The 57,671-nt window shown below is 47.9% G+C and carries 42 protein-coding genes and 4 tRNA genes (2 of these 46 cut by a window edge); 43 read left to right on the forward strand and 3 right to left on the reverse strand.

Going from position 1 to position 57,671, the window contains the following annotated elements:
• The 11 genes from DWZ45_RS04715 to DWZ45_RS04765 form a co-directional block, all read left to right on the forward strand.
• Positions 1–1,053, forward strand: the 3' portion of a protein-coding gene (locus tag DWZ45_RS04715; RefSeq protein ID WP_118467905.1) for a sialidase family protein. The gene continues 39 nt to the left of window position 1, outside the view; 1,053 of the gene's 1,092 nt are visible here — the last part of the coding sequence; the start codon falls outside the window, past its left edge; its stop codon occupies positions 1,051–1,053.
• Complete coding sequence (locus DWZ45_RS04720) at positions 1,050–2,285, forward strand: MFS transporter (protein ID WP_118467907.1); 1,236 nt, start codon at positions 1,050–1,052, stop codon at positions 2,283–2,285. Before DWZ45_RS04715 ends, DWZ45_RS04720 begins: the two co-directional genes overlap by 4 nt.
• A gap of 494 nt (positions 2,286–2,779) precedes the next feature.
• Positions 2,780–3,232 (forward strand): TRAP transporter small permease subunit, encoded by a 453-nt coding sequence (locus DWZ45_RS04725; RefSeq protein ID WP_270224273.1) that lies wholly within the window; start codon positions 2,780–2,782, stop codon positions 3,230–3,232.
• Positions 3,225–4,520 carry a TRAP transporter large permease gene (locus DWZ45_RS04730; RefSeq protein WP_118467911.1) on the forward strand — a complete coding sequence of 432 codons (1,296 nt, stop codon included), beginning with the start codon at positions 3,225–3,227 and terminating at the stop codon, positions 4,518–4,520. The genes DWZ45_RS04725 and DWZ45_RS04730 overlap by 8 nt, the downstream gene beginning before the upstream one ends.
• 50 nt (positions 4,521–4,570) lie before the next feature.
• Positions 4,571–5,659: a TRAP transporter substrate-binding protein DctP gene (dctP, locus tag DWZ45_RS04735; RefSeq protein ID WP_118467912.1), complete on the forward strand. Its 1,089-nt coding sequence runs from the start codon at positions 4,571–4,573 to the stop codon at positions 5,657–5,659.
• Between the two features lie 128 nt (positions 5,660–5,787).
• Positions 5,788–6,690, forward strand: a complete 903-nt coding sequence (locus tag DWZ45_RS04740) for a fructoselysine 6-kinase (protein ID WP_118467914.1) — start codon at positions 5,788–5,790, stop codon at positions 6,688–6,690.
• Between the two features lie 29 nt (positions 6,691–6,719).
• Positions 6,720–7,556 carry a sugar phosphate isomerase/epimerase family protein gene (locus tag DWZ45_RS04745; RefSeq protein WP_118467916.1) on the forward strand — a complete coding sequence of 279 codons (837 nt, stop codon included), beginning with the start codon at positions 6,720–6,722 and terminating at the stop codon, positions 7,554–7,556.
• A 168-nt stretch (positions 7,557–7,724) separates the two neighbouring features.
• A complete protein-coding gene (locus DWZ45_RS04750) occupies positions 7,725–9,788 on the forward strand; it encodes a hydantoinase/oxoprolinase family protein (RefSeq protein ID WP_118467918.1) in 2,064 nt (687 codons plus the stop codon).
• 1 nt (position 9,789) lies between these two features.
• A complete protein-coding gene (locus DWZ45_RS04755) occupies positions 9,790–11,529 on the forward strand; it encodes a hydantoinase B/oxoprolinase family protein (RefSeq protein WP_118467920.1) in 1,740 nt (579 codons plus the stop codon).
• Positions 11,530–11,565: 36 nt separating this feature from the next.
• Positions 11,566–12,564: an SIS domain-containing protein gene (locus DWZ45_RS04760; RefSeq protein ID WP_118467921.1), complete on the forward strand. Its 999-nt coding sequence runs from the start codon at positions 11,566–11,568 to the stop codon at positions 12,562–12,564.
• 296 nt (positions 12,565–12,860) lie between these two features.
• Positions 12,861–13,598, forward strand: a complete 738-nt coding sequence (locus DWZ45_RS04765; protein WP_118467923.1) for a GntR family transcriptional regulator — start codon at positions 12,861–12,863, stop codon at positions 13,596–13,598.
• Positions 13,599–13,844: 246 nt separating this feature from the next.
• Here DWZ45_RS04765 and DWZ45_RS04770 read toward each other — a convergent pair whose 3' ends face one another.
• Positions 13,845–14,873, reverse strand: a complete 1,029-nt coding sequence (locus DWZ45_RS04770; RefSeq protein WP_117796364.1) for a 3-deoxy-7-phosphoheptulonate synthase — start codon at positions 14,871–14,873, stop codon at positions 13,845–13,847.
• 548 nt (positions 14,874–15,421) lie between these two features.
• Between DWZ45_RS04770 and DWZ45_RS04775 the strand changes: the two genes are divergently transcribed.
• The 8 genes from DWZ45_RS04775 to addA all read left to right on the forward strand — a co-directional run bounded on the left by DWZ45_RS04775 (position 15,422) and on the right by addA (position 30,091).
• Positions 15,422–15,910 carry a TRAP transporter small permease gene (locus DWZ45_RS04775; RefSeq protein ID WP_118468093.1) on the forward strand — a complete coding sequence of 163 codons (489 nt, stop codon included), beginning with the start codon at positions 15,422–15,424 and terminating at the stop codon, positions 15,908–15,910.
• Positions 15,911–19,273, forward strand: coding sequence for a TRAP transporter large permease subunit (locus DWZ45_RS04780; RefSeq protein WP_118467924.1), 3,363 nt, complete (start codon positions 15,911–15,913; stop codon positions 19,271–19,273). It begins immediately after the preceding gene.
• A gap of 225 nt (positions 19,274–19,498) precedes the next feature.
• Positions 19,499–20,071 carry a cob(I)yrinic acid a,c-diamide adenosyltransferase gene (locus tag DWZ45_RS04785; RefSeq protein ID WP_118467926.1) on the forward strand — a complete coding sequence of 191 codons (573 nt, stop codon included), beginning with the start codon at positions 19,499–19,501 and terminating at the stop codon, positions 20,069–20,071.
• 14 nt (positions 20,072–20,085) lie between these two features.
• A complete protein-coding gene (locus DWZ45_RS04790) occupies positions 20,086–20,619 on the forward strand; it encodes a hypothetical protein (protein ID WP_118467928.1) in 534 nt (177 codons plus the stop codon).
• A gap of 145 nt (positions 20,620–20,764) precedes the next feature.
• On the forward strand, positions 20,765–21,103 hold the full coding sequence (locus DWZ45_RS04795; protein WP_022358993.1) for a DUF1292 domain-containing protein: 339 nt from the start codon (positions 20,765–20,767) through the stop codon (positions 21,101–21,103).
• A gap of 89 nt (positions 21,104–21,192) precedes the next feature.
• Complete coding sequence (rpoN, locus tag DWZ45_RS04800; protein ID WP_118467930.1) at positions 21,193–22,695, forward strand: RNA polymerase factor sigma-54; 1,503 nt, start codon at positions 21,193–21,195, stop codon at positions 22,693–22,695.
• 34 nt (positions 22,696–22,729) lie between these two features.
• Entirely contained in the window at positions 22,730–26,197 is a 3,468-nt protein-coding gene (gene addB / locus DWZ45_RS04805; RefSeq protein ID WP_118467932.1) for a helicase-exonuclease AddAB subunit AddB, read from the forward strand.
• A 66-nt stretch (positions 26,198–26,263) separates the two neighbouring features.
• Entirely contained in the window at positions 26,264–30,091 is a 3,828-nt protein-coding gene (gene addA / locus DWZ45_RS04810) for a helicase-exonuclease AddAB subunit AddA (RefSeq protein WP_118467934.1), read from the forward strand.
• A 234-nt stretch (positions 30,092–30,325) separates the two neighbouring features.
• Here the strand turns inward: addA and DWZ45_RS04815 are convergent, their stop codons facing one another.
• The gene (locus tag DWZ45_RS04815; protein ID WP_118467936.1) at positions 30,326–31,111 is read right to left on the reverse strand and encodes a MerR family transcriptional regulator; all 786 of its coding nucleotides are present in this window, start codon (positions 31,109–31,111) and stop codon (positions 30,326–30,328) included.
• A gap of 525 nt (positions 31,112–31,636) precedes the next feature.
• Between DWZ45_RS04815 and rsmH the strand changes: the two genes are divergently transcribed.
• The 6 genes from rsmH (at position 31,637) to DWZ45_RS04850 (ending at position 43,147) form a co-directional block, all read left to right on the forward strand.
• Positions 31,637–32,695, forward strand: coding sequence for a 16S rRNA (cytosine(1402)-N(4))-methyltransferase RsmH (gene rsmH, locus DWZ45_RS04820; protein ID WP_107000320.1), 1,059 nt, complete (start codon positions 31,637–31,639; stop codon positions 32,693–32,695).
• Positions 32,696–33,005: 310 nt separating this feature from the next.
• The gene (locus DWZ45_RS04830) at positions 33,006–33,851 is read left to right on the forward strand and encodes a tyrosine-type recombinase/integrase (RefSeq protein ID WP_117796475.1); all 846 of its coding nucleotides are present in this window, start codon (positions 33,006–33,008) and stop codon (positions 33,849–33,851) included.
• A 255-nt stretch (positions 33,852–34,106) separates the two neighbouring features.
• Positions 34,107–34,772, forward strand: a complete 666-nt coding sequence (locus DWZ45_RS04835) for a hypothetical protein (protein WP_117796377.1) — start codon at positions 34,107–34,109, stop codon at positions 34,770–34,772.
• A 52-nt stretch (positions 34,773–34,824) separates the two neighbouring features.
• Positions 34,825–38,970 (forward strand): vWA domain-containing protein, encoded by a 4,146-nt coding sequence (locus tag DWZ45_RS04840; protein ID WP_118467938.1) that lies wholly within the window; start codon positions 34,825–34,827, stop codon positions 38,968–38,970.
• 199 nt (positions 38,971–39,169) lie between these two features.
• Positions 39,170–39,970 carry a class B sortase gene (srtB, locus tag DWZ45_RS04845; protein ID WP_182426633.1) on the forward strand — a complete coding sequence of 267 codons (801 nt, stop codon included), beginning with the start codon at positions 39,170–39,172 and terminating at the stop codon, positions 39,968–39,970.
• 291 nt (positions 39,971–40,261) lie between these two features.
• Positions 40,262–43,147, forward strand: a complete 2,886-nt coding sequence (locus tag DWZ45_RS04850; RefSeq protein WP_118467942.1) for a hypothetical protein — start codon at positions 40,262–40,264, stop codon at positions 43,145–43,147.
• Positions 43,148–43,291: 144 nt separating this feature from the next.
• On the opposite strand, the gene DWZ45_RS04855 is transcribed toward DWZ45_RS04850, so the two are convergent.
• The gene (locus DWZ45_RS04855; protein ID WP_118467944.1) at positions 43,292–44,116 is read right to left on the reverse strand and encodes an EFR1 family ferrodoxin; all 825 of its coding nucleotides are present in this window, start codon (positions 44,114–44,116) and stop codon (positions 43,292–43,294) included.
• A gap of 361 nt (positions 44,117–44,477) precedes the next feature.
• On the opposite strand from DWZ45_RS04855, the gene DWZ45_RS04860 reads away from it, so the two are divergent.
• The 18 genes from DWZ45_RS04860 to DWZ45_RS04945 all read left to right on the forward strand — a co-directional run.
• Positions 44,478–45,692: an L-aspartate oxidase gene (locus DWZ45_RS04860; RefSeq protein WP_118467946.1), complete on the forward strand. Its 1,215-nt coding sequence runs from the start codon at positions 44,478–44,480 to the stop codon at positions 45,690–45,692.
• Positions 45,658–46,509 carry a carboxylating nicotinate-nucleotide diphosphorylase gene (gene nadC, locus DWZ45_RS04865; protein ID WP_118467948.1) on the forward strand — a complete coding sequence of 284 codons (852 nt, stop codon included), beginning with the start codon at positions 45,658–45,660 and terminating at the stop codon, positions 46,507–46,509. The genes DWZ45_RS04860 and nadC overlap by 35 nt, the downstream gene beginning before the upstream one ends.
• 47 nt (positions 46,510–46,556) lie before the next feature.
• Positions 46,557–47,096: a transcription repressor NadR gene (locus DWZ45_RS04870; protein ID WP_347475376.1), complete on the forward strand. Its 540-nt coding sequence runs from the start codon at positions 46,557–46,559 to the stop codon at positions 47,094–47,096.
• A gap of 187 nt (positions 47,097–47,283) precedes the next feature.
• Positions 47,284–47,357, forward strand: a tRNA-Arg gene (locus DWZ45_RS04875).
• 27 nt (positions 47,358–47,384) lie between these two features.
• Positions 47,385–47,458 (forward strand) — tRNA-His (locus tag DWZ45_RS04880).
• A 26-nt stretch (positions 47,459–47,484) separates the two neighbouring features.
• Positions 47,485–47,556: transfer RNA gene (locus DWZ45_RS04885), tRNA-Gln, on the forward strand.
• A gap of 8 nt (positions 47,557–47,564) precedes the next feature.
• Positions 47,565–47,637, forward strand: a tRNA-Lys gene (locus tag DWZ45_RS04890).
• 138 nt (positions 47,638–47,775) lie between these two features.
• Positions 47,776–48,624, forward strand: coding sequence for a YitT family protein (locus DWZ45_RS04895; protein WP_118467952.1), 849 nt, complete (start codon positions 47,776–47,778; stop codon positions 48,622–48,624).
• Between the two features lie 222 nt (positions 48,625–48,846).
• Positions 48,847–49,416 (forward strand): DUF3793 family protein, encoded by a 570-nt coding sequence (locus tag DWZ45_RS04900; RefSeq protein ID WP_107000310.1) that lies wholly within the window; start codon positions 48,847–48,849, stop codon positions 49,414–49,416.
• A 41-nt stretch (positions 49,417–49,457) separates the two neighbouring features.
• Positions 49,458–49,886, forward strand: coding sequence for a flavodoxin (locus tag DWZ45_RS04905; protein ID WP_022359957.1), 429 nt, complete (start codon positions 49,458–49,460; stop codon positions 49,884–49,886).
• A gap of 259 nt (positions 49,887–50,145) precedes the next feature.
• The gene (locus tag DWZ45_RS04910) at positions 50,146–51,846 is read left to right on the forward strand and encodes a glutamine--tRNA ligase/YqeY domain fusion protein (RefSeq protein ID WP_118467955.1); all 1,701 of its coding nucleotides are present in this window, start codon (positions 50,146–50,148) and stop codon (positions 51,844–51,846) included.
• Positions 51,847–52,312: 466 nt separating this feature from the next.
• Positions 52,313–52,609 carry an OadG family protein gene (locus DWZ45_RS04915; protein ID WP_022359955.1) on the forward strand — a complete coding sequence of 99 codons (297 nt, stop codon included), beginning with the start codon at positions 52,313–52,315 and terminating at the stop codon, positions 52,607–52,609.
• Between the two features lie 46 nt (positions 52,610–52,655).
• Positions 52,656–53,075, forward strand: coding sequence for an acetyl-CoA carboxylase biotin carboxyl carrier protein subunit (locus DWZ45_RS04920; RefSeq protein ID WP_118467957.1), 420 nt, complete (start codon positions 52,656–52,658; stop codon positions 53,073–53,075).
• Positions 53,076–53,258: 183 nt separating this feature from the next.
• The gene (locus tag DWZ45_RS04925; protein WP_118467959.1) at positions 53,259–53,699 is read left to right on the forward strand and encodes a biotin/lipoyl-containing protein; all 441 of its coding nucleotides are present in this window, start codon (positions 53,259–53,261) and stop codon (positions 53,697–53,699) included.
• A gap of 11 nt (positions 53,700–53,710) precedes the next feature.
• A complete protein-coding gene (locus DWZ45_RS04930; protein WP_117796388.1) occupies positions 53,711–54,850 on the forward strand; it encodes a sodium ion-translocating decarboxylase subunit beta in 1,140 nt (379 codons plus the stop codon).
• A 141-nt stretch (positions 54,851–54,991) separates the two neighbouring features.
• Complete coding sequence (locus DWZ45_RS04935) at positions 54,992–56,092, forward strand: CoA-transferase (protein WP_022359951.1); 1,101 nt, start codon at positions 54,992–54,994, stop codon at positions 56,090–56,092.
• A gap of 21 nt (positions 56,093–56,113) precedes the next feature.
• A complete protein-coding gene (gctB, locus tag DWZ45_RS04940; protein WP_107000305.1) occupies positions 56,114–56,923 on the forward strand; it encodes a glutaconate CoA-transferase subunit B in 810 nt (269 codons plus the stop codon).
• Positions 56,924–57,068: 145 nt separating this feature from the next.
• Positions 57,069–57,671 carry the beginning of a carboxyl transferase domain-containing protein gene (locus DWZ45_RS04945; protein WP_107000304.1) on the forward strand. 1,164 nt of this gene lie beyond the right edge of the window, so the window shows 603 of its 1,767 coding nt (coding positions 1–603); its start codon is at positions 57,069–57,071; the stop codon falls past the right edge of the window.

Here is a 57,671-nt window from a genome sequence, read left to right on the forward strand (position 1 = left end):
AATAATGAGCATGGTTTTGATTCCTATCGCGTACCGGGAATCGTGACAGCCTCCAATGGGGATTTGCTCCTGACCTATGAAGGAAGAAAAGATGGAGGAAACAGCCGAACTCTGTTTTTAAGAAGATATCGCATGATAGGTGAAACGATAGAGCCAATCGGCGAGCGGGTTACGATGGTTTCTCCCAAAGACGATGAGCTGATTCATAATCCCTTGTTAATAGCAGCAGCGGAGGGAAAGCTCTATTTTTTCTGGTGTCAGGATTATAAGAGATTATTTTTGAAAGAAAGCGATGATAATGGTGTTTCATTTGGAACGGAAAGGGAGTTGTCATCCCTGATTGACGGATTCCGGAAAGAATGGCCGGTTACATTGTGGGCGATTGCACCTGGTCATGGAATAAGCAAAAAAGATGGGACACTGATACTTCCATTGTGGCTGAGCCGTGGGGAAAATGCCCATCTCCCAGCTTGTTTTGCATGTCTATCCAGTCAGGATCAAGGAAAAACATGGAGATGCAGCAGTGTAGTTCCGGCGGGAAACGGGGTTGGCGATCCCACAGAAAGCTCCGTGGCAGAACGGAGTGATGGAACACTGCTTGCAACCATGCGCCATGAAATTCCGGGAGTCAGAAGAAGAGCTTTTTGCGAAAGCAAAAAAGAGATAGATGGGGAAGATACTATACGCTGGGGAGAACCCTGGTTAAATCAAGAACTTCCGGATCCAATCTGTGGAGGCGCTCTTTTGTCACTGTCAGATGGGAAGATGGCTTTTGTTAATTGTGCCTATGGAGATGAACCGGCGCTGGAACGGCAGAAACAGGGAGAATCTGTTCGCTGGAGTCTTGACGCTCGTCAGAAGCTCACGATTCGGCTTAGTAAAGATGATGGTGTTACATGGAACGATGGACTTATGATAGCAGAAGAAGGGGGAGCATCGGATCTTGCAGGAAAGGATGCGATTGCTTGCTTTTACGAGGAAGGCTGGCAGGATGGAAACTGTATTTTTAATCAGAGATTATCGCTGGCGGTTATTCCTTTGGTTTTGTTATGACTGGGGCGGGAAAAGATACATTAGTGAAAGGGAAAAGGAGCTGTACCGTTCTGTTTTTTTCGGCATATTTTATTTATTATGCGGTCTATTGTGTCTTTTCGAGTTTCATCGTTTTGTTTTTAACAGAGCAGGGCTATAGCGCCACAGTCTGCGGAATTATTACCAGTTTGACATTTTTGGCCAATCTTTTGATGGAACCGGTGGGAGGCTATATAACAGATACATTTCTGCCCACCAGAAGATACCTTTTAGTTTGTATCGGTATCGTATCAATGGTGTGTGCTTTTTGCACAAAATTCATGAACCAGTCATGGCTGCTTCTGCCGGGGCTGGTTCTGGCAGCCGGATTGGCCTATCCCTTTAGTCAGCTGATGGATGCCTGGGTTAATTTAAGTAAGGAAAGTTATCCGGGATTGATATACAGCCGGATTCGTGCCGGTGGTTCCATTGGATTTGCAGTGATGTCAGTGATTGGAGGATTTTATTTCAAACACTGGGGATGGAATCGTTATTTTCAGATGCAGATTCTTTTATTTCTTATGATGATTCCATTTCTCATCCTGCTTCCGGATACCAGGCTTGGCAATCATCGAAAGAAAGGGGAGGCAGAGAAAAGTCTTTCGTTTGTTCAGGCGTTTCAGCAATTGGTAAAAAGCCGTCGTTTTTTGTTTTGTTTAACAATAAGCACTCTTTATTGGTTCAGTCATCGGCCAGTTGGCAGCTTCCTGTCATTGATTATTGCGGAGCGTGGAGGAGATGCGGAATTATTTGGAAATGTTTGTGGAATAGGAGCTGCAGTAGAGTTTTTGAGTCTGCTTTTGTTAGCCTATATTGGAAAAAAGAAAACCTATCCGGCCCTCTGGGGGATGGCAGCAGCTTTGGGCACAAACCTGCTTCGTCCGATTTGCTTTCAGCTTTTTTCGGGTGAGTGGTCTCTTTATCTGGGGCAGATTCTTCAGTCCGTCAGTTTTGCCCTTTATATGAGTGCCAGCGTAGAGTGTTTTGCGGAAACATCGGATGAACGTCTGAAAAGCTTTAGTATTTCCATTGGTCTAACCATCAGCAGTGTGATCGGAACCGTATGTGCAAACATGGCAGGGGGGAAGCTGTGCGATCTGTTTTACCCGGAATTCTTGATTCTCTTTAGCTTTTTGTTGGGAAGCATGAACCTCCTATTTTTTATTCTTGTTTTTTTAAAAGAGAGGCTTGACAATAAAAAGATGCAGTGTTAGAATGAGAGACATCAAAAGATTATATAATGTTATAAGATGAAAGTGGAACTGCTCTCCAACGAAGGAGAGAGTTCCACTTTTTGCGTATAATAACGCAAATGAATCAAAAGTTGGCAAAATTTACAAAAAAGAAAGGAGAAAACCTATGATAATATAAAAAGCGACGATGAAAAATAAATTTATACTTGCAAAATGAATCAAAGTATGGTAAAAATAACATAACGATATATGATGTCTTTGAAGGTGTTATAATATAAGGGGATCTGGACGAGTATTTGAATGGATAGGTCGGCCAGAGCAGAGAAAACCAGGAACCCCTTATAGCACATGACATTATATGATAGAAATTAATTTTAAAGGAAGGAGAGTACGTATTCGCAGCAGCGAAGCGCGGCAATTAGAGTATGAAGAAAAGTATCTATTCAATTGGTAAGGCTATGGATAAAGCGAATAGTGTGGTGGAAGTATTTACCGGATACATGATATTCGCTTTTATGGCACTATTGTTCCTTCAGGTATTGATGCGTTTTATATTTAAGCACCCTATATACGGAATTGATGAATGTGTAACAGCGTTGATGATATGGTCCATGTGTCTTGGATGGTGTACCGTTTATTGGGACAATGGTCATGCAGTTCTGGAGTTTATCATGAACCGTATGCCAAAGGCATTTCGCAGAGGAATGTTTACATTTACGAACTTTTTGATTGTTGTGATAAGCTGGGTTTATATTCCGGCATCCTGGCAGCTGTTTCAGATGCAGAAGAAGATGCCTCCCGTTGGAGGACTTCCTATCAGCAAGGGTTATTACTATGCATTGCCGGTTCTGGTGATGGGAGTGATTATGCTGGTAATGTCTGCATATAAGGCAATCGCATTTGTAATTACCGGAGATGAATCCATCTGTGTACCGGTAGAAAAGGAAGGAGGCGGTCTTCTTGACTAATCTGGATCCCTATTTAGCCGTCTATTTTATCACCTTTGTGGTATTAATTCTTCTGGAAGTACCGATTGCATACGCAATGCTGGCTTCAGCGTTTGAATTCATTGTATTTAACCATCAATCATTTGTTATGTTTGCACAGAAAACAGCAAACTCCCTGGCTGATTTCAACATGCTGGCATTACCGGCATTCCTCTTTGTAGGATGCTTTATGAATGAAGTGGGACTAACGGACCGACTATTTGGAATGTTTGAAAAATGGATCGGTCATCTCCCGGGAGGACTTGCACATGCCAATGTATTATCTTCCATGGTATTTGCCGGAATGTCCGGTTCCGCTCTGGCAGATGCCGGAGGACTTGGAACCATTGAGGTAAGTGCGATGTCAAAAGCCGGATACGATCCAGACTTCTCAGTAGCAGTAACGGCAGCATCCGCAGGTATCGGACCGATTATTCCGCCGTCCATCAACTTCGTTGTCTGGGCATTCTTAAGCCAGACCTCCACACTGGCTATGTTCCAGGCTGGTATGGGACCGGGTGTCCTGATGGGCGTGGCCATGATGATCTGGATTCCGATTGCAGTGAAAACCCAGCACATTGCCTGCCCGCGGGCACCGAAGGCATCCTGGGGCGAGCGATTCCACTCTCTGTATACATCACTTCCGGCACTGGGTGGCCCGGCTATCCTGGTACTTGGCATTATGACCGGTATCTTTACTCCTACAGAGTGTTCCGTTGTAGCAGCTATGTATTGCGTCATCCTGGCTATCTGCTTAAAACGTTTCAGCTTTAAGATGCTGACAAAGGCATTAAAGGATACATTAGCCAGCGCGGGTATGTCCATGTGTCTGTGTGCAACCGGTCTTGTATTTAACTGGGTAATTGTAACCAGTGGTCTGATTGGTTTTATGACAACTCTTCTGATGTCCTTAGGAAATAAAATCATCATTCTTTTAGTATTAAATGCAATGTTATTATTCCTGGGCTGCTTTATTGGTTCCATGCAGATTTTGATTATGGTGGCACCGCTTCTTATGAATCTGGCAACGGCTCTTGGTATGAGCTATGTTCAGATGGGTGTTATGGCCGTACTGAATGTAACACTTGGATTAATCACTCCGCCGATGGCACCAGCGTTGTTTGTAACAGCGAAGGCGACCGGTAATAAATTTGAAACTGCACTGAAATATACGGTACAGTTTCTGATCCCGATGTTTATTACACTGATGATTACAACATTCTGGGAGCCGCTGACCATGTTCCTTCCGAGACTGTTAGGATCCATGTAAGAGTAAGAGATTAAGATAGTATAAAGTACACAATTTAAGGAGGAAAGTTTATGAAGAAAAAAATTGCACTTGTCCTGACGGCAGCCATGGCAGTAGGCACATTAGCAGGCTGTGGATCGTCCACTGCACAGACAACCACATCGGAGCAGGCCTCCGCACAGACCACCGATAAGACTGAAGGAGGAGCTGATACAGTAGAAACAAAACCGGCTCCGGCTGGAGCTAAGGTTGTCAAATTCGGTAACTCCGGAGCCATCGGAGAGCCGGCACCGCAGTCCTGTGAAGAGTTCTGTGATCTGGTAAATGATAAGATCGGTGACAGATATTACTTTGAGTTTTATCCCGCAGAGCAGCTTGGCAATGAGACCACGATGCTGGAGAACCTTCAGGTAGGACTGCAGGAGGGCATGATGTGTGCCTTAGATACCCTGGCAACTTATGAATCTGATTTAAACATTCTTTCCATGGCATTTGCATTTAACAATTACGATTCCATGATTAATTACTTAAAGAGTGATGTGGCAGATCCAATCTGGGAGAGCCTGGATAATCAGGGAATTCACGTAGTAAACTTCGAATTCCAGAAGAATCCGCGTATCTTCTTTGCAAACAAAGAGATCAAGAGCCCGAAAGATATGGTTGGCATGAAATATCGTATTCCGAACCTTCCGATCTTTGAGAAAAATGCGAGAGCGATGGGAGCAACACCGGTTGTAGTTGCCTGGTCCGAATATCCATTTGCTTTAATGCAGGGCGTAGTTGACGGTGGTGAGTGTTCGAAAGACTCCTATCGTTCTGCAGGCCTCTATGAGTCTGCAAAATATGTAGCAGATGTGGATTACGCATATCCGGTTGAGCAGATCTGCTTCTCCACTCAGTTCTGGAACAGCTTATCGGAAGAAGATCAGAAAGTAATTTCTGATGCAGCAGCACAGGTAGCTTCTCATCATTCTGAAAGAACTCTCGACAAGTGGGAGGAAGATAAAGAGTGGTTAATTAACGAAGGCGGCGTAACATTCTGTGACATTGATCGCCAGGCATTTATTGATGCAGCAGAACCGTTAGGAAAAGAGCTTCAGGATGAAGGCTTCTTTACAACCAAGGATCTTTATGATCAGACTCGTCAGTTTAATAAATAAGTAAAATTTAAATTAAGAATAATGCTGCCGCTTGGGACAGAACTGCCAGGGAATGGCGGCCTCTTCCAGGCGGCCGCTTTTCGTTTCAAAACAAATTCAATCGATAAAAATACAGGAGGAAACAGAAAATGCTGAAAGTATTAGGTCTTGGAGATAATGTGTGTGATGTATATCTGCATACCGGAACCATGTATCCGGGTGGTCAGGCAGTAAATTTTGCGGTATATGCAAGAATGCTGGGAGCAGAATCGGATTTTATGGGAGTATTTGGAAAGGATGCAGTAGCGGATCACGTGCAGGCATCTTTAGATGCACACGGAGTCGGACACAGTCATTGCCGCATCTATGAAGGAGAAAATGGCTTTGCCAGAGTAACCCTTGTAGATGGAGATCGTGTATTTAAAGGAAGCAATAAAGGTGGTGTTCTGCAGCAGCATCCAATTTATCTGGAAAAAGAGGATTTGGAATATGCGGATGGTTTTAATTTGATTCATACAACCAACAATGGGTTTACCGATGGGCTGCTTCCAGCCCTGCATGGACTTTCTCCCTTGGTAAGCTATGATTTTTCGTATCGCTGGAATGAGGAAGACAGGGTGGAACGTGTATGCCCATATATTGATTTTGCATTTCTATCCTGTAGTGATCTGAATGATGAGGAGACAGAAAAACTGTGCCGGAAGCTGTATGAAAAGGGATGCAGTGTGGTGACAGCTACCCGTGGAAGTAAGGGAGCAACGGTTTTTGATGGGGAGCGGTTTTATTGCCAGCTGCCGGATTATGTCACTCCGGTGGATACCATGGGAGCCGGAGACAGCTTTGCCACTGCTATGCTGATTACCATCTTGAAAAAGCTGGAAACACAACCGGAGGGAAGCTGGAAAAACAGTGAGATAAGGGCAGAGATACTTCCGGAGGCATTGAAAGCGGCAGCTGTATTTTCAGCAGGAACCTGCTTGAAGAATGGTGCCTTTGGAGACGGTGTGCCGGTACCGAAGTCTGAGCATGACCGGATTTACAGAGAATTATAAAAACAAAAATAAAAAAGGAAGTGAGGGTCATGGTGCAGATATCAAAGGAACGATTTGCACTGGGGAGCTATCAGTATCTGCGGTATCCGTTCGAGTACTTTCTGGATACGGCTGTTTTACTGGGAATGCAAAATGTGGAACTCTGGGCAGCAGGTCCGTCCTTCTGTCTGGATACGATGGACGAAGCGCAGCTGAAAGAAAAAGCTGCTCAGATTCGGAGCCGTGAGCTTTCAGTATGCTGTATCACGCCGGAGCAATGCCAGTATCCGGTCAATCTGGCAGCAGAAGATGAAAAAATACGTGAATATAGCATACGCAATTTTGAACGTGCATTTTATGCAGCAGAAATATTGAACTGCCCAAAGGTGTTGGTTTCAGCTGGATGCGGTTATTTCAACAAACCAGTGGAGGATGCGTGGAAGCGGAGCGAAGAGAGCCTGCATCGTTTGTCAGAAAAGGCTCAGAAAATGGGTATTTTACTTGTGCTGGAGACATTGACACCTCTGTCTTCGAACGTGCTGAACACGCCGGAGCAGCAGAAAGAGATGATTTCCCTTATGCCTTCAGGAAGCATGAAGCCTATGCTGGATATAGGACAAATGGTTTATATGGACCAGAAGATAGAACGTTACTTAGCCCATGGAGCAGAATTATCACATATTCATCTCCATGATTCCCACCCGGCGGTTCACATGGCCCTTGGGGATGGGGATCTTCCCATCTGTGAATATCTGGATATTCTTGAATCAGCTGGATATAAGGGAATGTATGCGCTGGAGCAGAATGATCCGAGGTATCGCTCTAATCCAAGGCAGGCAGATATACAGAGCATAAGGTGGCTCAAAAAGCATGGAATTTTTGATTGAAAAAGTATTGACAAATGACGGAAAGAAGAGTATGTTATCAGTAAAGGAGATATGACGTTATATAACAATATAAACTGTATGATGTCAATATCCTGAAAAGTCCGGATGGGTAAACGACCATACCCGGAAGGTGCAGCTTGAAAAATACACTACATAGGAGGAAATACTATGTCATATATGATTGGCGTAGACGTTGGAGGAACGTTTACAGATTTTTCTGTTTTTAATCAGGAAACAGGTGAGTTGTTCAATTACAAGGATAGTTCCACACCGGCGGATCCGTCCAGAGCAATTGTAAAGGGCGTTCAGGATGTATTAGAGATTAAGAAAGCAGCTCCGGAAGAAGTTAGTTATCTGGCACACGGTACAACCGTAGGAACGAACGCATTAATCGAGAAGAAAGGTTGCCGCCTTGGCCTTATTACTACCAAAGGATTTAAGGATCTGATGGAAATCGGAACCCAGAGACGTCCTTCTCTTTACAATCTTCAGGCACAGAAACCGTATCCACTGGTTCCGTCCGGTTTAAACTGTACGGTAACAGAGAGAATCCGTTACGACGGAAGTGTTGAGACTCCGCTGGATGAGAACGAAACAAGAGAGGTCGTTCGATACTTAAAAGCACAGGGTGTGACAGCAATTGCAGTTTGTACTTTGTTCTCATTCATTAATCCGGTTCATGAAGAAAGAATTGAAGAGATCATTCATGAAGAGTTCCCGGAAGCATACGTTACGATTTCCAGTAAACTGGCACCGGAGTTCCGTGAGTTCAGCCGTATGAGTACAACGGTTATGAATAGTTATCTGGGACCGGTTATGGAAAAATATGTAAATAATTTCCGTGATTCCATTGCGAAGCTTGGTATTCAGGTAGAGCCCTATGTAACCCAGTCCAATGGTTCCATCATTTCAATAAAAGAAACCATCGACTGCCCGATTAAGACAGCATTGTCCGGACCGAGTGCCGGTGTTATCGCAGCTGCATATATTGGCAAACAGTGCGAAGCAGACAAGATTATTACCTTTGATATGGGTGGTACCAGCGCAGATATTTCCTTAATTGAAAATTATACACCGCAGGTATCGAATGAGCGTTATGTAGAAGGATATCCGGCCAGAATCCCGATGATTAATATTATTACCATCGGTGCCGGCGGCGGTTCCATTGCAAAGATTGATGAAGGCGGTGCCTTAAAGGTAGGACCTAAGAGTGCGGGTGCAACACCTGGACCGGCCTGCTATATGCGCGGCGGTGAGAATCCTTGCGTAACAGATGCCAATATTGTTCTTGGCAAGCTGAATCAGAAGAAGATTCTTGGCGGCAGAATGTATGTAGATATTGAACTGGCTAAAAACGCTGTCAAGACAAAAATTTGTGATAAATCCAATCTGGATATGAAACGTGCAGCGAACGGTATTATCACAGTCGTAAATTCCAACATGGTTCGTGCAATCCGAAGCGTATCCGTAGAAAAGGGATATGATGTCCGCGAATTTAGCCTGATGGCATTCGGAGGCGCCGGCCCGCTTCATGCATGCGAGGTGGCAAAAGAACTGGGAATGAAGGAAGTATTGATTCCGCCGCATCCAGGTACTCTTTGTAGTCTCGGACTTCTTCTGGCAGATACAAAATTCGACTTATCCAGAACTAAGATCATGAATGGTGAAGCCGGAAACTTAGATGACATCAATGAGCAGTTTGATAACATGGTAGAGCAGGGAACCGGTCTTCTGGATAAAGAAGGTGTTCCGGCAGACAGACGTTACTTTGAATTTGCCGTTGATATGCGTTATCAGCGTCAGAACTTTGAGATCAGCATTCCGGTTCCGGCAGGAAAGATGACGGAAGAGACTTTGAAGAAAGCACTGGCTGATTTCCATGCAGAGCATAAGAGAAGCTACGGCTATTGCAAAGAAGATGCGATTGTACAGTTTGTAAGTTATCGTGTATCCGCTATCGGCGTTATCGATAAACCGGACCTGAAAGCAGCAGAGCTTCATCCGGAGGCACCGATTCCAGAACCGATCGAAGTTCGTCAGGTTCTGTTCCAGAACAGTGATGAGTATGTTGAAACACCGGTCTATTTAAGAGATAAATTTGTTCCGGGTCAGTCGATTCCTGGTCCGTGCATCTGCGAACAGATGGATACTACGTTAGTGGTTCCGAAAGGATGGGTCATCCACGTAGATGGATATCACAACTTAAAGATTCATGATGAGGAGGCGAAGTAAGATGGCAAAACAGATTGATACCGTAACAGTTGAGGTTGTCCGCAATCTTCTGATGTCCATTGCTGAGGAGACTTATGGAATCATTGTCCGCAGTGCATATTCTACTAATATGAAGGAACGTCGCGACGTGTGTACTGCAGTAATCGATCCGGATGGAAATAGTGTTGCCCAGGTGGAAAGTTTAGCTGCACTTTTAGGCTCAATGCTGAGTGTAGTTCCTAATATTTATGAAAAATTTGGAAAGGAAAATGTTCAGCCAGGCGATATGTATATTGCCAATGACCCGTATCATGGCGGCGGCAATCATCTGCCGGATATCGTAATCGCAGCACCGGCCTTTGTGGGAGATAAACTGGTTGGCTGGATTGCCAATATTGCGCATCATTCAGATATCGGTGGTAAGGTACCTGGTTCTACCTCCGGAGATGCAGATAGCTTATTCCAGGAAGGTATTCGAATTCCGGTAATCCGTATCCGCCAGAATGGAAAACTGATTCCGAGTGTTATGGACCTTCTTCTTGATAATACCAGAGTTCCACAGGAAAGAGAGGGCGACCTGACCGCACAGATGTCAGCAAACCTGATCGGTGTACAGAGAATTCAGGAAGCTTATGCCCGTTATCAGGACGATTTGATTGAGTGCATGAAAGAGCTGGTAGGCTATTCGGAGCGCCGTGTCCGTGCAGTCGTTGCAGAACTTCCGGATGGAGAATACAGCTATACCGATTATGTGGATGGCTGCGGCGACAAATATCCGGATCCGCTTCCGATTAAAGTGAAAATTACCATTAAGGGTGATGACCTGACAATTGATTTTACAGGAACCGCTGAGCAGATTAAAGCACCGATCAATGTGCCGTACCCTTGTACGAAAGCAGCCGTATTCTTCTCCATTAAGGCATTAATGGGAGATGATATCCCAGCCAATGAGGGAATTAACCGTGCGATTAAGATCATTGCACCGAAGGGCTGTATCGTTAATCCAACAGAACCAAGTCCGATTGGTGCACAGATTGACTGCCAGCAGCGAATCCCGGATGCCATTTTCGGAGCATTGGCACCAATCTTCCCGGATACCGTCGTAACGGCTGGTAATGGTGCTTGTACCACCACCATCTTAGCAGGTGAAGGTGCAATCGGAACAGACAGTGTGTTTATTTTCCACGAGGTTATTGCCGGAGGCGGCGGTGCTTCGAAGGGATTAGATGGTTTATCTGGTGTTCAGGTAAACATGACCAATACCTCTAATATGCCGATTGAGGCAACCGAGATGGAGTTCACAAAGATTCTTGCCAGAAAATATGAACTGAAGGAAGATACAGGCGGTGCCGGCCAGTTTAGAGGCGGCCTTGGTATCGAGCGTGAGTTAGAGATGATGCAGGATGATGTGGCATATACCGGATTAGGTGATCGTCATAAATTCCATCCATGGGGATTAGATGGCGGTAAAGAAGGCGCTGCCGGTGCATTCTACCGTGTAACTCCGGATGGAACTATCACAAAAATGGGACACAAGACAACCAGTTTTCCGTTAAAGAAGGGCGATATCATCCGGGTTGAAACTCCTGGTGCAGGCGGATATGGTGATCCGATGAAGCGTGAGCCGGAAAAGGTATTAAAGGATGTCATTGAGAAAAAGGTGTCTGTAGAGGCAGCGAAAAAAGATTATGGTGTGGTTGTTGTATCAGATGGAGTTCATTATCAGGTAGACGAACAGGCAACCAAAGCCCTCAGAGGATAAGATACGGCAAAACGTAAGAAAGAGAGGATTAATTCTATGATTAAAGGTATGCAGGAAGTCATCGATGTGATGACAAAAGCCAAAGCAGATCTGGATAAAAATGGCGGATTAAAACAGGTTATTTTCGTGGCTTGCGGAGGATCCTTTGCATCCTCTTATCCGGCACGGTTTCTGTTAAATCAGGAGAGCTCTCTGCGTGTTCAGGGATATAACAGCAGTGAGTTCGTGAATGCAACTCCGAAGAATGTAGATAAGAATACACTTGTGATTGGAACCTCCACTAAGGCAACGGCAGAAACCGTGGAAGCATTAAAGGTGGCAAAAGAAAAAGGCGCCGTTACGGTTGGTTTATCCGGATATGCAGATTCTCTGACAGCGCAGACGGCTGATTATTATATTACCTACTATCATGCAGATGAGTGGTATAAGGATCCAACCTTAGTTCATTACAACAGCCAGGGCACGGCGTTAAAGATTGCGTTCTGGCTCTTAAAAGAATATGACAATTATGAGGCATATGATCAGGCTCTGGAAGGATTCGAGAAGCTGGAAACAATTTACGGAAAAGCATATACAGATGTGCGTGCGGAGGCAGCTAAATTTGCCATGACCTACAAAGATGATACTGTATGGAATGTAATGTCAAGTGGTGCAGCCTGGGAGGTATCCTATTCAGATGCATTCTGCTTCTTTCAGGAGATGCAGACCGTACACTGTGTTCCGATTCATTCTGGTGAATATTTCCACGGTGCTTTTGAGACCTGTGACAAGGATCTTGCCATCCTTCTGTTCAAGAGCATTGGACGAACAAGACCGGTAGATGAGAGAGCAGAACGCTTCTTAAATCAGTTTGGCGGTCATCATTGGGTTATCGATGCAGAGAAGCTTGGCTTAGGCGAACTGGATGAGAGTGTTGCAGAATACTTCAATTCACTTCTGTTCCATCCGATTTCCAAGCAGTTTATTTCAGCAATGGCAGATGTGAGAATGCATCCGATGACATATCGCCGGTATATGTGGAAATTTGATTATTAAGGATTGAAGTAACCACATGAGCAAAACAGAAGCTGCAAAGCAGCGGTTTTTCGAATGGAGTTCTGAATAGTTACAAAAATATAATATAAAAGCAGGCCTGCAACCTTGTAGTTGTTGTGGGCCTGCTTTTTTCTTTTTTATACCGAGTAAAAAAAATACAATTTCTTTGTTAAAATAACGAAAAAAGCTTGTAATGGAACAATACAAATAGTATGATAGTGTATATAACATTATATATCATTTTGACTATATAGATGTAGGGCTCAATTATTATAAAGAATGAAAAGGAGAAGGGTATGGAGATAAATACAAATCCAAACAGCATAGTTCCATTATATGCACAGATTGTGGAGAGTTTGAAACGAGATATTGAGAATGGGGTTTATAATGCAACGGAACGAATTCCGGCAGAGGCAGAGTTAGCAAAACAGTACAATGTGAGCCGGATCACAGTTCGGCGTGCAGTGGATGATCTGGTGAGCCAGGGCCTTGTGGAAAAGAAGCAGGGAAAAGGAACCTTCATCTGCCGACAGAAATTCGCGAAGGATATAAAAAATCTCCAGAGCTTTTCAGAAATGTGCCGTCATATGAATATGAAGCCTGGAGGACAGATGCTTGAAAACAAGCTGGTTCTGGCAGATGACAAGATTCAAAAACAGTTAAATCTGGAACCTGGATCCTATGTGGTTTATATTTCGCGTCTGCGTACAGCGGATGGGGAACCGGTAGCCATTGAGAAGAATTACTTTCCGGTAAAATATTCCTTCCTTCTGGAAAAGCAGTTTAATGATAATTCTCTGTTTGAGTGCCTGCAGGAAGAGGCCAAGGTAAGAGTTGCTTCCTCAGAGAAGCGGATTGAATTATGCCGAGCCACGGCCGAAGAAGCAAAACTGATGAAAGTTAAGAAGGGAACACCGCTTCTTTATATTAAGAGTGTGACATATACATATGATAGAGAGCCTCTGTATGCAGGAGTACAGCTTTTTAATGGCGAAACCTGTTCTTTTTATGTATGTGAATCAATTGAACAATAAACCTAATATTCATTAATGCAGAAAATCAGATTTTTATTGCATCGAAATGGTGAATCTTAAGAATTTCTTCATAATTTATTTAAAGAGAATACAAACATTTTGGAGATAGGCATGATATACTATAACCATAATAAATGCATGATACAAAAGATTTAATCCTTTAACCTTTTTGAAATCCGAATTCCTAACGAAAAAAAGTCCGGCGGAGCTTTTCCACCGGACTTTTTTTCTGCATATTTCTATATTTTACAATCCTTCAGCCATTTCATACAGCAGACGCTCGGAATCATCCCATCCCAGACACGGGTCGGTGATGGATTTTCCGTAGATGTGTTCGCCAACTTTCTGGCTGCCTGGTTCGATGTAGCTTTCGATCATGACGCCTTTGACGAAGTTACGGATATCGTCGGAGTGACGACGGCTGTGGAGTACTTCCTTGACGATACGGATCTGCTCCATGTATTTTTTGTTGGAGTTGGAGTGGTTTGCATCGATGATGCAGGCCGGATTCTTCAGATCACGCTCGTTGTAGAGGTCTAAGAGCAGCTTCAGGTCTTCGTAGTGGTAGTTCGGCAGGCACTGGTCATGCTTGTTGACAGCACCACGCAGGATGGTGTGGGTCAGCGGGTTGCCCTGTGTCTTTACTTCCCAGCTGCGGTAGATGAACTCATGACCGTGCTGTGCTGCGTGTACGGCGTTCAGCATGACGGAGAGTGCGCCGCTGGTCGGATTCTTCATGCCGACCGGTACGTCGATGCCGCTGGCAACGAGGCGGTGCTGCTGGTTCTCAACGGAACGTGCGCCGACTGCAACATAGGACATAACGTCGGAAAGGTAGGTCAGGTTCTCCGGGTATAGCATCTCGTCTGCGGTCGAGAAGCCGGTTTCTTCGATCACACGCATGTGAAGTTTGCGAATCGCGATCAGACCCTGGTATAAGTTTGGCTTACCTTCCGGATTTGGCTGGTGTAAAAGTCCCTTATAGCCGTCACCGGTTGTTCTAGGTTTGTTGGTGTAGATTCTAGGAACCAGAATCAGTTTGTCCTTCACTTTCTCCTGTACCTTGGCAAGACGGTTTACATAATCAATAACCGCATCTTCCCGGTCAGCAGAGCACGGACCAATGATGACAAGAAACTTGTCGCTGTCGCCTGTAAAGACGTCACGGATAGCAGCGTCCTTTCGAGCTTTTTCTGCGGCCAGCTCCGGTGCCAGTGGAAACTGTGCACGAATCTCGTCCGGGGTCGGCAGCTTGCTGACATATTCAAATCCCATGAGTTTTATCCTCCTGTATTGTCTAAAAGATTTTCACACTTTAAAGCGTATAATGTTTATTATAGTATAGAAAAATCAAATCATCAATAGGTTGAGGGAAAAGAATTTTATTTCTTTTATGCTATTTTTATGTGGCTTTTATAAAACAGACCGTAGTCTATAAAAATGGTTGACGTATGTATTAAAAAAGTGTAGAATATATTCCATATCAGCAATATTTAATTTTAGTTTGATATAGTTCCATATGAAAACGGAACCGTTCATGCCTCGATTGACTGAGAGCAAGGGCGCGGCGGTCACTGTTTTTGTACGAATCCCGCACAAGCGGGAGCAGCGTTTGTTTGTTTGGTGCTGCATATGTTTGCGTGTTTTCCGAGAAAAACAGAACATTTAGCAGAAATCTGGCACTTCATTCGTCCCTATTATCTGGGGGCGTTTTTTTATGCCTTAGGAAATTGCGTCCTATGACACAAAAACGTTCAGATGAATGCGTACAGCCGACAGAAATGTGGAAAAATGAGATACTTATTTTAGGAGGAGAGCGCAGTATGAAAGGATATAAAAAGCTGATGGATATTGTGGCGATGGTTGAGAAAACCGTGCTGGTAGTCACGATGCTCCTGATCCTTGTACTGACGGTGGGAAATGTATTTTCCCGTAAGGTGATTCACCAGTCCTGGTCCTTTACAGAGGAGCTGGTTGTTGCCATTTTCGTATTAATTACGCTGCTTGGCGCGGCGCTGTCTGCGCGTGAGGGCGGATTGGTAGGCTTAAATCTGGTAACAGAGCGTCTGCCTAAATCAGCAAAGAAGCCGGTCGTGATTCTGATTACGATCTTTTCGGTTCTCTTTATGGGAATCTTATTTTACTATGGCATGGACAAGGTACTGGCGCAGCTTGCGAACCAGAAACGTACCTTTGTGCTGAACTGGCCGGAGTGGATCTTCTGGTCCTTTGTACCGATCGGTTCGGCGTGCATGATTCTTCATTTTATCGAGTTCTGTCTCGATGAGTGTACGAAAAAGGAGGACAAATAAATGGTTAGCGCAGTTCTTTTTATTACCTTTTTCGTATTATTGGTGCTGAATGTGCCGATCTCCGTCTGTCTGGGACTTTCTTCCGCAGCGGCGATCCTGTATTCCGGTACTTCTTTAACGATTGTCGCGACGAATATTTACTCCGGCATCAGTAAATTCCTGCTGCTGGCGATTCCGTTTTTCGTATTATCCGGAAATATCATGGCGAAGGCGGGGATTTCCACGCGCCTGATCCGTTTCGTTGACACATGTGTCGGTCACAGAAAAGGCGGCATTGCGAATGTGTGTATCATCGTAGCCTGCTTCTTCGGCGCGATCTCCGGTTCCGGTCCGGCGACGGTAGCGGCTCTGGGTGCGGTCCTGATTCCGGCGATGGTAGAGCGGGGCGGTTTCTCCGCAGCGTTCTCGACGGCATTGATGGCAACTTCCAGTTCCATCGCGATCGTCATCCCACCGAGTATCGCGTTTGTCGTATACGCGTCGATCACAGGTGTTTCCATCGGAGATATGTTTATGGCAGGCATCATTCCGGGTATCCTGATGGGTTTGGCTCTGGTAGTTGTCGTTATGCTGGAGGTACGCCGCAATCATGTCGTGCCGTCCAACGTAGAGAAAGCATCCGCAAAAGAGCGCTGGAACGCATTTAAGGATGCATTCTGGGGATTTTTGATGCCGGTCATTATTCTGGGCGGTATCTACGGAGGCATCTTTACACCGACCGAGGCGGCAGCCGTATCCGTTGTGTACGGTCTGTTTGTCGGTATGATTATTTATAAGGAAGTAAAATTTAAAGACCTGTGGGAAATTCTGATTGATTCGGCAAAGACCACCGGCGGCATCATGCTGATCGTAGCGTGTGCGTCGCTGTTCTCCTTTGTCTGCACCCGTTTCGGTATTTCGACGGCTGCTTCCGAACTGTTAGCAAGAGTGGCAGGCAACCAGTTTACTTTCTTGCTGATTTGTAACATTATTTTCCTGATCGCGGGCTGCTTTATTGATGCAAATTCTGCGATGTACATTTTCATCCCGATCATGTTGCCGGTCTGCAAGGCACTGGGCTACAACGTGATCGCATTTGGTATCATGGCAACGGTCAACCTGGCAATTGGTCAGGTAACACCTCCGGTCGGTGTCAACCTGTTTGTCGCGATCGGCATCAAATTAAGAGACGGTATCCGCGTAACGCTGCAGGAGATTTCCAGGGCAGTCGTTCCGATGGTAGCCGCTTCCATTGTTGTTTTACTGATAATTACTTATATTCCGCAGATTTCGACCTGTCTGCCGGCGGCACTGGGAAGTGCGGCAGCCATTGAAAATGGCGAGACAGCCGGAGGCGACAGCGGAACCACCCAGACAGACAATGACGATTTCAACACGATCGGCGATTACAGCGATCTGGATTGGGCGGATATGACCTGGAACTTTACGTGTTCCACAACCGAGACAAGCACCTGGGCACAGGCGGGACGCAAGTTTGGCGAGCTCATGGAGCAGGCGACCGGCGGCAAGGTCAAAGTAGATGTTTACGCAGCCGATCAGCTGACCGGTGGAAACCAGTCTGAGGGCATCCAGGCACTGATGAACGGAGATCCGGTGCAGATTTCGATGCACAGCAACCTGATTTATTCGGCATTTGACCCGCGGTTCAATGTTGTATCACTGCCGTATCTGTTTGATTCTGTTGAGACAGCGGATGCAGTCTTAGATGGTCCGGCGGGCGACAAGCTGGTTGAGATCCTGGAAAGCTATGGCCTGCATTGTATGGGTATGGCGGAGAATGGTTTCCGTCAGCTGACCAACAGCGAACATCCGGTTCGTTCCGTGGAAGATATGAAGAACCTGAAGCTGCGTGTGGCTGGTTCGAACCTTCTGATGAAGTGCTATGAGCTGTGGGGCGCAGATGCGACCAATATGAACTGGTCCGAGACGTATACGGCGCTGCAGCAGGGCACGGTAGACGGGCAGGAGAACCCGCTTCCGGCGATTGATGCGGCGAGTGTACAGGAAGTACAGAAATATGTTTCACTGTGGAACGCAAACTATGACTGCCTGTTCTTCTGCATCAATCAGAAGCTGTATGACAGCCTGACACCGGAGCAGCAGGCGGTTGTTGATGAGGCAGGCCGTAAGGCAGTGGCTTACGAGCGTGAGATCAACCGTGCAGGCGATGAGGAGATTCTGGATCGCTGGCAGACTAAGAACGGTGTGGAGGTGCTGAAATATGAGGATCTCGACATCGAATCCTTTAAGAAAGCAGCTGAGCCGGTAACGGAATGGTTTATCGGAGAACTGAAAAACCAGGGCTTTGATGATGCAGAGGATCTGGTAAACACCTTTACTGAAAATGCGGCTAGTGCAGTTAAGACGGCGGGCATTGAAAATTCTTCGACCTATCAGGTGGAAGATCACAGTGACCTGAACTGGCCGGAAATGACCTGGAACTTTACGTGTTCCACGACAGAAACCAGTACCTGGGCACAGGCAGGACGCAAGTTTGGCGAGCTCATGGATCAGGCAACGGGCGGCAAGGTCAAAGTAGATGTTTACGCAGCGGATCAGCTGACCGGTGGAAACCAGTCCGAGGGCATCCAGGCGCTGATGAACGGAGATCCGGTGCAGATTTCGATGCACAGCAACCTGATTTATTCGGCATTTGACCCGCGTTTCAACGTGGTATCGCTGCCGTATCTGTTTGATTCAGTGGAGGACGCCGACGCGAAGCTGGACGGCGAGGCTGGCCAGAAGATGGATGAGATTCTTTCTTCCTATGACCTGCATTGTATGGGTATGGCGGAAAATGGTTTCCGTCAGCTCACGAACGGCGTGCGCCCGGTTCATTCCGTGGAAGATATGAAGAACCTGAAAGTGCGTGTGGCTGGTTCAAACCTTCTGATGAAGTGCTACGAGCTGTGGGGCGCAGATGCGACCAACATGAACTGGTCCGAGACTTACACGGCATTGCAGCAGGGTACGGTAGACGGTCAGGAGAACCCGCTTCCGGCGATTGATGCGGCAAGCGTACAGGAAGTACAGAAATACGTTTCCATGTGGAATGCAAACTATGACTGCCTGTTCTTCTGCATCAACCAGGATATTTACGACAGCCTGACACCGGAGCAGCAGGAAGTAGTCGATGAGTGCGGCAAACTTGCTGTTCAGTACGAGCGCGAGATCAACCGCGCAGGCGACGACGAGATCCTTTCCAGATGGCAGTCCAAGAATGGCGTCGAGGTCATCCCGTATGAGGATCTGGATATCGATTCCTTCAAGGCAATTGTAGAACCAGTAACCGAGTGGTATATCGGGGAACTGAAAAAACAGGGTTATAAGGATGCGGAAGAGCTGGTTGCTGCATTCAAATAGGAAAATTAGAAGTTTGAAGTTAGAAGTTTGGTAAAATTGAATCATTGAGTTTGGTTTTCTGGCGGTTCTGGCCCTTGGGATCAGACCGCCAGATTGCGTATATGGGGAAATATTTCAATGTAAATTTTCAATCGGGCAAATATTGTGGTTGGCAGTTTGATATGATAAGATAGTTGGTATCGGTGCGCTGAAAAGCGAGATAAAAAGAAAGAAAAGGAAAAATATATGGGATGTGTACATCTGTACTGCGGCGACGGAAAAGGAAAGACGACGGCGGCGATCGGTCTGGCGGTCCGGGCAGCAGGAGCGGGAAAACAGGTAGTTGCTGCCCGCTTTTTAAAAACGGATCAGTCTGGGGAGGTGGAGATTTTAAAGCGGCTCCCGGAGGTGACGTTGATTCCCTGTGAAAAAACATTTGGATTCACGTGGAAAATGACCGATGAGGTGAAGCGGGAGGCGGCGGATTATTATAAAAGTATGTTTGAGACAGCGTGCTGTGAGGCAGTGAAGCGGTGTGGGAAAATGGAAGATTCAAGAAGCAGGAAAATACAGAATAATGAAACCTGCGATGTTCTGCTGGTGTTGGACGAGGTCTGTGCTTCTCTTTCTTCGGGACTTTTGGAGCTGACGGATATAGTGGATTTTCTGGATCACAGACCAGCGGATCTGGAAGTTGTGATGACGGGGCGGAAACCGCCGGAGGAGCTGCTTTTGCGGGCTGATTACGTGACAGAGATGGAAAAAATCAAGCATCCGTTTGACCGGAAAATCCTGGCGCGGCGGGGAATTGAATATTAGAGAGGGGACTCTGAATGGGATTTATAAAGAGAAAGCATCGTCCGGAGTACGCTGCAGTGCAGCGGGAATGGGCAATGTGGGTAAAACAGATGGAAAAAACACTTCCGGGTTACGGGGAGCAGAATGAGGCATTGCACTGGATGGTACGGATTCTGACGGGGGTGCGGGTTCTGTACTGCCTGTTTTATCTGATTATGACATTTGTCTATGGAATGGAGAAAACAAATGCGGTCATGACGCTTTTGGGACCGTTTATTTTTTATGGCTGGTATATGCTGATGCTGCGGGAGAGCCCGGTGCTTACGGTGTTGATGCTGATCGGGCGTGGGGCGAGTATTGTGTGGGGCGGCGTATCGCTGCTTCAGATGAGCTGGTGGCTGCCATTTCCGCTGGTTTTCATGCTGGTGACGGCGGCGGCAATCGAATTTATAGAGGCGGTATTCTGCATCTATATGCTGTTTAACCCGCTGGCACGGCACACAATCCGCTTAAACCGGGCATTTGCACGTGGAATGCGCGTACAGGTGCCGGATGAGGGGCTGGAATAGATGGCGGCGTATCGGAATGAAGCGGACAATGAGGAAGTCAAGTCTTGATTTTTACAGAATACTCTGATACAGTGGAGTCAAGACAGGATTCCGCCAACGGATCTTGTGGGACGTAGAAAAGGCATAGAAAAGAAAGAGGTAAAATATGGCAGATAATAAGAATATGACGCAGGAAGAGATCGACAACGGCGAGGAGATGACCGTGACTCTGACATTGGATGACGGCAGAGAGATTGAGTGTGTTGTTCTGACGATTTTCCCGGCAGGCGGCAAGGATTATATTGCCCTTCTTCCGATGGATGACATCGAGGCAGAGGACGGCGAGGTATATCTGTACCGTTATAGCGAGGATGAGAACGGACAGCCGAACCTGGAAAACATCGAGGACGACGATGAGTATGAGATCGTGGCAGATGCGTTTGACGAGCTTCTGGACGAGCAGGAATATGATGAGCTGGTCGGCGAGGATGAGCTGGATCAGTAATTAGGAGGCAAAAGACAGGACGCCCAGGTACTTCGCAGGCAGAAACGGCGAGGCATCTGGGCGTTTTACATCTTTTCAGGGGTGGTACGATGGAACTGAAACAGGAGTTAAAGCTCAAACAGACCTTGTCCCAGAAAATGATACAATCCGCAAATATTCTTCAGATGGGGCAGATAGAGCTGAAAGAGTACATAGAAGAGATGGCGCTGGAAAATCCAGTGGTGGATCTGGAAGAGCGGGAGCCGGAGAACGGACGGCTGGAAGAAAATGGAGAGCTGAACGAGAAAATCCGCAGACTTGAAGAACTTGCCAGCCTTGACCGCCAGAACCAGACCTATTATCAGGATGAGGAAGAAGAGGCGGGACGATTAGAGCCGGGACGGAGTCAGGATGGGCTTTTGGAATCGCTTCTGGAACAGGCGTGTATGCTGCATCTGACGAAAAGAGAAGAAAAAATATTCCGCTATATGATCAAAAATCTGGATGCAAGCGGATATCTCAGCGTGAATTTTGGAGAACTCTGCGCTGGGCTGGGAATTGAGGAGACAGAAGGGGAGCGTATCTGGAAAAATTTTGGCAGGCTGGAACCGCGCGGGATCGGGGCGCGGTCGCTGAAGGAGTGTCTGTTGATGCAGCTGTCTTACCTGGCAGAAGACGGCGGCGCGGTGATTGATATTGTTCAGAATGGAACGATGCGAACCGAAATTCTGGCGGCACACATCATTTCCAACCATCTGGATCTGCTTGGAAAAAACCAGATGAAGCAGCTTGCCCGTGTATGCTCCTGCAATCTGGAGGAAGTGCTTCTGGCAGCAGCGCGGATCCGGGAGCTGAATCCCAAACCAGGAAGCGGATATGGGGATGAGAGCTATGATAAATATATCGTACCAGATATAATTATTACCCAGACGGAACACGGATTTGAAATGCAGCTTTCCGATGAGACACTGCCGCAGATTGCCATCAATCCGTATTATCTGTCATTGATGAAGCAGAAAGATACCGAGACGGAGGCAAAGGACTACATTGAGGGGAAAATCCGGCAGGCTGAATGGGTCTGCCAGTGCATTGGGAAGCGCAACCAGACATTGTTGCGGCTGGCAGAAGAGATTTTGTGCGTACAGGGGGAATTTTTCGCAAAAGGAAGTGGAAAACTGGCTCCGTGGACGCAGAAACAGGCGGCTAAATCGCTGGGGGTCAGCGATCCGACGCTGAGCCGGACAGTGCGTGAAAAATATCTGCAATGCCGCTGGGGGATTTTTCCGCTGTCATATTTCTTTTCAAGACACATGGCTGCGGAGGGATTCGGGACAACGGATAAGGGAAGAATGGCAGAACGGGAAGAGGCGGCGAATCAGGAAGAAACGGCGGTTCAGGCAGAAATGGTGAATCGGATGGAAACAGGCAAAGATCCGCGGGAGGCAATCCGCCATCTGATCAAAACGGAAAATCCGAGAAAGCCGTTCAGCGACCGCGTGCTGTCAGAAAAACTGGCGGAAGCGGGGATCACGCTGTCGCGGCGGACTGTGGCGAAATACCGGGAAGAAATGGGAATCCGGGATGCATCCGGGCGGAAGTGCTTTGGTATCTGACAGAAAACATAGACAGAAAGACAGAGGGAAAACTATGTCATTGCAATTTATAATCGGTGGTTCCGGTTCGGGAAAGACACGGACATTGTATGAAAATCTGATCCGTCAGTCGATGGAAGAGCCGGACGAACGTTTTTTTGCTCTGGTGCCGGAACAGTTTACGATGCAGACGCAGAAAGAGATCGTGATGCTGCATCCGAACCATGGCGTGATGAATATCGATATTGTCAGTTTTGAGCGTCTGGCATACCGGGTGTTTGAGGAACTAGCGATTGAAAATCTGGCGGTGCTGGATGATATGGGAAAATCGATGGTTCTGCGGCGCGTCTCATCGGGCGTCCGGGGAAATCTGCACCTGTTTGGAGGGCATCTGGACAAGGCGGGCTTTATCAGCGAGATCAAATCGATGCTGTCTGAGTTTTTCCAGTACGGCATCACGGAGGAAAAGCTGGAGACGCTGATCGGGGAGACGAAAAGCCCGCTGCTGCGCCAGAAGCTTCTGGATATGCAGGTTTTATACCGGGCATTCCAGGCGTATACCGAGGAAAAAGTGATCGTAAAAGAAGAAATTTTAAGCCTTCTCTGCCGGGTGCTGCCGCAGTCACAGCTCATCCGCGACAGCGTTGTGACGCTGGATGGCTATACGGGCTTTACGCCGATCCAGTATGAGCTTCTGGAACTCTTATTCCGGTGCTGCCGGAAGGTGATCGTGACGGTCACGATGGATCCGGAGGACAATCCGTACCGCGAGAGCGTGCAGCAGAAGCTCTTTTACATGAGCCGTCATACCGTCTGCCGTCTGATTGACCGTGCTGCAGCTGCCGGATGCAGCCGGGATGAGGATATTTTGTTGAAAGAAAAACCAATGTGGAGATTTAAGGACAGCCCGGAACTGGGATTTATTGAAAATGAATTATTCCGATATAGGGGAAAGGTGTATCATTCTGGGAGCGGGAACGAAAGCGGGGCTGCGGCTGAACACGACCGGGAAAGCCTGCGTCTAATTGAAGCAGCAACCCCGCAGGCGGAAATCTCTTTCTTATGCGGAGAAATCCGGCGTCTGGTGGCATCGGAGGGCATCCGTTACCGGGAGATCGCGGTGATTACCGGCGACTTGGAGACATATTCGCGGGAGATTCTGAGGCAGTTTGAGAAGAATCAGATCCCGTGTTTTATTGATTATAAGAAAAATATTTTAAGTAACCCGATGGTGGAACTAATCCGGGCGGCGCTGGAGGTGCTGCAATCGGGCTTTTCCTATGAATCGGTGTTTCGATTCCTAAAAACAGGGCTGGTGATGCCGCTTGCGGGGCTTTCACCGGAAGTGATCTATCAGGCGGAAAATTATGTGATTGCGCTTGGAATCCGCGGGTTTAAGCGGTGGAACAGTACATGGGAGCGCGTGTACCGGGGGGCAGAGCTTATCAATCTGGATGAGTTAAATCAGTTCCGTGAGGCGGTTGTCACACCATTTCTGCCGCTTCGGGAGGTGTTTTCCAACCGCAAAGCAACGGTGCGCGAGCGGACGGAGGCGCTGGTCCATTTTCTCGAAGCACTTGAGATGGAGCAGAAGCTGGCGGCGATGGCGCAGCAGTTTGAAGAAGTGGGCGATATGAGTCTTGCCAAGGAGTACGGGCAGGTGTATGGGCTGGTGATGGATCTGTTTGACCGGATTGTGGCGCTTCTCGGCGAGGAGATCATGGGACAGCGGGAGTATGCAGAGATTCTGGACGCCGGTTTTGCGGAGATCAAGGTAGGACTGATCCCCGCGGTCGTGGACCGGATCGTGGTCGGCGATATCACGCGAACCCGTCTTTCCAATATAAAAGTGTTGTTTTTTGCCGGAGTCAATGACGGGATAGTGCCGTCTGTTTCGGGACGCGGCGGGATCCTTTCGGAGGCGGATCGCCGGGCGCTGCGGGAAATGCAGGTAGAATTGGCGCCGACCGCGCGGGAGGAAAGCTTTTTGCAGCGATTTTATCTCTATCTGGCGCTGACAAAGCCATCGGACTATCTCTATCTGTCGTGTGCGGCGTCCTCTGCCGAGGGAAAAGCGATGCGTCCTTCGAGTCTGATGCTGCAGCTGCTTAAATTATTTCCGGAGAAACGTCTGGAACAGCCGGAGGAAGAGAAGGAAGCGCTCTGGTCGCCGGAGCTTGGCATGAGCTGGGTGCTTCGGGGACTGCAGGATGAAAAAAGCGGGGAAAATGACCAGTTTATATCGCTGTACCGATACTTTATTCAGGCAGAATCGTACCGGGATGAAATGCAGGCGCTCTCGGATGCTGCATTTTATATCTATCAGGATACGGGCATCGGGAAGGCGGCGGCGCGGGCGCTCTATAGTCCGATTCTGCGGGGCAGTGTGACGCGTATGGAGCTGTATGCGTCGTGTGCGTATGCACATTTTCTTTCGTATGGGCTGGAATTGTCGGAACGGCAGATGTACGAGATTGCCCCGTCGGATATCGGAAATCTGTTCCATGCGGCGATCGACATGTATTTCACGCGGATGAAAGAGGAAAATCGCCGGTTTTCCGGCATTTCGGAGGAAGACCGCCAGAAAATGGTGGCGGAGTGTGTGGCGTCGGTCACGGAGGAATACGGCAATGCGATTCTGGGAAGCTCGTACCGGAACCAGTATCTGGAACGGAAGGTATACCGGATCACGGATCGGACGATCTGGGCACTGACGGAACAGCTAAAAAAAGGTGATTTTGAGCCAGCCGGGTTTGAGGTCAGTTTTTCACCGATGGATCACCTGAGAGCGATGCGGATTCCGCTTTCAAGCGAGGAGGCGATCCATCTGCGCGGGCGGATTGACCGAATCGATCTCTGCGAGGATGGCGACCGGCTGTACCTTAAGATCATTGATTACAAGACGGGAAAAACGAAATTTGACCTGACGGATATTTATTATGGATTGCAGCTGCAGCTGGTCGTCTACATGGATGCGGCGATGGAGAAGATCGGGCGGGAATACCCGGATAAAACGGTGGTTCCAGCGGGGCTTTTCTATTATCATATCGAGGATCCGATGGTGGAGCGCAAGCCGGTGGAGTCGGAGGAGGAGACGAATGCCGATATTTTGAAGGCACTGCGGATGAACGGGCTGGTAAACGGCGATCGGGAGGCACTGGCACATCTGGATAACCGGCTGGGCGAGGAGGCGACGGCGGATTCGGATGTTGTGCCGGTTTCGATTAAAAATGAGGCGATCGTTGAGCGGCGTTCGCAGGCGGCAGGGGAAGAAAAATTCCGTGTGCTGGGCGCGTATGTGAACCGGAAAATGAAGCATATGGGGCGGGAGATTCTGGATGGAAACATTGCGGCGTCGCCGTACAAAAACGGCCAGAAAACGGCGTGCGATTATTGCCCGTACCACAGTGTGTGCGGATTTGATTTGAAAACGGACGGCTACCAGTTCCGGCGTTTTGATAAGCTGAGCCCGGAGGAGATCTGGGGGAAGATGGAAGAAAAGGATAAGGAAACGGAACGGTAGGTTTGTGTTTGGCTGTGACTGTGGGAATGAAAGAAGAACCAGTCATGAAAAAGGAAAGGGCGAGAAATGGCAGTAAATTGGACCAGGGAACAGAAGCAGGTAATTGAGGGGCGGGAGAAAAGCCTCCTGGTGTCGGCAGCGGCCGGAAGCGGCAAGACCGCGGTGCTGGTTGAGCGGATCATCCAGATGATCACGGAGGGGGAGAACCCGAAGGACATAGACCGCCTGCTTGTCATGACTTTTACCCGGGCGGCAGCGGCGGAGATGCGGGAGCGGATCCAGGCGGCGATTGAGAAAAAACTGGAATCGGAGCCGGAAAATGAACATCTCCAGCAGCAGGCAGTTCTGGTTCAGTTTGCCCAGATCACGACGATCGACAGCTTCTGCCTGCATATCATGCGGGAACATTTTGACCGGCTGGACATCGATCCGGCATTCCGGGTTGGCGATGAGGGCGAAATGCTTCTGATGCGCGCTGATGTGATGGATGGGCTGCTGGAAGATTATTACCGCGACGGCGGGAAACGGTATGAGGAGTTTGTGGACGCGTATGCGACGGGCAAGGCGGACGATGGAATTGCCGAGTATGTGATGCAGGTCTACAATTTCGCCCAGAGTAACCCGTGGCCGGATGCGTGGTATGAAAAATGCCGTGAGGAGCTGCTCTTGACCGAACAGGGAGAGCTGGAGCAGACGGAGTGGATGCAGTTCCTTTTGCGTGATATTGCATTGCAGGCGCAGGAGTGGAAAATACAGCTTCGGGAGGCGTGGGAGATCTGCCAGGAGACGGGGGGACCGATGCCGTACCTGCCGATGATCGAGGAAGATCTGCGCCATGCGGAGGCAGTCTGCGGGGCAGCCGGTTCGTTTGAAACGATCTCGGAGGCATTGGAACAATTTACGTTTTCGCGTCTGGCGGCGATCCGCGGCAAAAACGGGGAGGTCGATCCGGAGAAAAAGGCGCTTGTTTCCGACTGCCGCAGCCGGGTCAAAAAAGCAGTTGAAAAGTTAAAAGGAGAGTACCTGTTTGCCTCCCCGGAGCAGATGCTTACGGATATGGAAGCCGGAAAAGAGCGGATTTTGGAACTTTTGGAGCTGGCGCAGGAATTTGGACGGCGGTTTAGGGCGAAGAAGAAAGAGAAAAATGTGGTGGATTTTCATGATCTGGAACATTTTGCGCTGGAGATTCTGACAGAACCGGAATCAGAATGTTCCGAGGCGGAGGAAACTTCAAGTGCAGAAGAAACCGATCAGATGCAGGGGAAAAATGCCTGGACAGTGCGCGTACCAGGCACAGTCGCGGATGAGCTCGCCGTGCAGTACGACGAAATTCTGGTGGACGAGTACCAGGACAGCAACCTGGTTCAGGAGACGCTGATCCAGTGCATCAGCGGTGAACGTTTTGACCGCCCGAATGTGTTTATGGTGGGCGATGTCAAGCAGAGTATCTATAAATTCCGCCTGGCGAGACCGGAATTATTTCTGGAAAAATACAGCACATACACGTCGGAGGAGAGCGCGCACCAGAAGATCGAGCTTCACCAGAACTTTCGAAGCCGGGATCACATACTGGAATCGATCAATGCGATTTTTTACCGTATCATGACGGAAAAGCTGGGAAATATATCCTATACGGAAGATGCGGCACTGCATCCGGGCGCAGCCTTTGAAGAGCGGGATGGCCTGGATGAGTTAAAGACGGAGCTTTTGCTGGTGGATTTGTCGGTGCAGCCGCAGAAAGAGACGGAATCCCCCGAGTTAGATGATGAGGCAGCCGATTACACCGCCAGAGAGCTGGAAGCGCGCATGATCGCCGGAAAGATCCGTGAGATGACGGATAAAGAACGGGGGATCACGATCTGGGATAAGGAGCTTGGCGCTTACCGTCGGGCGCAGTACGGGGATATTGTGATTCTGCTTCGAAGCGTCAGCGGATGGGCGGAAGAATTTATCGAGGTGCTGGCGACGCAGGGGATTCCGGCGGTCGCAGAGTCTCGGACGGGATATTTTAATACGCTGGAAGTCGAGACGGTGCTGAATCTTTTGGCAGTCATCGACAATCCGATGCAGGACATTCCCCTGGCGTCGGTGCTCAAATCGCCGTTTGGCGGCGTTTCTGATGAGGAGATGGCGTGGATTGTGGCGGAACATAAGGCGGGCGTTGACCGGTCGCGGGATGCAGGGCTTTACCGGGCGGTTGTGGAGTATATGAACGAGGATGGACCGGTGAAGTCGAATGACGAAAGTGACGAGTCGTCGATCGCGGATGTGTTTCGTTTTCAAAAAAATAAATTAATTCAAAAGAATAACCTGCGCCGAAAACTCCAAAAACTCTTTACTCTTCTGGATACATTCCGCCAGGAAGCTGTTTACCTGCCGATGCACGAGCTCCTCTACCGGATTTACGACAAAACGGGCTATTATCGCTATGTATCGGCGCTTCCGGGCGGGGCGGGACGGCGCGGCAATCTGGATATGCTGGTGGAGAAAGCGGCAGCCTATGAGGCGACGAGCTACCGGGGCGTGTTCCATTTTATCCGGTATATTGAAAAATTGAAAAAATATAACACAGATTTTGGCGAGGCGCCGGTGGCGGATTCCGAGGGAACGGTGGTGCGGATCATGAGTATCCATAAGAGCAAGGGACTGGAATTTCCGATCGTGTTTGTGGCTGGAATGGGAAAAAATTTTAACAAGCAGGATACGCGGGGGAAACTTCTGATCGACGCGGATCTGGGAATCGGAACCGACTATCTGGACAGCGAGAAGCGCATCAAGGGACCGACGCTCAAGAAAAATGTGATGAAACGCCGGATGGAACTGGAGGCGCTGGGCGAGGAACTGCGTGTTCTTTACGTGGCGCTGACGCGTGCGAAGGAAAAACTGATTCTGACGGCGTCCTCCCGGAAATTGGAGGATCGGATTGCGAAGTGGAGCGCAGTGGCAGCCGAACACGGGGCGATTCCGTATACGATTCTGACGCTGGCTTCCTCGTATCTGGATTGGATTTTGATGAGTATTCCGGAAAAAAATCCGTGGATTTCATATCAGATGGAAACGCTTTCCGACCAGATCGACCGTGAGATCGGCACGCAGATACGCCAGACGTTATCGAGAGAGTGGCTGCGGTGGCTGGCGGGGGAGGACAGCCATTTGTCGAATGACGAGAATCATCCAAACACGCAAAATCGGCTCGAAAATATCAGGCAAATAGAATCGATTATCAGCAGCAACTACCATTTCCAGTACCCATACCTGGACGATCTGAGTCTCAACACCAAGATGTCCGTTTCTGAACTCAAGAAAAAGGGCATGGAGGAAGAAGAGGAGGAGATGGTATTTCTGCCGACGCTGCCAGTGTTTATGGAGAAGGAGCAGGAAGAAAAAGGCGGCGCGACGCGCGGTACAGCGTACCACCGTGTGTTGCAGTTGTTGCCGTTTGAGCGGGCAATGTCGAGACAGGAGTTAAATGCATTTCCGGCGAAGCTGGCGGCTGAGGGGCGGATGGATGCCGAGGCGGCGGCGTTGGTGCGCGGCTCAGATCTGGCAAAACTGACAGCCAGTTCATTGGGAAAACGCATGCAGAGAGCGGCAGCAGCCGGGAAACTGTACCGGGAAAAACAGTTCGTCATCGGTATTCCGGCGCGCGAAATGGGCGACTGGGATTCGGATGAGCGGATTCTGATACAGGGTATCATCGACGCCTTTTTTGAGGAGGATGGCAAGCTGGTTCTGGTGGATTATAAGACAGATTATGTGGAAAATTCAGACATTCTGATCCGCCGCTATGAGGCACAGGTGCGCTACTATACCCGCGCACTAGAACAGATGACAGGAAAAAGGGTGGCGGAGCGCTACCTGTATTCATTCCGGTTTGGGGCGATTGAAGTGTAAGGCAGTGATTCTGGATACAGATAGGCACGTTCGGAGCCGATCGTATTTCCAGTCAATACGCCGGGATATGCGGCGCAGGAGGATCTGACGGAGTACCGGAGTTTTACGGATTATACGGATCAGGGCTTTGTTTATGTCCATGCGGGCTGCCGCGGCCGATAACTTTATAGAGTGGGTCAATGCGTGCTGCGCCCAGAGGAATTAAAATAATAAAATTAGAGAAATAAGTTTTGGTTAAAGGGTATCATCCGCCATCAGAACCGCTACCTGCGTCAGAAAGTTCTCAGGATTTTTGTGCTGGGGCGGTCCCTCCAGATAGAGGTGGCGGGCGGTGCCCTTTAATGGAATCTGATATTTGTTAGCATACGCACAAAGATGCTTCACAATTACCGGAAGACCTTCATAGGCACCGTGATAAAAGATACAGAGCGCTTTCTGGCAGGGCAGGGTGACGAGATGTTCACCCAGGCTTTCCGGCGGGACGGCGATGCAGCAGGTAAAATCGCCCGGATTCGAAAGGTTGTATTCGGTGAAAAACATATGCTGGGTGGTGTCAGAACCATATTGGCGGATCGCCTTGATGAAGACGCTACGTAATTGCTCTTTCTTGTCTTCAAGTTCTGTCGAATGCAGATCCTGGCAGTAAACGGTCTGGGCGGGAAGTTCTATCTGTCGGATTTCAAAGTCATTGTGCCCTTTTGAATGTTCTTTTAATTTCTCAATATTCCGGCTGATCTCGTCACGCAGATCTTCCAGACGAGTGATCAGCGGCTCCAGATCCGTCGTGCCGTGATAATAGGCATAGATATCATCCAGCGACAGACCGAGATTCTGCAGAATGCGGATGCTCCGGATGCGCGAGACGGTGTCTGCTGTATAGTAACGGTTTCCATTGATACCGTCTCTCTGATCCGGCAGAATAAGACCCTTGTCTTCATAATTTAAAATCATGCGCCGGGTCACTTCCAACGCTTTGGCTGCCTCGCCGATCGAGAGCAGCCGTTTTTTATCGTGCGTCATAAAACCTCCTGTTAGATATCCATAAGATGTGCAATCATGTATATTTGTTATGTAGGGTTCTGGTGCAATTTTTTACACTCATAGTTTTTTATAATTACATGAAAAATAAGTAAAAATTATATAAATTAGCTAAAAAGGGATTGTATCGCACATCAATGTACGATGTATAATCATTTTATTGAAAGCGGGATGCTGTGTCAAGTATCCCGCCGATGCAAAACGCCACACAATTTGTCATACTATGCACGTTGAAAAGGAGTATCCGGGCAGGCAGGAGCGTCAGAAATTGGGGAGAATGAGTATTTTATATACAGAAAGATTTGATGGCTCATCTGCAAACATCTGCCCGGAGAAACATTTCAACCAAAACGCCTTTATTGTATACCTATGATGCTGCGTTTTATCTGGAAAAATCAAGAAAGAATTGACATTTGAACGCCTTCCATATATGCTTGAACCAATATGATTTTCGATTTGACAGATGGGAAAATCAATGGAAAATCTAAGCAGATATGGGAGGCTTTTATGGATCAGGAAAATCAGACACCACACAAACGGCGTGTCAGATATAAAGGAAAATATCCAAAAAAATTTGAAGAAAAATATAAAGAGCTGCAGCCGGAGAAGTATCAGGACACGATCCAGCATGTGATTCAGAAGGGAAATACACCAGCGGGCATGCATATTTCCATTATGGTGCAGGAGATTCTGGACTTTTTGCAGATCCAGCCGGGGCAGGTCGGATTTGATGCGACGCTAGGATACGGCGGACATACGAAGGCAATGCTGGCCTGCCTGAAAGGGCAGGGACATATGTATGCGACCGATGTTGATCCGGAGGAATCCGCCAAGACGCGGAAACGCCTGGAAGAAGCGGGCTATGGCGAGGACATGCTTTCAATCCGTCTCCAGAACTTCTGTACAATCGATGAGATTGCCAAAGAAGCGGGTGGTTTTGATTTTATTTTAGCCGATCTGGGCGTGTCTTCGATGCAGATTGACAATCCGAAGCGAGGCTTTTCGTTCAAGGTAGATGGGCCGCTGGATCTGCGCCTGAATCAGGAAAAAGGCATCAGCGCCGCCGAGCGCCTTGACACGATCGAGCGTGAGGAGCTGGCGGGCATGCTGTACGAAAATTCAGACGAACCGTATTGCGAGGAGCTGGCAAAAGCGATCACGGATGAGATCCGCCGTGGAAACCGGATCGATACGACCACGAAACTCCGTGAAATCATTGAAAAAACATTGGATTTCCTTCCGGAAAAGGAGAAAAAGGAGACAGTCAAGAAGACCTGTCAGCGTGTTTTCCAGGCGCTCCGGATCGATGTAAACCAGGAATTTGAAGTACTCTATGAGTTTATGGAGAAGCTTCCAAATGCGCTTCGACCGGGCGGACGGGCAGCGATCCTGACCTTCCATTCCGGAGAGGATAAACTGGTGAAAGCGGCGCTCAAAGAGGGATATCGCGCCGGTATCTATAAAGAATATTCCAAAGATGTGGTGCGCCCGTCCGCGCAGGAGTGCGTACAGAACCCGCGTGCCCGCTCAACGAAGATGCGCTGGGCGATCCGGGCGGACGAGTAAAAAGAATATAAAAGAAAATATATGAAAAAACAGGGCAGCTGTTCCGAGCAATATGGGAGCGGCTGTCCTGTTTTTATTGTGAAGATCAAAGAGAGTCCATGTGAAAAAATTTCGGGCGCAGTGATGTCTGGTTCTGCAAAAATCCGATTAAAAGAGCAAAAATGTTTTTTTAGCGAGATTTCTGTTTCCGGTGCGTATACTATAAGATTACTTTTCAGAAAATAGAAAAGTGGTCACAGTTGTGAAAGAAGAAACAGCTGCGAAAAAAACAAATCCGCGAGAAAGTTTCGTGAGAAAGAGAGGAAACGCATTGAAACAGGAAACACAAAATGAATTGGAACGATTTAGGGATTATTTGAGAGAACAGGAAAAAAGCAGCCATACGATCGAAAAATACTGCCGGGATGTGAGAAAGTTTTTGATGTTTGTGGGTGAAGAATGGGATAAAAACACAATTATATCGTTTAAGGAATATCTGCAAGCCCATTATAAAACATCCAGCGCCAATTCGATGCTGGCATCTCTGAACAGCTACTTTCATTTTATCGGAAGACAGGAATACTGTGTCCGCACGTTCCGGGTGCAGAAGCGGATTTTCTGCGATGAGAGACGGGAAATGACGCGCAGCGATTACCAGAAGTTAGTTAAGGCGGCACGGGGACGCGGCGATGAACGTCTCTGTGCGATTTTGCAGACAATCGCGAGCACGGGCATACGAATCAGCGAGCTTTCATATATTACAGCGGAATCGCTGGCACAGGGGGAAGTAGTGATCGACTGTAAGGGAAAACAGCGGGTGATCCTGCTGCCGCAGTCGCTGATGCTGTATTTGACGCAGTACTGCCGGAAGCAGCGGATTGTGAGAGGCAGCATCTTTGTCACAAAAAACGGGCAGGCAGTCCGCAGACAGAATGTGTGGGCGGACATGAAATCCGTCTGCACCGAAGCGGGTGTTCTTCCGAGCAAGGTATATCCGCACAATCTGCGCCATCTGTTTGCCAAGATATTTTATGAGCGCGATCACGATCTGGTTCGTCTGGCGGACTATCTGGGTCACAGCAGCGTAGAAACGACACGCCGTTATACGATCATCAGCAGTCGGGAAGCGTGCCGCAGACAGCTGGAATTAGGTTTGTTGATTGATAGGGAAAATTGACGAAAAACATAATGGGAATTATGTCATGAAATGGAAAAAATCTGCATACATATCTAAATATATGATTCTATTATTAAGTTTATCACTTCTGAGAAAGAATTTCAACATACAAAGGCGTTAAAAACAGTACTTGAAATAACACAGATATTCTATCCAAAATCTGGAAAATTCGACAAAAGCTTTGCAAATAAAAGAAAAAATGAAACAGTCGGATATGACATAATTCCCATTATGTCATCCGGGGAGGTGGAGTATGTGAGAGAAGATCTGACGGGGCGCCGGTATGGACGTCTGACTGTCTGCCGGGAAATAAAACAGGCAGCAAAAAGCCGCCGCCATTACTGGCTGTGCCGGTGCGACTGCGGGAAAGAAAAGACCGTGGAGGAGTCCCATCTGAAAACAGGGCATACGAAAAGCTGCGGGTGCTATCGGAAGGAGCTTCCGTCCAGTCGGCGGATCGATCTGACAGGCCGTCAGTTCGGACGTTTGAAAGTGCTTGAAGAGGCGGATAATTCCAACCGGACAGGCGGATATTGGAAATGTGTCTGTAGCTGCGGACGCCTGATTGAGGCATCCAAAGAAAGCCTGTGCGCGGGAAAAACCAAGAGCTGTGGGTGCCTGCAGGCGGAGACACGAAAGAAAAACATGAAAAAAGCGATTCATTTTGTAGGCGGAACCTGCCTGGAACGAATCGCCAACCAGAAAAATACGGCAAACAATACAAGCGGCTACCGAGGCGTCTACCAGCGGGAAAATTCCCGGTGGCGGGCAGCGATCGGCTTTCAGGGAAAAGTGTACAACCTTGGAACCTTCGTAAACCTTGAGGATGCGGTGGCAGCGCGGAAAAAAGCAGAAGAGGAATTGTACGAGCCATTTTTGCGGGAACATGGCGTGAAAGCGGTGCAGAAGGGAGGTATTTAAATCTGCATAAGGGGACCTGCGTTGATGATAGATAAGACAGGAGGCAAAAAGAATGAAAAAAGCGAAGAAAAAGGGGAAAAGTTACAGTCAAGGATGGTTTGAACGTCAGTCAAGGCGTTTCATGTCAGTGCTTTTGTGCAGCAGTATGTTGAGCACAAGCGTGGCAAATACAGCCGCATTTGCAGCTGCCACATCCGAAGGAGGGGATGAAAGACAGGAATTTTCATTGGAAAAAGAAGTCCTCAGGCAGGCAATCCGGGATGCTGCTAAAAAAGGGAAGACAGTAAAAGAGGATGTATTTACGTTTTCCGGCGATGAGGCAGAAACCTACGAGGGACTGTTTGAAGAAGGAAATCTATATGAACTGCATCCAGATTTCGAGAAGAAAAACGACCGGCTTACTTTGAAAATGTATGCCCGCTTAGAGGATGAAGAGGACATGGATCAGTATACGATCAGCGGAAATGAAGAAATTATTTTCCTGATGACCAACTCTTCTTCAAAAGAGCGCACCGGACGGATTCTGGTGGATGGAAGAGCCAGCGCATGGATGACGGTTGCGCCATTTGGTGAAGTAAAAAAGCAGGTTGAGCTGGAGACAGAGGAAGCGGTTCCGACCGAGATAGAAAATGAGGTAAAAGAACCGGAAAGTGCAGTTCCGGCAGGAAGTGAAGATATCACAGAAGAGGATACGGCTCTGGAGGACGATGTAAAGGAGCAGGAAAATGCTTCAGATACAGGTAACAATCAAATAAAAGAAGAATCGGAAGCAGCGGATGACAAGAAAGATTTATCGGAACCGGATTCTGAGAACGAGAATGAAAAAGCAGACATGGATGCGTTCGAAACAGATACATCCGATGCAGATACATCGGATTCAGAAAATGACAGCGCCCAGGACGAAGGTTCAGTTCAGGTATCACGTTCGGCTCATTTTTCGATGTTTTTGACTTCAGCTGCAATGGCATCTCCGTCTGATGCAAAAGAAGAAGAGAACGAGAACGATGAAAACGAAAAAAATAAGGCGATTGTAGGCGACGAAGCAGAAGAAGACAATTTCGAACGCATTCTGGGGGATTCATATGAAACGGTAGGCATTAAGAATGCATCCGCAGCCGCATTTGTAACTTCCGCGATGGAGCTTGGTCTGACAGACGTAGCTGTTTTGTCGGCAGTGGAAGTGGAAGAAATTCCACACTGGCAGATTTCGAAGTCTAAAAAAGCTACCAATCTGGACGAAAACTTTGAATCCCAGGTAACACTTTCCCTTCCGTCAGCGGAGGAAAAACTGGAAAATGACATTGTGTTTGTGCTGGATAAATCTACCAGCGTGCAGCTGGAAAATGAGGCGTTAGAGATGCTTAAGGAGCTGCAGGCGCAGGCAAAGGAAAATGGCGCAAAAGTAAAGGTTGGAGTCGTTATTTTTAATAAAGAAGCGCATAAGTCTGACTTTATGGATTTGGAAACCCAGTATGATACGATTGCGGCAGCGATCCGTGAGAATATTAGCAGCGGAACGAATCTTTCGGCTGGAATCCTTGCAGGTAAGAAAATGCTGGATGAGGATACGCAGGTGGCAGCAGGAAGAAAGAGCCTGGTGCTTTTAAGCGATGGCATTACCTATATTTTTGGGGAAAAACCGACGGCGGTTGCCTGGGGATTTGAGAATGATGGTTCAGAACATTCCTGGGCGGGACCGGATAACTGGATTCTTAAATATGGGAATAATAAAGCATTATCGGAGGATGAGTGGAACGAGCGCCTGGGTACAATCAAAGCGCAGATGGATGCACAGGGCGATGAATTTGACCATCCATATGAGCAAGGAGATTTAACGCCATGTACCCCACCTGGTGAAGGAAAAGAACGTGCCAATAGCGTTGATAAAGCACTCTATCTTTCCTATGAGGCATATCTGGAAGCGGCGAAGGAACAGTATCACTGCTATGCGATGCCGATTGGTTCATCTGCTGGTGAAAGCTATCCATGGGGACCGAGCTTTGTGAAATATCTGGCAGACGGAAAAACGGTAAGTTTTGAAGATATCAAAAATGACATCCTTTATGCCGTCGATCGGGGCTCGATGGTGGAAGATTATATGGGTTGGGTCAAGGATGACTACAATTTTGACTTAAAGAGCATCGACCGTCTGACTGTTGGCGGCAGGGAGCTTTCCAAATGGAAAGATGGAAATACCGTTTATTTTGGAAATGAAGACGTGAATGCAGCTCAGTATCGTTTTAAGGTGGAATACGATCCGTCGGATAAGGAAGGCGGAGAACATTTCATCTGGACGATGAATGAGGCGGTAAAAAATAATGAACCGGTGCAGCTGACCTATACGGTAAAACTGGTAAATCCGAAGAACAATCCAGGAGAATCGTATGGACGGTACGATGAAGACGGAAGCGAAGAGTATGATGGACTTTATACGAACCAGAAAGCAGTGCTGCATCCGGTTGGAAGCGATCAGGAAAAAGGAAAAACGGAAGTATTTTCGAAACCGACTGTATCATATACGATTCCGGGAGGAGAACTTCCGACGATTCCAGAGGGAGGAACTTCTAAATCGAAGACAGCGGAACAGCTGGATGAAAATTTTAAGTCTCAAGTGGCTTTGTCCTTGCCGTCAGCGGAGGAGCAGCTGGTAAGTGATGTGGTGCTTGTCTTAGATAAATCAACCAGCATGGGACTGAAAGAGCAGGCATTGGAAATGCTTCAGAACCTCAAGAAAGAAGTGCAGGAAAAGGGAGCAAAGGTCAAAGTGGGAGTAGTGCTCTTTAACAAGGAAGCCCATACGGATGGATTTATGGATTTGGAGACCCAATATGAGGCGATTGAAGCAGCCATTTGTCAGGAAATTAAGAGTGGAACCAATCTTCACGCAGGTATTTTAGCGGGTAAATCAATGTTAGACCAGGATACAGGAGTGGCAGATGAACGCAAGACACTGGTAGTTGTCAGTGATGGTATTACCTATATGTTTAATGAGAATCCGACGGCGGTTGCCTGGGGATTTATGGCAGATTCTCCGAAACATTTTGCAGGACCGGATAACTGGAAATCCAAGTATGGAAATAATCAGGCACCGACGGACTGGAATGCATGGCTGACCGGCATAGGAGCCAGACTTTCAGAGCAGAAGGATACACACGACTATCCATATGGAACGGAACCGGATGCATCGCTTATTACACCGGTGGAGGAAGCAGGAAATTATGTGAATTCGATCGATAAGGCATTATACCTTTCATACGAGGCGTACGCACAGGCAGCTTCGGAAGGATATCACTGCTATGCGATGCCGATTACGCCGCCCGGAACGGCAAGTAACTATGAGTGGGGAATGAGTTTCATGCGGTACCTCGCGAATGGAAAGCAGGTTTCATTTGAAAGTATAGAAAATGATATTTTGTATGCCGTTGATAAAGGTTCTGTTGTGAAAGATTATATGGGCTATGTGAAAGAGGATTATAACTTTGATTTCGATCACTTAGACCAGCTGACAGTAGGGGGAAAAGCGCTTTCTATGTATCAGGAGGGCAACACCTGGTATTTTGGAGACGGAGAACCGGGACCGCAGAATTATCGTTTTAAAGTGGTATATGACGCGGGAAATAAGGCAGAGACAGAGATGTTTACCTGGTATATAAATGAACCAGTTTCAAACTTTGCACCGGTGCAGCTGACCTATACCGTAAAACTGATAAACCCAAAGACGGCGGATGGAACATATGGAAAATATGACCGGGACGGCAGCCAGCACTATGAAGGGCTCTATACCAATCAGGAGGCGGTCCTGTATCCGGTAGACAGCCGTGGAAATGAGTATCGGTCAGAAGAATTCCCGAAGCCGACCGTATCATATGTGGTAGAACATGGAAGCCAGGAACCGGGATCTGATCCTACCCCGACCCCGAATCCAGGCAATAACGGAGGCGGAAGCCACGGCGGTCACGGAGGCGGAAGTAGTTCTGGCAGTAAAAAGTCTTCGACTACAACCGCGTCGGGACCGGCAGCCCAGCCGACGGAACCGGTTACGCCGGTTGTACCAGAACCTCAGCCGGTTGTACCGGCAGAAGGACTTCCGAAGACCGGGGATACGGATCGGATGGATGTGCCGATGGCTCTGCTGGCAATTGGAATGATGGCAGCAGCTTATGTAATAATGACGGGCAGAAAAAAGACGGAAGAGTAAGACAAGATATAGAAAAATAAAAATTGCCCGGTTATAAGAGCAGGTTTTTAGGGCGGCGCCAGAAAAAATGGCGCTGTCCTAAAACTATGCTGTTATCTGTTTCGTTTTGTATGCAAATTAATACATCATTTATAAAAATATATAATTTGCTTAATAAATAAAGGCGCAGAACGTTTCACGGGCAAAGATGGAGGGATCGATGCAAAAGTGGACACGGAAAGCAGCGGCTGTGATAGCTGTCATCTGTCTGGCGTTCGGTACAGCGGGGGTGGCAATGCATAAATGGGATGAAATGCGTCAGGAGAAGGCGCAGGAAGAGTTGACTGCCCAGGTTGTGGGAATGTCAGAAGCAGGGACGACGGGAGAAACAATGCCGGAGAAAAAAGTGCCAGAAGTGGAAAATGAGATAGGTGAGACGAATGCAATAAAGGAGACAGAATATGTGTCAGCAATTGATTTTTCAGCGCTGGATTTCCAGAATCCGGACGTCGTTGCCTGGATTCAGATTCCGGGAACTCAGATCAATTATCCGGTGGTTCAGGGGAAGGACAATGATTATTACCTGCACCGTGACCTGAACGGACAGAAGAGCACGGCGGGCACGATTTTTCTGGACTATGCCGATCGGGCAGATTTTTCGTCCCTGCATAACGTGCTGTACGGCCATCACATGAAGAATGGAAGTATGTTTAAGGACATTTCCAGATACAAGGATCAGGGCTATTTCGATCAGCATTCAGAAATCATTCTTTATACGCCGGAGCGGGAGATTCATTTAAAAGCCCTGGCGGCTGTCTGCACATCGCCGGATGCGATCCGACGGAAAACGGAGTTTGTATCGGGAGAAGAATTTGCGTCATATATTCAGCAGATGACAGCGGGCGCGAGCGCGTCCGCGCCGATCGAGGAGACGATCGTGCGTTTGTATTCATTTGTGACATGTAGCTATGAATTTAACAATGCCCGGACAATTCTATATGCGTATGAGGCGGCAGAATAGTAACGGTTCACGGGTAGGCACTTTTGGAACCGAAAGTGCCGTAAGAAAACGTGGTGGCAGCAGGAATTTGCCGTATTTAAATGCGAAGCCACGGCAAATTCCGTTACTGGGCACGTATGCGTGAACAGTAACGCAGAATAAGATGGGGAATGTTCCAGATGTGGAAAAACAAAATGCGTTACCATGATGCAGTAACTGGATAGACAGAAAGACATAACATGGAAACGGACCGGAAAGAAATGTTTATACGCTACTGCATCTGGAAATAGATCTATCAAGGGAGGTAAAGGGATGGAAGAGAGAAAAATCAAGGGAAGGAGCCGGAGACGGAAGTATAAAAATCAGATGTGCCGTTCGATAGCAGTATTGCTGGCGCTGATGCTGTCGTTTAGTTCCTTCGGTACGGCGACTGCTTATGCGGATGCCGCGGAGGGCTCGAAAACGGAAAGTCAGCCGGAAAAGGTGGAGTCAGAGAAATGGACCGAAAAGACGATTTTAGACAGCGGAAAACAGACGGATGGTGTTTCGGTTACAAAGGATGCTTCTGCAAATGCAGCTAATGAGGGAAAAGAAACTGGAAATGACAATGAAGGCGGAAATGACGATGGAAAGACAGACAATCCGTATGATTCCATCGAACGTCCGGCCCAGTCGGATACCATAGAAATGATTCCGGGTGCACCGTCGGATTCGAAAGATAAGGAATCGGATGCCGGAACTGACACAAAAACGGATACAAAGGCTGATACTGCCGAAGGCTCGAATCCGGAGTCAGGGGCGGCAGGAGAGTTGAATGACCAGAATGAACAGGAAAAAGAGGGTGAATCCGAAAATCAGCCGGAGGGAGGTCAGGAAACCGAGGTAAAACCGCTTCCGGCGGAAGAGAAAAATTATGATTATATATACGACAAGGAAGCAGGAAAATTTAAGATCACGTTTCACATCAAAGAAGATGCCAAGGGCGATCAGACGGTTGAACTGAGCAAGGTGATGGAAGAGATCAATGCGGCTGGCAAGAAGCAGTTTGATGAGTGGTTTAAGACAGAAGAAGGCGCGAAGGAACTGGATGATGCACAGTTTTATGGTTCAACGATTCGCCAGTCATTCGGCGGCGTTGAATACATTTATAATCCGGTAAATGGTACAGCGAGTCTCTATGAAGAACCGGGCTGTACGACCGTGTTTGATGTCTATCTTACAAATGGCTCCAAACACACCTACGTGTATAAAAATAACAGCTTTACGGTATCGACTCCGGATATGAGCAATTCGGATTACACAGGTGTGACTGGATTTGACGGTCAGGAGCTGCCGGAAGATTATACAAAAGGCTTTCTTTCACCGAAGTATGACATTGAGAATGCGAGTACAACCGGAGTAATTGAAGATTTAGTCGATAAGGCACTTCAGGATACGCAGTCCCAGTGGCAGTATGGAATCGACAAAGATGGAAATTTGACAACCTCCCATTCACAGAAACTGACAAAGAACGATATTAAAATCGGAACGCCGGTTTATAAGATTCGCAATAAATATTATTTATATTCAGAAAAATATGATTGCTATTATGGAGAGTTTAATCAGGCGCAGGTAGAGGAGAATCCGAAAGGATCTGGAAAATACGTAGTAAAATTGGTTCCGTCATCTGGAAAGAATAATTATGCCATCAAGGCAGATGGAAGTAACTATTATGCGCCTTATGTGCGCGGAAGTGAGGTAAATGCGCTCAAGCCATCTGCTTCGAGGATTCAGATGGCGGTAAAAAATTATCTGTCTAAAAATAATACAACGCTTGCACAGGAGGTCCTGAAATATTATAACGAGAAAGACGGTACTTCTTATGCGACCATCGAGGAGCTGCTTTCGAAAAATGAGACGGCTATGGATGAACTGACGAAATCGGGGGCGGCTGATAATGCATCCCTGAAATCGTTGGATCCGATGCTGCTTCATTCCAGCAGTCAGTATGATAATTTTTATCAGAATATTTTCAGCTTCAATGTCGGCAGCCAGGAGGATATGAAAAAATTCCTGGAAAATGAAAATCTGGGTCACGGTCATGGTCATGGAAATTGGGCGACGGATGGGTGTGAGATGACGATCGGCGATTATATGGCGGATAAGTTAAATGAAACGGATGGTGCATGGGATAAGGCAAATGCATATTTTAATGCACTCTTAAAATCGGGCGTCTCATCGGAAGAAGCCACCTGGGTGGCATTTACCATGGCAACCAATATTGATAGTCCGCGTGCGGATAATGATTATCAGAATACCGCCTGGAACTGGTACAGTTCCATGGTTCTCAAACAGCAGGATGGCACCTTCAACCTGACCAAGGTAGATACGGATGGCAGCCAGCTCGGAGATGACGAGGGCGAGGGGCAGACTTCGTTCTATCTCTGGTATATAGACAGCAAGACGGAGACAGATGAACAGGGAAATCAGAAGACAACGGATGTGACAAAATATTGTGTTTATGTGGATCCGGTCTACGAAACGGTAGAAAATGAAGATGGGACGAAGAGCCAGAAACTGGTAAAAGATGGATATTATGGCTGGGTTGAGTACGATCCGGACAACAAAGAGTTAAATTATACCGTCTCGACGACCAACGGAACCCTGAATATTGATTATGCACTTTTAGAGGGAGTGGTCTATTACCTTCAGGAAAAGGCGGCGCCAGATGGATATAAGGTGGATTCCAATATTTATGTGATCTGTGATGAAGAATCGTATCAGCAGATGACAGCCGAAAAAGGGGTAAGCAGTGTGATTAACCCGGCCACCGGCGTGGAGAGCGCTGTGGTTTATATGGGCGCAATCAAAGGCGGCGAAACTCTGAAAGTAAACTTTGTCAACGGAAAGACAGCTCCGAAGCCAGATCCAACCCCGGATCATGGGGGTGGCGGAAGCCACGGCGGTCATGGAGGCGGCGGTTCCAGTTCTGGCGGAAAGAAGACAACCTCTGCGGGACCGGGGACAGTCACCGAAGAACCGGTGCTTCCGGAACAGCCGGCGGAAGTGCCGATTGAAAATATTCCTGCACAGGGACTTCCGAAGACAGGAGAGGACGGAGTAAATACATCGGCTCTGATGCTGACACTCGGACTGATCGCATCTGCTTATGTATGGATGAGCGGCAGACGGGAGGAAGAAGAGAACCGTAAAAACTAAAAGAAAACGGTGATGATAAAGACGCAGAAACGTTGTAAACAGGTATAAATCGAACAGATATAAATCAAACGGCAGCTGTTAAACAGGTGGATACAGTAAGTATCTCTTCCTGTTTGGCAGCTGCCGTTTGTCAAAATATATTTTTTAAATAAAATACTCCGCCTCACTTCTGCGCGTATAGTTCTGCTCCAGCATCGCGACGTGGGACAGAAAGGCCTCATTGTCGAAGTATTTGGCGCCAGCCGGGCAGATCTTGATGCACGCCTGACATTTAATGCAGATACCGGTGCAGGTGTCCGGTGCATCTGCCGGGATAGAGCCCATCGGACAGACCGTTGCACAGATGCCGCAGCCAGTACATTTTTCCGGATCGGTGACTGGTTTGGCTTTCAGGAAGACAGCCGGTTTTCCGTCGGTGCCGAGCGGGGTGTAATATGGTCCGACCGGATCATCGCCGCGCACGGCAATCGGAGCCGGGATTTCGGTCAGGGAAGCGATCTTTTCAGCCGCCTTGATGCCGAACGCGTGGATCTGTGCGAGATCATCCGCATCTGGACGTCCGGTTGCCAGCTTGTCGCTGAATACGTGCTCGGTCGGGATACCGGCACCCGCAATGGTGTGGAAACCGTGCGCCTCTAATTCATTGCGAAGCTCGATGAGCCCATTGTCGAAGTTGCGGTTTCCGAAGACAGCCACCGGAACGGCGAGCGCGCCATTTCCCTCAAAATGGGTCTGTACAAATGGAAGCATCTTGTTCGGGATGCGTCCCGCGTAGACCGGGGTACCGATAACGAGCAGATCGTCTGCCCCGTATGTATGAACTTTTTCGCGGCTTTCCGGCAGCGTGAAACCATAGGAATCCATCGGGACGCCGAGTGTGTCAGCGATCGCCTGCGCCAGCGTGGTAACAACCTTTTTCGCGTTGCCGGTCGGGCTGAAATAGACTGCGTGTACGTGATTGATTTTCATGAAAATACCTTCTCTTTGTATGCTTAAATTTAATTCGGTAAAATACCTTATTATAGTAGGTATTTTAATGGATTTATGGTGGGCTGTCAATGAAACTGGAGTTTTTTGGTTACTGGGCACGTATGCGTGAATAGTAATATGTTTTTGCAGAATCGCCCAAAATATCATTACATATGTCTTGTCACATGAAATGATATGTGCTATACTGGTGCGGATGCACAAATGAAGTTTTGAATTGAAAGAAAACTCTGTTTGCGATAGGAGCATAGAGTGGCAGATAGTATTCTGCGATTTGAAGGCTGAACCATCTGCGGGATAAAAGATAAGTGCAAACGTATGGTATAGAAAGGAAGGCAACAAAATGGTCCGGGAGGAAAATTATGATGTGGTCATCGTCGGGTGTGGCGTAGGCGGTCTGTACACCGCTTTAAACCTGCCGTCGGAAGACCGGATCTTAATGATTTGCAAGGAAGATATAGAGAGCTGTGATTCCATGCTGGCGCAGGGAGGTATCTGCGTGCTGCGGGACGAGACGGATTATGATGCGTATTTTGAGGACACGATGCGCGCGGGACACTACGAGAACCGCAAGGAGAGTGTGGATATCATGATCCACTCCAGCCGGGATGTGATAAATAATCTGCTGAAATTAGGCGTAGGGTTTGACAAAAATCCAGATGGCAGTTTAAAATATACAAAGGAGGGCGCGCATTCGCAGCCGCGTATCTGTTTCCATGAGGACATCACGGGAAAAGAGATCACGACGACCCTGCAGACGCGTGTAAAAGAACTTCCGAATGTAGAAATCCGGGAATATACTGTTATGACGGATATTTTGGTAGAAAAGGGCATCTGCACCGGTATTCTGGCAAAGAATGCTGACGGCGATATTTTAAAGATTCATGCGAAAGACACGGTTCTGGCGACCGGCGGTATCGGTGGGCTTTACAAGCATTCGACGAACTTCCCGAGCCTGACAGGTGATGGGCTGGATGTGGCAAAGAAACACGGCGTGCGTCTGGAACATCTCGATTATGTCCAGATTCATCCGACCAGCCTGTACAGCAAGAAGCCGGGACGCAGCTTCCTGATTTCAGAATCGACCCGCGGCGAGGGAGCAGTTCTGTTAAATGGAAAGGGCGAGCGCTTTGTCGATGAGCTTCTGCCGCGTGATGTGGTGACGCAGGCGATCGAGAAGGAGATGGAAAAAGAGGGCAGCGATCATGTATGGCTGTCGTTTAAGGCAGTTCCGGAGGAGACGATCCGGAACCATTTTCCGCACATTTATGAGGAGTGCTTAAAAGAGGGCTACGATATCACGAAGGAACCGGCTCCGGTCGTACCGGCGCAGCATTATTTTATGGGCGGTATCTATGTCGATCATTTCTCCGAGACGACGATGGACCACCTGTATGCGGTTGGTGAGACGAGCTGCAACGGCGTACACGGAAAGAACCGGCTTGCCAGCAACAGTCTGCTGGAAAGCCTTGTATTTGCAGAGAGAGCGGCAGGCAAGATCGCCGGACGGGAGGACGAAGAGTATGAATCCAATTACGATGCAGCTTGTTGCGGATGAGTATATCCGCATGGCGTTAAAGGAAGATATCAACAGCGAGGACGTTTCGACGAACGCGGTCATGCCGGAATACCGCAAGGGAGAGGTACAGCTCTTAGCCAAGGCAGATGGTATTATCGCCGGTTTACAGGTGTTTGAGCGCGTGTTTAAACTTCTGGACGAGGCGACCGAGACAAAATTTGAGGTAAAAGACGGGGATACCGTCACAAAAGGGCAGTTTTTAGGTGTGATCACCGGCGACATCCGGGTGCTTCTTTCCGGCGAGCGGACGGCGCTCAACTATTTACAGCGGATGAGCGGCATTGCGACCTATACAAATCAGGTGGCGAAGCTTTTAGAAGGAACGAAGACGACGCTTTTAGATACGCGCAAGACGACCCCGTGTATGCGTGTATTTGAAAAATATGCGGTCAAGGTTGGCGGCGGCAGCAACCACCGTTACAACTTATCGGACGGCGTGATGCTCAAGGATAACCATATCGACGCAGCCGGCGGAGTTAAGGCGGCGGTTGAGGCGGCGAAGAAATATGCCCCATTTGTCCGCAAGATCGAGGTGGAGACGGAAAATCTCGATATGGTGCGCGAGGCAGTGGAAGCGGGCGCTGATATTATCATGCTGGATAATATGAACCCGGACGAGATGGCGGAGGCGATCCGCATCATCGACGGACGCGCCGAGACGGAGTGTTCCGGAAATATGACGAAGGAAAATATTGCAACGATCACGAAATTAGGCGTAGATTATGTGTCCAGCGGCGCGCTGACGCACTCGGCACCAATTCTGGATCTGAGCCTCAAACATCTGCGGGCATTATAAAAATTTAAAAACTAAGAAAGGACAGGGAAAACAGGATGGAAACAACGATGACAGGAGTACAGCGGAGAAAGAAAATACTGGAAATGCTGGGACAGTCATCCACACCGCTTTCCGGCGGGGCGCTGGGGCGGGCAGTCGGCGTGAGCCGTCAGGTGGTGGTGCAGGATATCGCGCTTCTGCGTACCGAGGGACACCCTGTCCTTGCGACTGCCCGCGGTTATGTGCTGGAGGTGCCGCACCAGACGGAACGCCTCTTTAAAATGTGCCATACGACCGAGCAGACGCGCGAAGAGCTGAATACGATTGTTGATCTGGGCGGCGAGGTGCTGGATGTCATGGTCAACCACCGCATCTATGGAAAGGTATCGGCGCCGTTAAATATCCGCAGCCGCCGCGATGTTGAGGCATTTGTGGAAAATATCCGGACTGGGCGTTCCACGCCGCTTTTAAACGTGACATCGGGCTATCATTTCCATCACGTGGCTGCCGATCAGGAGGAGATTCTTGACGAGATCGAGGCAGCGCTGCGGGAAAAGGGATTTCTGGCGGACTTCCTGTCATACGAGCAGGAAGAGGGGGAAAAATAGGGGGAAAGTCAAAAGAAATGAATTTTTGAAATTATTTTAAAAAATATGAAATTTCCTGTTGACATTCTTTTTCAAATGTTATATACTATCTTTGCTGTCGATGAGACAGATAAGCAGTTGGCTGAGAGGTCAGGTGCGGGAATGGTTACAGTGCCGGATAAAACGGTCAGAATCGCAAAATGAATATGAGTCTGTAGCTCAGCTGGATAGAGCAACGGCCTTCTAAGCCGTGGGTCGGGGGTTCGAATCCCTTCAGGCTCGTCGAATCTGTTTCGACAGATTCCTATGGTGGATATAGCGCAGTTGGTTAGCGCGCCAGATTGTGGCTCTGGAGGCCTAGGGTTCGAATCCCTATATCCACCTTCCTTTTAAAAGGAACTTTTGCTGATGGGCTATCGCCAAGCGGTAAGGCACAGGACTTTGACTCCTGCATTCGTTGGTCCGAATCCAACTAGCCCAGTTAAATATGGGGTATTAGCTCAGTCGGTAGAGCACTTGACTTTTAATCAAGTTGTCCGGGGTTCGAATCCCCGATGCCTCATTACGAAGACACATTGCAGACGCGATGTGTCTTTTTGTATAATAGGAAATTCCTTGGAATTCTCTATTACACAAAAAGGCGCTAACGTGCCAATGATGCGCGCTCGCGCGAAATTGTAATATGAGGAGGTTTTAAGTTATGGCAAAAAAGTCCATGCGCGTAATCGGGGAGTACACAATGATCACAGCGGCGACCTTTGTCGTGGCGGCAGCCGTCTATTTCTTTCTGATTCCGAGCGGTGTATCGGTGGGAAGTATTTCCGGTCTAGCGATGCTTTTGGGAAATGTGATACCGCTGCCGATTTCAGTGCTGACTTTTATTTTAAATGCGGCGCTTCTGGTGGTGGGCTTTCTTTTTATCGGACGCGAGTTCGGCGTCAAGACGGTGTATACGTCACTGATTCTGCCGGTTTTTCTGTGGGTGTTTGAGCAGGTTTTCCCGGATTTTGTGTCGATCAACCAGGATGCGATGATGGATACGGTCTGCTATATCTTTGTTGTCAGCGTTGGTCTGGCTCTTTTGTTCCGGATGAATGCCTCGTCGGGCGGTCTGGACATCGTGGCAAAGCTCTTAAACAAATATTTCCATATGGAGCTGGGAAAAGCGATGGCGCTTCCAGGCATGTGTGTGGCGCTCTCATCCGTGTTTTTTAGCGATAAAAAACTGGTGGTGCTGGGCATTCTGGGCACATACTTAAACGGAATTGTGCTGGATCATTTTATTTTCGGTCTGAATCTGAAAAAGAGAGTTTGCATTATCTCAGAAAAAGAAGAAGAGATACGCCAGTTTATCCTGCATACGCTTCACAGCGGCGCGACGATCTATCAGGGATTCGGCGCGTTTGACAATGAGCCGAAGACGGAAATTATCACGATCGTAGATAAAAACGAATATGCACAGCTCATGCCGTATATATTAAAAACAGATCCGAAGGCATTTGTGACGGTGTATGCGGTGAATGAGATTATTTATCGTCCCAAAAGATAGAAAATGATGTTACTGATAAAAAAACTCAGTAAGCAAAAATGAACAAAATTTGCTTGACGTGGTAAGTGATTCATGATATAGTCTCATTGAAGTTAGATGAGACTAACCTGCGAAAAGGAAAATAGAAGGCAGAAAAAGCCTTTTATTTTTTAAAAGATAGTTAGCTGTATCTAACTAAAGGTAGATATGGCTAACTAAGAGAAGCAGTCAGGAGGCAGGAAGATGGAACGATTGTTTGAAGAAGTATTCGTAGAGGTGTGTGCGCCGACTCTTCGTGGCATCAAACCGTCGAACTTGTTCCGCTATCAGCCGCAGAACCGTGATAAACTCCTGGAAGCGCTTGATTTCTGGAACCGGGAGCTGGAACCGTCGGGGCTTCAGGTGCGGGCGCTTAAAGAGTGCAGCCGGACGGGCGCGTTTCTGATTCTGGTGTACCGCGAGGAATGGCTTCGCTTTATTCTGGGTAAAATATCTGTACAGCACTTTTTAAAAAAGTCTGGTTACCAGATGCAGAAGACGGTCGATGGCTTTTTGAAGCAGCTTTCCAACCGGCTTTGTCTGGAACATGATTTTCCACATGAGATTGGCATTTTCCTGGGGTATCCGCTTGAGGATGTTGTTGGATTCATTGAAAATCAGGGAAAAAATTATACCTGTAGCGGTTACTGGAAGACGTATGGCGACCCGCAGGAAGCAAAACGGCGGTTTGATTCATACCGGGAATGCACGGAAGTGTGCCGGGAGAAATACCGTCAGGGGACACCGATTATTCAGCTTGTAAAAGCCGCATAATAAATCTAAGTAAGTAAATTATTCACAAGGAGGAAATAAAAATGAGCAAGGTAGCAATTGTATACTGGAGCGGAACGGGAAACACAGAGGCTATGGCAAATTACGTAGCAGAGGGCGTTAAGAAAGCGGGTGGCGAGGCTGATTTATTTACTTCCGCAGAGTTTGGCGCTGACAAAGCTGGCGAGTATGACAGAATCGCATTTGGCTGCCCGTCTATGGGGGCTGAACAGTTAGAGGAGTCTGAGTTCCAGCCGATGTTCGACGAGGTTAGCCCGGTTCTCTCTGGCAAAAAGATTGCATTATTCGGTTCTTACGGATGGGGCGACGGCGAGTGGATGCGTACCTGGGAGAGCGACTGCATGACTCTGGGCGTAACCATGGCTTGCGAGCCGGTAATCTGCAACGCAACGCCGGACGAGGCAGCAGGTGCTGAGTGCGAGGCACTGGGCGAGGCTCTTGCAAACGCATAAGTAAAATCGCATAAAAACACATATATAATAAGAAGAAGTACAATTACCTGCGAACGCAGGACATCTTAAATTGCCATAATAAAGATGCTTAAAAATTGAAAATCAGAAAAGGAAGTGTCCTCCCGCGGCGCTTCCTTTTTTGTGGGCAAATATCCCCTTTTCGAAAACTCCAAAATGTGATATGATAAAAAATAAAACTGTTTGATTTGACTCAAACAACAGTATCAATTTACGAAAAGAAACAACGGAGGGAATGTATATGGAAGAAAATAAAAAACCATTGGCAGAGGGAGAGGAGAAGGAAGAGGCTGTCTCCAAGAACTTTATCGAGCGCGAGATTGACAAAGATCTGGCAGAGGGCGTTTACGATCATGTCCAGACGAGATTTCCTCCGGAACCGAACGGATATCTTCATATTGGACACGCTAAATCGATTATTCTGAACTCTGGACTGGCAAAAGAATACAACGGAAAATTCAATCTCCGTTTTGATGACACCAACCCGACGAAGGAGAAGACGGAGTTTGTTGAGTCAATCATCGAGGATGTAAAATGGCTGGGCGCTGATTTTGAGGACCGCCTGTTTTTTGCATCCAACTATTTCCAGCAGATGTATGAGTGTGCAGTTCTTCTTATTAAAAAGGGAAAAGCATTCGTCTGCGATCTGACAGCTGATCAGATCCGCGAGTACCGCGGTGATTTTAACAATCCTGGTAAGGAAAGCCCATACCGCAACCGCAGCATCGAGGAGAACTTACAGCTCTTTGAGGAGATGAAAGAAGGCAAATATGCGGATGGCGAAAAGGTACTGCGTGCGAAAATTGATATGGCATCCCCGAACATCAATATGCGTGATCCGGTTATTTATCGTGTAGCCCATATGCATCATCACAACACCGGGGACAAATGGTGCATTTACCCGATGTACGATTTCGCTCATCCGATTGAGGATGCGATTGAGCACATCACGCATTCGATTTGTACGCTGGAATTTGAGGATCACAGACCGCTCTATGACTGGGTCGTAAGAGAGTGCGAGTTTGAGAACCCGCCGCGCCAGATTGAGTTTGCGAAGATGTATCTGACCAACGTCATTACCGGAAAACGTTATATCAAGAAACTGGTAGAAGATAAGATTGTAGATGGCTGGGATGACCCGCGTCTGGTAACCATCGCAGCGCTGCGCCGCAGAGGTTACACGCCGGAATCCATCCGCCGCTTTGTAGAGCTGGCAGGTGTCTCCAAAGCAGATAATTCCATCGACAGTGCAATGTTAGAGTACTGCCTGCGCGAGGATCTGAAATTAAAGAAGTCCCGTGTGATGGCAATTCTTGACCCGGTCAAGCTTGTTATCGACAACTATCCGGAAGGACAGATCGAGGAGCTGGATGCACCAAACAATATGGAGAACGAGGAACTTGGTTCCAGAAAGATTCCATTTGGCAGAGAACTTTACATCGAACGCGAGGACTTTATGGAGGAACCACCGAAGAAATACTTCCGTCTCTTCCCGGGCAATGAGGTCCGCCTGATGAACGCGTACTTTGTTACCTGCACCGGATTCGAGAAAGATGCAGACGGTAATGTAACGGTTGTTCACTGTACCTACGATCCAGAGACGAAGAGTGGTTCCGGCTTCAATGCAAGAAAGGTAAAAGGTACGATTCACTGGGTAGCAGCACAGACTGCACTGAAAGCAGAAGTACGTCTCTATGAGAACCTGGTAGACGAGGAAAAGGGCAAACTCAATGCAGATGGAACGCTGAACTTAAATCCGAATTCCCTGCGCGTTCTGAAAGAGTGTTACTTAGAGCCGGGTCTGAAAGAGGCAAAAGCATTTGAGAGCTTTCAGTTCGTCCGCAATGGATACTTCTGCGTGGACTGCCGCGACAGCGAGCCGGGCAAACCGGTTTTCAACCGGATTGTTTCGCTGAAGAGCTCTTTCAAGCTTCCGAAATAAATCGAGAACAACTCTTGAAAATGTATAAAAAAATACAGAAAAAAGCGGCTTTGTTCTGATGAAAAAAGGAGAGAACGGGACTTTCAGAATACATTTTAGAATATGAGCAAAATGCTTGAGAGGTCTTGGCGATTCTTCCGGGGGTTATTAAGAAAAATGTAGAAAAATGTAGTAATAACCTATAAAAAGCAGGTTGTTTTTGCTAATAAAACACCCTGCTTTTTGTGCATAATTTATGAAAGGCTTGGTTGACAATCAGGGGGGTTACTGTTATAATTTAAGTAAAGTGAGCTGATCATGTCAATCTGTGGCTTCACTTGTTACAGTTAAGGGGAAAAGCCCCTTATAAATTGCTTTCAAAAATGGAATGCATTCCACAATACGGAATCTTACTGGTGGAATTTTATAAGTATAATTTTTCACAAAGAAAGCAGAACCTAAAATAAATAAGGAGGTGCAATGCACAATGTGGACTGAACCAACTATGCCTTTCGGGCAGTCAGTTATCGTTTCTCTGCTGGGTCTTTCGGTAGTTTTCCTGGCTCTGATCTGTCTGGCTCTGGCAATTATGGTAATTTCCAAGATTCTCCGCTCCGTTGTTTCTGATGGTGCTAAGGCCCCGGCCGCAGCACAGAAAGCAGCACCGGCTGTGTCGGATGAAGCTGATAAGGAATTACTTGCCGTGCTGATGGCAACGATCGGGGATGACCTCGGATTGCCGACAGACAAGTTTAAGATCTTGAGCGTGACAGAAGTTAAGTAATGAGAAACAGGAATGAAAGGAAATCGAAAGGAAGGTTAGAGCAGTTATGAAGTATACGGCTACCCTCAATGGAAAACAGTACGAAGTAGAACTTGAAAGAATCGATGCATACGAGCCAATGCCGCGTTACGGCGAGGCTCCGGCAGCAGCACCGGCTCCGGCAGCAGCACCGGCAGCTCCAGCACCGGCGCCTGCACCAGCAGCACCGGCTCCTGCACCAGCAGCAGCTCCGGCGGCAGCACCGGCAGCAGGTGCAACTACCGTAGAGGCTCCGATGCCAGGTAAAATCCTGAACATCAAAGTATCTGCAGGACAGGCAGTTAAGTTTGGTGAGACCGTCATCGTGATGGAAGCTATGAAGATGGAAACTGAAATCGTTGCTCCGGCAGACGGTACAGTAGCACAGATTCTTGTCAAAGCAGGCGACGCCGTTGACACAGGTGCAGCACTGGTTACCCTGAACTAATAGACGATACTATGATAAATAGCAACTGTTTACAAAAAGGAATTTTCGGAACTGAAAATTCTGTATGATACAGTTCAGGCAACAGATTTTGCCGATTTGGAATACAAAGCATCGGCAAAATCCCATTACTGGGCACACATGTGTGAACAGTAATGATAAACATTCGAAAGGACGTAAAGAATTATGAAATATGTTGCTACGATCAATGGAAAGAAATACGAAGTTGAAGTAGAAAAATTAGAAGCTTACAAATCTCTGGATCGTAATGGTGTAGCAGCTCCGGTAGCTCCGGTTCTTCCGGCATCCGCACCGGTACAGAGACCGGCAGCACCGGCTCCAGTTGCAGCAGCACCGGCTCCAGCTCCGGCATCGGCAGCAGCTCCGGCTCCGAAGGCAGCAGCTCCGGCGGGCGCAACTACCGTAGAAGCTCCAATGCCAGGTAAAATCCTGAACATCAAGGTATCTGAAGGACAGGCAGTTAAATTTGGCGAAGTAGTAGTTATTATGGAAGCCATGAAAATGGAGACTGAGATCGTTGCTCCGGCAGACGGTACAGTCAGCAAGATCCTTGTTAAGGCTGGCGATTCTGTTGATACAGGAGCTGCTCTGGTTGCTCTGAACTAGGAGGTTAGGTAATGAACTTTTTTGAAATATTAAAAGAGCTTCTTGCACAGTCGGGTTTCGCAGCATTGACCTGGAGAAGCTGTGTAATGATTCTCATTGCTTTTGTATTATTATACCTGGCAATTAAAAAGCAGTTCGAGCCGCTTCTTCTGCTTCCGATTGCATTTGGTATGTTCCTGGCAAACCTGCCGTTGGCTGACCTGATGAAGGAAAGCGAGCCGTGGTATACCGCAGGTGTTCTGCGTATCATCTACGGCGGTGTTAAGTCCAGTTTGTTCCCGTGTCTGATCTTCATGGCAGTAGGTGCCATGACAGACTTTGGTCCGCTGATTGCAAACCCGGTGAGCCTTCTGCTTGGTGCAGCTGCTCAGTTCGGTATCTACATTGCATTCATGCTGGCTAACGCAACTGGTCTGTTTACAGTAGGTGAGGCAGCTGCTATCGGTATCATCGGTGGTGCAGACGGTCCGACCGCTATCTATGTAGCTAACAACCTGGCACCGGATCTGGTTGCTCCGATCGCCGTTGCCGCTTACTCCTACATGGCGCTGATTCCGCTGATTCAGCCGCCGATCATGAAGCTTCTTACCACTAAGAAAGAGCGTTCCATCGTTATGAAGCAGCTCCGTAAGGTAAGCAAGGTTGAGAAGATCGTATTCCCGGTATTCGTAGTACTGTTCTGCTCCCTGCTTCTTCCGTCCGTAGCTCCGCTGCTTGGTATGCTGATGCTTGGTAACCTGCTTCGTGAATCTGGTGTTACAGAGCGTCTTTCTGATACAGCTCAGAACGCACTGTGTAACATCGTAACTATCATGCTTGGTACTACCGTAGGTGCGACCGCAAACGGTGAGATCTTCCTGCGTGTTCAGACCATCGCTATCGTTTGCATGGGTCTTCTTGCATTCGCATTCGCTACCATCGGAGGTGTTCTCCTTGGTAAGGTGCTGTGCGCTGTAACCGGCGGCAAGATCAACCCGTTAATCGGTTCCGCTGGTGTATCTGCTGTACCGATGGCTGCCCGCGTTTCTCAGACAGTTGGTGCAAAAGAGAATCCGACCAACTTCCTTCTGATGCACGCTATGGGACCAAACGTAGCAGGTGTTATCGGTTCTGCCGTAGCAGCAGGTTTCTTCATGCTGATTTTCGGTTAATCGAATATTGATTTTTGGCTGTTGCAGCCGGGATCTGGCTGCATCTGGCCTGCGAAAGACCGCAGCGCCGGAAGTACCGGATCCCGTTTTTACTTATTTATATAGGTAGTTATAGAAAATTTTTTTAAAGGAGGCTTTATTGTGGCTAATAAAGTAATGTCTTTACACGATGCCGTAGAAAAGTATGTATGTGACAACGATGTACTTTGTCTCGGCGGATTTACAACAAACCGTAAACCGTATGCAGCAGTTTACGAGATCCTTCGTCAGGGTAAAACTGGTTTTGTAGGCTGGTCTGGCCCGGCAGGTGGTGACTGGGATGCGTTAATCGGTGAGGGCCGTGTGAGAGCCTACATCAACTGCTATACTGCAAACTCTGGTTACACCAACGTAGCTCGTCGTTTCCGTGCAGCTATCGAGAAGGGTGAGCTTACATATGAGGATTATTCTCAGGACGTTCTGATGCTTCAGCTTCATGCTGCGTCTCTGGGTCTTCCGTACCTGCCGGTACGTATGATGCAGGGCTCCGGACTTGTTAAGTTCTGGGGTATCAGCGAAGAGAAGAGAAGAACCATGGAAGGTGTTGACAACCTGAAATGCGTAGAGATCGAGAACCCGCTTGAGCCAGGCGAGAAGCTGCTGGCTGTTCCGGTTCCGAAGCTTGACTGCGCTATCATCCATGTTCAGCAGGCATCTCCGGATGGAACCTGTATCATCGATGGTGATGAGTTCCATGACGTAGATATCGCTGTAGCTGCAAAACGTTGTATCGTTACCTGCGAGGAGATCGTAAGTGATGAGTATATCCGTCGTGACCCAACCAAGACAAGAATCTTTGGTGAGTGTGTAGACGCCGTTGTTCGTGCACCGTACGGTGCTTGGCCGGCACAGTGCTACGGCTATTATGATGATGATGATAAGGGCTTGAAAGAGTACGACAAGGCTTCCAAGTACCTTGACGCTGAGGATGCTAAGGCACAGCTTCAGAAGGCTGCAGACAAAGCTGCTAAGGCTGCTGCTGCTAAGCCGGAAGATGAGAAGCTTGCAAAAGCTGCAGAAGTTGCTGCACAGGCTGCAAAAGATGCTGCTGACGGCACCAAGATTCCGGAGACCTTCAAGGATTACCTTCAGAAGTATGTATATGGATGCAAGGATCAGGATGATCTGCTCAACGTACTGGGCGGCGCTCGCCTCATGAACCTTAAGAATGAGCCGCATCTTGGCTATTCTACCAGACATTAATTGAGGGAGGGAAAATCTAAAATGGCTGATTATACAAAGTATACAAAGCAGGAAATGCAGGCTTACGCCATCGCAAAAAATATTAAAGAAAATCAGATCGTTATCGTTGGTACCGGTCTTCCGTTAATCGGTGCATCCCTGGCAAAACGTGTTGTTTGCCCGAGCTGCCATCCGATCGTAGAGAGTGGTCTTATGGATTGTTCTCCGATTGAGGTTCCGCGTTCTGTAGGTGACAACCGTTTCATGGCTCACTGTGCAGTACAGTGGCCAAACGTTCGTTTCGTAGGTTTCGAGGCTAATGAGTGGTTACATGATGCTGATCGTATGATCGCATTCATCGGTGGCGCTCAGATCGACCCGTACGGAAACGTTAACTCTACCTGTATCTTTGGTAAGGGTGATTATGTTAAACCTACCACACGTTTCACCGGTTCTGGCGGTGCAAACGGAATCGCTACCTTCTGCAACACCATCATCATGATGCAGCATCAGAAGAGAAGATTCATGGAGCATGTTGACTACATCACAAGCTGTGGCTGGATGGACGGCCCTGGCGGACGTGAGAGAGCAGGTCTTCCGGGCAACCGTGGACCGCAGATGGTAGTTACCGATCTTGGTATCATGAAATTCGACGAAGAGACCAAGAGAATGTACCTGGCTTACTACTATCCATTCTCCTCTCCGGAAATGGTTCAGGAGAACACTGGTTTCGAGATCGATACCTCCAGAGCTCAGCTGATGGAAGGTCCGGATCCGGAGATCATCCGCGTTATTCGTGAAGAGATCGACCCAGGTCAGGCATTCATCAAAGTTCCGAAGGAGACTAAGTAATTAGCCTTCCATAGGGAATCAAGACAGATATCATTTCTGTCGATTAATTAGTTACTGATTGCAGGCGGGACAGGAGACGAACTGTCCCGCAAGCAATTCATTTATAACCATTTTTATTTTTTATTTTATAAGGAGAAAAGAAGACATGAATATGTATTCAATGCCAGGATATTTCCAGAATATGCCTACCGTTGGTAAAGCTCTGGTTAATCCGAATCCGGAAAACGAGCAGGAACTGAAGGCTGTTGAGAACGACATCCATGAGTCCATTAAGCAGGCTCTTGATGCTGGTATCACAACCGAAGAGAAGTTAAACGCACGTGGACAGCTTTCTGCTACACAGCGTATCAACGCCCTGATCGATCCAGGTACATGGTGCCCGTTAAACAGCCTTTACAATCCGGAAGACAACCGTTTCCAGACAACTAACGTTCTGAATGGTCTTGGCCGTGTAAATGGCAAATGGGTTTACATCATCGCTTCTGATAACAAGAAGATGGCTGGTGCTTGGGTTCCGGGACAGGCAGATAACCTGCTCCGTGCTGCAGATACCGCTAAGATGCTGCATCTGCCGTTAGTATACCTGTTAAACTGCTCAGGCGTTGAGTTCCCGAATCAGGACAAAGTATACCCGAACCGTCGTGGTGGTGGTACACCGTTCTTCCGCAACGCTGAGTTAAACCAGCTTGGTGTTCCGGTTATCGTAGGTATCTACGGAACCAACCCGGCAGGTGGTGGTTACCACAGC

Origin of the sequence: Clostridium sp. AF32-7AC, from assembly GCF_003477925.1 — a bacterium.
Classification (GTDB): domain Bacteria; phylum Bacillota; class Clostridia; order Lachnospirales; family Lachnospiraceae; genus Otoolea; species Otoolea fessa.

Coding starts and splice junctions, on each gene's coding strand:
- DWZ45_RS04780 (WP_118467924.1), top strand. CDS start 15,911: ATGGTTAGCGCAGTTCTTTTTATTACCTTTTTCGTATTATTGGTGCTG.
- addA (WP_118467934.1), top strand. CDS start 26,264: ATGGCAGTAAATTGGACCAGGGAACAGAAGCAGGTAATTGAGGGGCGG.
- DWZ45_RS04745 (WP_118467916.1), top strand. CDS start 6,720: ATGGTGCAGATATCAAAGGAACGATTTGCACTGGGGAGCTATCAGTAT.
- DWZ45_RS04905 (WP_022359957.1), top strand. CDS start 49,458: ATGAGCAAGGTAGCAATTGTATACTGGAGCGGAACGGGAAACACAGAG.
- DWZ45_RS04765 (WP_118467923.1), top strand. CDS start 12,861: ATGGAGATAAATACAAATCCAAACAGCATAGTTCCATTATATGCACAG.
- DWZ45_RS04930 (WP_117796388.1), top strand. CDS start 53,711: ATGAACTTTTTTGAAATATTAAAAGAGCTTCTTGCACAGTCGGGTTTC.
- DWZ45_RS04770 (WP_117796364.1), bottom strand. CDS start 14,873: ATGGGATTTGAATATGTCAGCAAGCTGCCGACCCCGGACGAGATTCGT.
- DWZ45_RS04900 (WP_107000310.1), top strand. CDS start 48,847: ATGGAACGATTGTTTGAAGAAGTATTCGTAGAGGTGTGTGCGCCGACT.
- DWZ45_RS04760 (WP_118467921.1), top strand. CDS start 11,566: ATGATTAAAGGTATGCAGGAAGTCATCGATGTGATGACAAAAGCCAAA.
- DWZ45_RS04755 (WP_118467920.1), top strand. CDS start 9,790: ATGGCAAAACAGATTGATACCGTAACAGTTGAGGTTGTCCGCAATCTT.
- DWZ45_RS04750 (WP_118467918.1), top strand. CDS start 7,725: ATGTCATATATGATTGGCGTAGACGTTGGAGGAACGTTTACAGATTTT.
- DWZ45_RS04815 (WP_118467936.1), bottom strand. CDS start 31,111: ATGACGCACGATAAAAAACGGCTGCTCTCGATCGGCGAGGCAGCCAAA.
- DWZ45_RS04925 (WP_118467959.1), top strand. CDS start 53,259: ATGAAATATGTTGCTACGATCAATGGAAAGAAATACGAAGTTGAAGTA.
- DWZ45_RS04840 (WP_118467938.1), top strand. CDS start 34,825: ATGAAAAAAGCGAAGAAAAAGGGGAAAAGTTACAGTCAAGGATGGTTT.
- DWZ45_RS04895 (WP_118467952.1), top strand. CDS start 47,776: ATGGCAAAAAAGTCCATGCGCGTAATCGGGGAGTACACAATGATCACA.
- DWZ45_RS04920 (WP_118467957.1), top strand. CDS start 52,656: ATGAAGTATACGGCTACCCTCAATGGAAAACAGTACGAAGTAGAACTT.
- DWZ45_RS04860 (WP_118467946.1), top strand. CDS start 44,478: ATGGTCCGGGAGGAAAATTATGATGTGGTCATCGTCGGGTGTGGCGTA.
- gctB (WP_107000305.1), top strand. CDS start 56,114: ATGGCTGATTATACAAAGTATACAAAGCAGGAAATGCAGGCTTACGCC.
- DWZ45_RS04775 (WP_118468093.1), top strand. CDS start 15,422: ATGAAAGGATATAAAAAGCTGATGGATATTGTGGCGATGGTTGAGAAA.
- srtB (WP_182426633.1), top strand. CDS start 39,170: ATGCAAAAGTGGACACGGAAAGCAGCGGCTGTGATAGCTGTCATCTGT.
- DWZ45_RS04725 (WP_270224273.1), top strand. CDS start 2,780: ATGGCACTATTGTTCCTTCAGGTATTGATGCGTTTTATATTTAAGCAC.
- DWZ45_RS04720 (WP_118467907.1), top strand. CDS start 1,050: ATGACTGGGGCGGGAAAAGATACATTAGTGAAAGGGAAAAGGAGCTGT.
- rsmH (WP_107000320.1), top strand. CDS start 31,637: ATGGATCAGGAAAATCAGACACCACACAAACGGCGTGTCAGATATAAA.
- DWZ45_RS04870 (WP_347475376.1), top strand. CDS start 46,557: ATGACAGGAGTACAGCGGAGAAAGAAAATACTGGAAATGCTGGGACAG.
- DWZ45_RS04795 (WP_022358993.1), top strand. CDS start 20,765: ATGGCAGATAATAAGAATATGACGCAGGAAGAGATCGACAACGGCGAG.
- DWZ45_RS04855 (WP_118467944.1), bottom strand. CDS start 44,116: ATGAAAATCAATCACGTACACGCAGTCTATTTCAGCCCGACCGGCAAC.
- DWZ45_RS04910 (WP_118467955.1), top strand. CDS start 50,146: ATGGAAGAAAATAAAAAACCATTGGCAGAGGGAGAGGAGAAGGAAGAG.
- addB (WP_118467932.1), top strand. CDS start 22,730: ATGTCATTGCAATTTATAATCGGTGGTTCCGGTTCGGGAAAGACACGG.
- DWZ45_RS04850 (WP_118467942.1), top strand. CDS start 40,262: ATGGAAGAGAGAAAAATCAAGGGAAGGAGCCGGAGACGGAAGTATAAA.
- dctP (WP_118467912.1), top strand. CDS start 4,571: ATGAAGAAAAAAATTGCACTTGTCCTGACGGCAGCCATGGCAGTAGGC.
- DWZ45_RS04740 (WP_118467914.1), top strand. CDS start 5,788: ATGCTGAAAGTATTAGGTCTTGGAGATAATGTGTGTGATGTATATCTG.
- DWZ45_RS04785 (WP_118467926.1), top strand. CDS start 19,499: ATGGGATGTGTACATCTGTACTGCGGCGACGGAAAAGGAAAGACGACG.
- nadC (WP_118467948.1), top strand. CDS start 45,658: ATGAATCCAATTACGATGCAGCTTGTTGCGGATGAGTATATCCGCATG.
- DWZ45_RS04915 (WP_022359955.1), top strand. CDS start 52,313: ATGTGGACTGAACCAACTATGCCTTTCGGGCAGTCAGTTATCGTTTCT.
- rpoN (WP_118467930.1), top strand. CDS start 21,193: ATGGAACTGAAACAGGAGTTAAAGCTCAAACAGACCTTGTCCCAGAAA.
- DWZ45_RS04790 (WP_118467928.1), top strand. CDS start 20,086: ATGGGATTTATAAAGAGAAAGCATCGTCCGGAGTACGCTGCAGTGCAG.